The following is a 56824-nucleotide window of genomic DNA, read 5'->3' on the forward strand; positions in this document are numbered from 1 at the left end:
CGCGTCGTACCGTTTGGGCCCGATCAGGCTGAACACCTCGCCCTCGCGGCCGTCCTCCCGCACCAGTGTTGCCGTCAGACCGAGGCGCCGCCGCGCCTGCAGGTCCGCCGTCATCCGGAAGATCGGCGCCGGCAGGAGATGCACCTCGTCGTAGATGATCAAACCCCAGTCGTGCCCGTCCACCAGCTCCAGGTGGGGGTAGAGGCCCCCGCGCTTCATGGTGAGGACCTGGTACGTGGCGATGGTCACCGGGCGGACTTCCTTGACCGCCCCGGAGTACTCGCCGATCTCGTCCTCGGTAAGGGACGTGCGCTTCAGCAGTTCGTCCTTCCACTGGCGCGCGGCCACGGTGTTGGTCACCAGGATCAGGGTGGTGGTGGACCCGGTTGCCATGGCGGCGGCCCCCACGAGCGTCTTCCCGGCGCCGCAGGGCAGCACCACCACGCCGCTGCCGCCGGACCAGAAGTTGTCGCTTGCCATCTGCTGGTAGGGCCTCAGCTTCCAGCCGTCCTCGTTGAGCGCGATCAGGTGCGGAGTGCCGTCCACGTAGCCCGCCAGGTCTTCCGCCGGCCACCCGATCTTCAGCAGCAGCTGTTTGAGCTGTCCCCGCTGGGAGGCGTGCACCACCACTGTTTCGCCGTCAATCCTTGGCCCGAGCAGGGGCTGGATTTTTTTGGCCCGGATTACTTCCTCCAGTACCGGGTAGTCGTCGGTCCGCATGACCAGCCCGTGCTGGGGATCCTTCTCCAGGCGCAGCCGGCCGTAGCGGGACATGGTTTCTTCGACGTCGATCAGCAGCGAATGCGGCACGGGGAAGCGCGAGTACTTCAGCAACGTATCCAGGACCTTCTCCGCATCCAGTCCCGCCGCGCGGGCGTTCCAGAGCCCCAGGGGCGTCAGCCGGTAACTGTGCATGTGCTCCGGTGCCCGTTCGAGCTCCGCGAAAGGTGCGATGGCATGGCGGGCTTCGGTTGCCAGCTCATGGTCCACTTCAAGCAAAATGGTCTTGTCGCTTTGGACGATCAACGGTCCGTCGTTCACGCCGGGAAGTCCTTCACTGGCGCAGTTTCCTCTGCAGCCTCAATGTCGATGATGCGGTGGATGGACAGCACGCGTTCGGTTTCCCTGGCGGGATCAAACACCCGGACGCGTCCGCCGCTTACAGAGAGCGGAACAACCGTTTCCAGGTTGGCATTCCCCAGGCCGTCCACCACGTTCATGCTGATCCGCTGCTTGAGCCTGATGGCGCGCTGCAGGGCTTCAAGCCCCAGCTGGGTCCCCGTTTCGCCGGCGTGGTCTCCGGAAACACCGCGGTGTCCGACGGCGGAGCCCCCCTGCCGCAGGACCGCCAGCTGGGCTTCCACCTCCTCCGTCCCGGGCGCCGTCCGCGGTGCGGTGTACACCGGGCGGTGGGTGTCCTGGGCGGCCTGGCTTCCGCGCAGCCGGACCACGGGCTCATCCGCGCCGTCCACGGAGGGGGAGAGGCCCAGGTTGCGGAGGACCTGTGCGGTTTCCCGCGGCGGCGCGGCGGACACCAGGACAGTTGGGGCGATCTTCTCCAGCTTCAGGTGGGCTGCCTTCGGCCCGGACAGAAGCTCCAGCAGGGCGTCCTCGTCGTCGCTGTGGACGAAGCTCGCCGCCGGTCCCACCCGCAGCCTTCCGTGCCGCAGGGCTGTGTCCTCCACGAGGTATTGGAGGGGCTGGGGCACAGCGGTGGCGGAGTGCTCGCGGAGGAACTCCAGGATGCCGGCAGCATCGTATCCCGTGTCCAGGGCCCGCTTGATGGAGCCTTCCGAGAAGCGGTAGATGGTGGCCGGCCCCTGGCCTTCGGCGTCTGCCATCACCAGTAGTTTTCCGGTCAGCCCGGGGTCGAGGTACCCCGGGGCGACGGCTGTGAGGTCTGCCTGGAGCAGGACATGGCTCAAAGCTGCCGGCAGGTGTTCGCCAAGGATGGCAATCGCGGCTTCGGGCTGGTCCTCCGCCAGGGCGCTGCCGAGTTGGCTGAGGGCTCCGGACCCCACGAGGCCCAGGAGTTCAGCTTCGGCGAGTACACCGCGGATCATCGAGCTGAAGCGGCGGGCCATCCGCGGCTGGGCCCATTCCGCACGCTGGAGGACGGCTTCGGCATCAAGCACCGGAGCGGTGCCGTCTGCGGAGCCGGCCTCCACGGTCAGTTCGTGCAGAATCTCGAGGATGCGTTTGCGGACCAGGGGAGCGTCTGGCCGTTGGGCTTCCGCTGACAAGGCGATGATGGTGCTGCCGGACGCTGAGCGGTGCGCCGCCGGCACGCCGCGCGTCCCGTTGATGGGCTGGCCCACCAGGGACGGCACGCGCTCGCTGGCCAGCCAGGCATTTACCAGCCAGAGCCATTGTTCCTGGCGCGGCAGGACCAGCCATTCAAGCTGGGGAGGCTGGATCCAGGACGAGGAATCAACGTCCAGGCGGATCAGGCCGGCCAGGGCAGCCAGTTCCAGCAGAATTCCCGCTTGCTGCTGGTCGATCCGCAGCAACTCGGCCAGACGCCTCATCTCGCGCACCCCGACGCCACCGCTGCGGAGCGTGGCCAGGGGTTGCTCCCGTACCGCATGCAGGAGCTCGCCCATCAGCCGCAGCGTCTCCGATATTGCGCTGAGCGCAGCATTCCTGCGCAGGACAGCTGAGGTCCGGCCGAGCTCGGGGACAGGGGGCTGGAGGGTGAAATCGTTGATGATCGCGCCGCCGCGAAGTGAGAGCCCTACGCTGTGGGGCAGTTCCACGTGCGCGGCGTCCAGGGGCACCAGCAGTCCGCGAGCCAGCAGCCAGTCCACAGGCCCGACGTCGGACCCCTCCGTGGTGATGGAGGCCTTGCGTTGCGCCTGGGGGACCGCCCCCATGGCCCAGTTGCGGAACCTGGCGAGCAACGCCGTCGTCCGCTCCGGCGCCGTGGACAGGATGCTGTTGAGGGACTCAGGGGAGGAGGTCCAGTGCTGCAGCGCCAGCGCCGCCTCCATGGGAGTGGTGGCGTCATGGATGGCCACGCCGCTGCGGTGCAGCTCGGAGACAAGCTGCACCACGCGCTGCGCGAAGGCGGGCTGGAGCCGGACCAGTTCCGTGTAGCTCCTGCCCAGCCCGGCGGGATAGATCCCCACCACGTCCTTCAAGGAGCCCACCGGGAGGTAGTGGCGCTGTTTTGCCGCGGACTCGGGGGTGCCGTGGGGAGGTTCAGCACGGTGCACCAGCGCCAGGTCCTGCAGCGAATGCAGGATCCGTTCAACCGCGGCCCCCGACGATCCCGGAATCATTTTGCGGAGTCCGGCCGCGGAGGCGCTGTGCCCGGTATCCGTGTTGGTGCACAGGTGGAGTGTTTCGAGGACCTGCATCTGCGGCCTGTTGAGCCGTTCCAGAGCACGCTGCACGCTGAGCCTGGCACTGGCCCGCGCCGCGAGGGCGCCGAAGTCGGGGACGGGGGGTGAGATGAGGTCCGGCCGGGCGTCGAACAGCGCACGCAGTGAATCGTCGCTGCGTGCCTCCAGCTCCTTGCTCAACGCGCGAATGAGGGACATCAGTCCAACGTTACCGCCGGTCAGCCTTTCCTGCCCGGCGCCGCCCTGCAACGCTGTCCAGAACCAGGAAAAGCATCAGGAGGAACGCGACCGGCAGGCCGTACAGCGCCGAGTACGTGACCCAGGCGGGGGCCACTGACCCGGCGAAGGCCAAAGCCATCACGGTGCCTACTGCCACCAAAGAGAGCACGGCGACAGCTGCGGCGGTGATCATCAGGGCACGCCGGTAACGCGAGGGAGTCATAAACGTAACGCTACAGCTCCCGCAGCCCCGGGCGTGAACGCTGCCGCACGGAGCCCTGGAATGCCTCCGCAAGGCAGGTAAAAGCGGGAATAGGGCAGTGGGCAGGATAACCTTGGGGGATAGACCAACACGGCCTGCAGCCGCCATACCCTAAACCCGCACAGCAATGCGGATGCGGTGGCGGGCGGCCGTGTCAGAAGACGCAGAACGAAGAAGGTTGATTACGTGCCTACCGGCAAGGTCAAGTGGTATGACAAGGACAAGGGCTTTGGTTTCCTCGCGGGCGAGGACGGCCAGGAGGTATTCCTGCCCAAATCGTCGCTGCCCGAGGGCGTAACAGAGCTTAAGGCCGGCACCCGGGTTGAGTTCGGTGTGGCTGACGGCCGGAAGGGCGCGCAGGCCCTGGGCCTGCGTGTGCTGGACAAGACACCTTCCATCGCCAAGGCAAAGCGGCCCAGCGCCAAGGACCTCGCCCCCCTTGTCCAGGACCTGGTGACTGTCCTGGACAACCTGTCCGGGACGCTCTCGGCAGGCAAGTACCCGGAAGGCAACAAGGGCAAGGCCATCGCCGCTGCCCTGCGTAAGGTTGCCGACGAGCTGGACGTTTAGGCACTTATGAACCCGGAAGCTGAACAGCCGGTCCCAGCTGTGCCGGAACAGGACGGCACGACGGCGGGTGGCACGGCCGCTGCCGGCCCCGCCGCTGCGGTGGCCAAGGCGGCGTCCAAGCGCCGCGCGGGTGTCCCGGTATGGCGGACAGGGAAGCCTGATGCCTTCCTCGCTGCCGCGGTGGACACCGCGCGTGCCGCTGTGGAGGACATCACGCCTGCACCTACCATTGGCCGCCACCTGGCGGCTAAAAGCGAAGGCGACCGCCTGGTGACGCACCTGTTCGAATCCAGGCTGCCCGGCTACCTGGGCTGGCAGTGGTACGCGGTGCTGACCCGCAACTCCCGCTCGAAGGTTGTGACCGTCAGCGAGCTCGGCCTGCTGCCGTCGGAAGATTCGATCCTTGCCCCGGAATGGGTGCCGTGGGCTGAACGAGTCCGGCCCGAGGATGAGCAGGACCAGGAGCCGGAGCCGGAGCAGGACCAGGTCCTGGCAGCGGAACCGGAAGCTGGCGGGCAGGTGGCTGTGCCCGCAGAAGGCGAAGCGGATGACGCCGCCCGGGATGCCGTATCAGGGCCTGCCGTTTCAGAGCCCGCCGTCGAGGCCCCTGAGGTTGCCCCTGGTCCGTCCTCGGAGCCCGCAGAAGACGACGCCGCCACGCCTTAGGGTACGCCGCACCCCACGGCACACTTCCCCACGACATACACAAAGGCGCCGCCCGGAACTAACCCCGGGCGGCGCCGTCGTAATTAACGCTCTTTGCTTCTGGGTGCGCTGCTTTGGGCCACTGAGCCGCAGCGCGGACTGGTGCTGGAGCCCGCTACTTGCGCAGCTTGCCCACCACGAAGTCGATGCTGGCCAGCAGTGCGGAAACGTCGTCCGGTTCGATGGCCACGAAAGTGGCGATGCGCAGCTGGTTGCGGCCGAGCTTGCGGTAGGGCTCGGTGTCCACGACGCCGTTGGCCCGCAGCACCTTTGCCACCATGGCTGCGTCCACAGACTCGTCAAAATCGATGGTGGCAATGACGTTGGAGCGCTCATCCGGGTTGGTGACGAACGGGGTGGCGAACTCGGAAGATTCGGCCCAGCTGTAGATGCGGCCGGCGGAATCGGCGGTGCGTGCCGAGGCAAAGTCCAGGCCGCCGTTGGCGTTCAGCCACTGGACCTGCGCATCCAGGGTCACCAGGGTGGACAGCGACGGCGTGTTGTAGGTCTGGTTCAGCCGCGAGTTGTCGATTGCGGTCTGCAGGTCGAGGAAATCGGGGATCCAGCGGCCGGTGGCCTTGATGCGGGCCGCGCGGTCAAGCGCGGCGGGGGAGAACAGGCCAAGCCAGAGTCCACCGTCGGAGGCAAAGTTTTTCTGCGGGGCGAAGTAGTAGACGTCGCTCTCCGCCACGTCCACGTCCAGGCCGCCGGCTGCTGACGTCGCGTCAACCAGCACCAGTGCGCCCTCGTCCGCACCTGCCACGCGCTTCACGGGGGCGGAGACGCCCGTGGAGGTCTCGTTCTGGGGCCAGGCGTAGGTATCAACGCCCGCTTCGGCCTGGGCGGCCGGGCGGGTACCTGGTTCGGACTTGATGATGGAGGAGGCGTCCAGGAAGGGCGCCTTGTTGGTGGCGGCCGCGAATTTGGACCCGAACTCACCGAAGGAGAGGTGCTGGGCCTTCTTCTCCACCAGGCCGAAGCTGGCGATGTCCCAGAACGCAGTGGAACCGCCGACGCCAAGAACCACCTCATAGCCCTCGGGTGCCCGGAAGAACTGGCTGAGGCCCTCGCGCACCGACCCCACCAGGTTCTTCACCGGAGCCTGCCGGTGCGAGGTTCCCAGGATGGTTTTCGACGCAGCGGACAGCGCATCGATCTGCTCCTGCCGGACCTTTGACGGGCCGGCGCCGAACCGTCCGTCCTTGGGCAGGAGGTCGGCGGGAATAGTGATGCTGTTTTCGCTCACAGGTGCTCCAATTTCGGCGTGGACGCGGCTAGGGTCCGGACGGGTGGTTGCTTGGCGGACAGTCGGCTGTGACTGCAACTCCGGCCCTCCTCATTCTGCCTGAACCGGCGTTGGTGCGGGAACCGGCACCGTCATAGTCCAGACATTGAGACGGCCTGTTGTGACGGCCGCCAACTATTCGGACAAAGTCAAAATAGGCTAAGCTTTCCAACGGACTACGTCGCGCGGAAGGCGATACGGTGGGACAACGCAAGGTACTGCGCTCGAGGAGCTGAGCTGGATGACGGATCTGATCGACACTACGGAGATGTACCTTCGGACCATCTTGGAGCTTGAGGAAGAGAACATCGTGGCCCTCCGCGCCCGGATCGCCGAGCGCCTGCGGCACTCAGGCCCCACGGTTTCCCAGACCATAGGCAGGATGGAGCGGGATGGCCTGGTGGTTGTCTCGGGCGACCGGCACCTCGAACTCACCGAAGTGGGCCGGAAGCGCGCTACCGAGGTGATGCGGAAGCACCGGCTGGCGGAGCGGCTTCTGGCAGACGTGATCGGCCTGGACTGGGCCTACGTCCATGACGAGGCCTGCCGCTGGGAGCATGTCATGAGCGAACGCGTGGAGCGGCGCATCTACGAGCTGCTTGACCACCCCACGGAGTCCCCGTACGGCAATCCCATCCCCGGCCTGGCGGCCCTCGGCGGCCAGGCATCGCAAGGATTCGCGGACGGGGCCGTCAGCCTGCTGGAGGCAATGAAGTCCTATGGCCCGGCGTCGGAGGTAACCGTAAGCCGCCTGGCTGAGCCGATCCAGGTGGAGCCGGAACTGCTGGTCCAGCTCGACGAGGGCGGCATCCGTCCCGGGGCTGCGGTCTCGCTGGAGCGGGTGGGAGACTACATTTCGGTCCGCGTGCCCGGCATAGAGGGCGCCCTGGAGTTGCCGCCCGAAGTCGCAGCCCACGTCTTCGTTGCCGTCCGGTAAACCCGCGTACTACCCCGGCCGGGACGGATTAGCCAAAGATAACGGAATTGTTACTTTGGGACTTCTGGCCCTATAGTTAAACCCAAGCGTAGATACTAAAGCGTTACCTGATCCGGAGCCGAGCTCTGCCAGCGGATCAGGTGCACGAGTCATTACTGGCAGAGGCGGGGGAACCACAACCGGCAGACGGGGGACTGCCTTGGGGTGAAGTCCGTCAGCAGCAAGCCTCTTCCAGCGTTGGATCCTTCCGGGGATACCTCTGTGCCGAGCTTGCCCAGGCGGACCGGGTCTGTGAACTCTCTGACCCGAATCCGACAGCTAACTTCGCAGGCTTTCCAGAGAGGAACCCTTCTTGTCCATGCAGACCCCCAAGGGGCGCCGCCGCGCGGCCGCCCCCGTTCCAACGCCGCGCGTTGTCGAGGTCATCACCACGGAACGCCCCCGCGATCCGCATCGTGATGCACGCCGCCGTCGAGGTCCCTTCCGGCAGATCACAGAATTTGCCTCCGCCAGCGGCATTGGCCAGAAAGCCGGAATCGCGCTGGCTGCCACCGGGCTGGTGCTGACCGTGACCGTTCCGGCAACCAGCCCCGTCATGGCCACCGACAATGCAGGCAGCGTCACCCCCGTGGCAGCCTCGGCTGTTACCCCGCAGCCACAGGTATCCGCCGAGGCCGGCGCGCAGATCGACTTCAGCCGCTCTGCCGTGGTGACCCAGGCGGATCCCGACGGCAAGCTGAAGCAGCTGCTCAGCGCGCAGTCCGCCGGTTCCGTGTCCCGCGCAGCCTCGGCCGGAAGCCTCGGAGCCCCGTTGGCCGCGCTGTCCACTGCCTCCCCGTTCGGCTACCGGGTCAGCCCGATCACCGGCGGCTCCGGTGACTTCCACCGCGGCCAGGACTACGTGGCCCAGTGCGGCACCTCGGTCCTGGCAGCCGCAGCCGGCACCGTGACGTTCGTCGGGTGGCACCAGTACGGCGGTGGAAACCGCGTTGTCGTGGACCACGGCAACGGCCTGGAGACCACCTACAACCACCTCTCGTCCTTCAGTGTCACCGAGGGCCAGACGGTCTCCCGCGGCGATGTCCTGGCGCTCAGCGGTACCACGGGTGCTTCAACAGGCTGCCACCTCCACTTCGAGGTCCAGGTCAACGGCGAAGTCGTCGATCCCACGGGTTGGCTGTAGTCAAATGAGGGACGGCTATCGAATCATCATGACCCGCCGTGACCTGAATGTGACATTCAACGAAAACTGCTGTACCGTCTAACTCGCGTCAACTTTTCCGAAGTTGACGCTCTTGTGCGGATTGCCTAGCTCTGCCACCGCTCAAGGTCCGTTCGCATTTCATCGTCTGGCAGGGGCGGGGGAACCAATTTTGGTCTTTGCTTCAGCGAAGGCCTTGGGGTTAAGTCGCAAAGCTTCCTTGGAAGCGGAGTGGCCGGGTGACTCCCATCCGAATCCGACAGCTCACCTCGCAGGCATTGGGAGAGGCTACCTTCGTGTCTTCACGCCATCATTCTGCGCGCCACCGTGCGCAAACGGTTCGTACCAACCCCTTGGACACCGTGTCCAAGGCTGTTAGTGCCAATGCCGGGACAGTAGGTCGCCAGGCTGCCGTTATCGCAGCCGCTTCCGGTCTCATCCTCAGCATGGGCCTGCCTGCCAGCGCCGCGGACACTACCGCTGGCGTTTCCGCTTCCACCGAGTCCGGGTCTGCCCAGTCCGCCCTCGCGGTGACTGCAGCACCCACCGCCACCGTCTCCTTCGAGCGTCCCGTGGTGAAGACCACCGCCGCTCCGAAGCCGGCACCTGTGCGGGTACAGTCGACCGATTCCGAGAGCCGGACTGCTGCCGGAACCCGGACGGCCTCCACCGCATCAGCTCCCGAAGCTGAAGCTGAGAAGCTTGCCGAAACGGTTTCCTCGGCCTCCACCTCCGGCATTGCCGCACTTGCGTACACTGGCATCGGCCGTCCCTACGTCTGGGGTGGCACCACCCCCAACGGCTGGGACTGCTCCGGCTTCACGCAGTGGGTGTACGCCCAGGCCGGCATCAGCATCCCGCGCGTCAACGCCTGGACGGCAATGACGCCCACCTCCACCCCGCAGCCGGGTGACCTGGTCATGCAGAACGGTGGCGCGCACGTAGGCATCTACGTCGGCAACGGCATGATGATCAGCGCTCTCAACCCGTCCCAGGGCACGCTGCTTCACTCGGTGGCCGCCACCGGAAGCTCCGCCTTCTTCACCATTAACAAATAGTTCTTGGGCCTTCGGGCCCAAGAACTATTTCTTTGCTCCATCACGCTTTCCGCAAACACCACATCCCCGTTCGGGGCGTGCCGGCGTACCCCCAAGATGCCGGCACGCCCAAACCCCTTGGTGCCCACAACGGCCTGAGGAAAACGAAAGAGAGAACTGATGACTACTCTTGCCACCGCACGGCATCGCGCCGAAGTCACCAAGACCAACTCAATCGCAGTGATCGCCAAGGCTGTCGGCGACAACGCCGGTGGCATGGGCCGCCAGGCAGCGGTTATTGCTGCCGCTTCCGGCCTGGTGCTGAGCAGCGGCATCGCCGCAAACGCGGCAGACTCCAGCGTCCAGCGCGACTCCGCTCCGGCGTCCACCCTTGAAGTTGAGTCCTCCGTCGAGGCGCCGATCTCCGCCGCTTCCACCATCGCCATCACCTTCGAAAAGCCGGCCGTCACCACCACGCCTGCGCCTGTTGTCGAAGAAGAGCCCGCTCCTGTTGAGGTCGAGGAAGCCGAGCCGGCGGCTCCCGCCGTCGTCCAGCCTGCCGCAGCCCCCAAGGTGACCGCCAAGGTGACCACCGCCTCTGCACCGGCTGCAGCTCCTGCCGCTTCCGCCAGCGGCAAGGGCGCAGCCATCCTCTCCGCTGCATACGCCCAGCTGGGCGTCACCCAGGACTGCACCATGCTGGTGACCAACTCCCTGGCCGCAGTGGGAATCAACTTCCACGACTGGCCTGCAGGGTACCTCTCCCTGGGCCGCACCGTAAGCGCCGCGGAAGCCCAGCCGGGCGACCTCATCTACTACGCCGACGGTGGCGCGGGCATGGCCCACATCGCTGTCTACGCCGGCAACGGCCAGGCGGTCCACGGTGGATACAACGGAAACCAGACGGTGGTATTCAGCGCCAACGTTGGCTCCGGCCCCGTTTTCATCCGCGTGAACTAACGAGCCTCACATTCGCCGTCCCATATGGACGGCACGAAGAACCCCTGCCCCGCGGCAGGGGTTCTTCCCTTTAAGGATGACGCCGGCGGAGTGCAGCCCGCAGACGCACGGGTAAAGCCCGCCAAGGGACCCGACACGGCAGTTTTGGAAAACAGCGATTAGCTGATAGTGCGCTTTTATGTTTACTCTTGTGGTGTCGATCCATAGCCCGGACATGCCGAGGGCAGCCGGCCCTCGTGCCCCTGACGGGTGCGGCCGTGAAGAGGTACGTGCATGCGCACTCTCGTTCTGAATGCTGGATATGAACCGCTGGCGGTCATCACGTTCCGCCGGGCGCTGGTGCTTGTGCTCACAGGCAAAGCCAGTGTGGTTGCCGAGGGTGACGATCCCGTGGTGGGACCCCAGGAGATATTGGGGCGGCCGTCCGTTATCCTCCTCAACCGCTATATCCGTCCCAGATACAACCAGGCCACGGCTGTCAGCCGCCGCGGAGTGCTGAGGCGTGATGGCCACAGGTGCGCGTACTGCGGAAAAGCGGCCCACACCATCGACCATGTCCAGCCCAAGTCCCGCGGCGGTGCCGACTCCTGGGAGAACCTGGTGGCGGCCTGCCTGCGCTGCAACAACGTCAAGGGCGACCACACTCCGGCCGAGATGGGATGGAAGCTGCGCTTCGTCCCGGAGCCTCCGCACGGAGCCATCTGGCAAATCAAGGAACTCGAAAAACCCACCCCTGCCTGGGACCCGTTCCTGCTGCCCGAGCGCGCCGCCTGACCCCACCCCGCGCCATGCCCTTGGTGACTAGGCTGGGGGAGTGGAAGAGAACCCGTTGCCCTTCGATGCCCTCATCCTGGCCGGCGGCCGGTCGTCTCGGCTGGGCGGAGAGCCTAAACAGGACCTTGTCTTCCACCACGCCACTCTCCTGCAGCATGCGCTTGCTGCTGCCGCAGGTGCCTCCAGCACCGTGATAGTGGGTCCCCGGCCGGAATCTTCCGCTCCCGGGGTGATCTGGTGCCGTGAAGAGCCGGAATTCGCGGGTCCGGCTGCAGCCATCGCGGCCGGACTGGACGCCCTTGCCCGGCACGGCACCAGCACGTCGGAGTACACCCTGGTGCTGGCGTGCGATATGCCGCTGGTCCAGGACGCCGTGGCGGCACTGAAGGACGCGCTGACCCCGGGGGAAAATGACGGCGTCATGGCCCGTTCGGGTGACGGTGTCCTCCAGCCGCTGGCCGGCATTTACCGCACGGCCGGGTTAATAAAGTCAGCGGCGGAACTGTCGTCGCGCGGTGCCTTAATCAACGGCTCCGTGCGCTCCCTCCTTGCTACGCTGGAGGTGCAGCCTGTCACCGTCCCCGCAGGTTCCACGGCAGACGTGGACACGTGGGATGATGCCGCCGCACTAGGGATTGCCGCCGGAAACCAGGACAAGGGCCAGGGCCGGCGCAGCCGCAGTTAACTTGGGAGGCACGTTCGTGAAAAGTCAGGATGAAACGCTGGAGGAGTGGTGCAGGTCCCTGCTCCAGGCCTATGAGCTTGAGGATGTCCAGGTGGACGTCAACGCCATCCTTGCCTTGGCCGGTGTGGCCGCCCACTCGGTGGTCCGTCCGGCTGCCCCGCTGACCACCTTTATTGCGGGTTATGCCGCAGGGCTGGCATCGGGAACCGGGGAGGCAACGAACGCCGCTTCCATGGAATCCGCGCTGGCCGTGGCCCGTACCCTGGCCACCGACTACGATGCTGAAGCCGCCGGGACTCCCGGCGAATGACCAGCGACGCCAAGGAGGAACCGAGCAAACCCGAAGCCGACCATCCACGGCACCTCGACCACACGTGGGACGAAGCCCGGCGGGCCGCCTTTGACGCTGCCCAGCCTATTCCCGCCGGGCCGGTTGCGCTGGAGCTTGCCCTCGGACGAAAACTGGACCAGGACATCGTTGCGCTGCAGGACATGCCCCACTATGCGTCGTCGGCGATGGACGGCTGGGCGGTCAACGGCACCGGACCGTGGATCCTGGTTGAGCCCGGAACGCCCCTCGCCCCGCACCAGGCCAGTCCCATCGCCACGGGAGGACTTATCCCCGCGGGTGGCAAGTCTGTTCTGCGCAGCGAAAGCGCCCGGCTGGACAGGGACGAGGACGGACTGCCCATCCTGGTGACGGGCGGGACGGCCCGCCCCGGCGAGCCCCGCAACGGCCAGCACGTACGGAAGGCGGGGGAGGAGGCTTCCGAGGGCGACGTCCTGGTCAAGGCCGGGGTGGTGCTCAACCCCGCCCACCTGGCATTGGCCGCCCTGGCGGGATATGACGAACTTGTGGTCCAGGGAAAGCCCCTGGTCCGGCTTCTGCTGACCGGCTCCGAGGTGGTTGGCCGCGGCGTGCCCGTCCCCGGCAAGGTGCGGGACACCTTCGGCCCGCAGCTGCCGGCAGTGGTGGGCATGCTGGGCGGGATCCCCGGCGGGCAGCAGAGAATCGGCGATTCCTATGCGGAGTGGCTGGGCGCGCTGGAGGACGTGGTCCCGGAGGTGCCGGGGGCACCGGACCTGCCTGCCGACGTCGTCATCACAACAGGCGGGACCGGAAAATCCGGCACCGACCACCTTCGCCGGGCCGTAGCTGAGCTGGGCGGGCGGCTGATCATCGACGGCGTAGCCATGCGTCCGGGGCATCCGGCCGTCCTGGCTGAACTTCCGGACGGGCGCTTCGTGCTGGGCCTGCCGGGCAACCCCCTCGCCGCCATGATTGCGCTGTCCACGGTAGGGGCCCCGCTGCTGGCGGCGCTGGGGCACGGCAGCATGCCGACGGTACAGGAGGTGCCGTGCGGAACCACCCTCGAGCCCGAGCCGGGACGCACCCGCCTCATGCCGTTCCGGCTGCTGTACGGGATGGCTTCGCCGGCCCAGCACACCGGGCCGGGCATGATGCGGGGGCTGGCCTCCGCCGACGGCGTCATGGTTGTTCCTCCCCACGGGGTGAAGCTCGGTGAGCTGGTGCCAGCCTTCGCCCTGCCCTGGGGGCCGCCCATCCCGGCGCCCCCTGACCCCAATGCCAAGCCAAAGACGCGCAGCGCCGGAAGGACAGGCAGGACAGCTGCCAAGCCGGCGGCCACCGGCCCGGTGGACTGGAGTGAACTCCTTGGCTGACCAAGCCCGGGAACGGCCGGCTGCGCTGGCATCACCACGGGGCGGTTGCGATGATGGAATCATGAACAGGAACGGTGGGACATGGGACGCGTAACCCAGCGCCGCAAGGTGCACAAGTATGTGCTGGATGGCTCGCCGAATGCCCTTGAGTTTCCGGTCCGGTACCGGGAGGACGTCCTTGCGGTGGAGGAGCCGCTGGAGATACGGCTGGGCAGCATGTCCTTCTCCGTCACCATGCGGACCCCCGGCCACGACTTCGACCTGGTGGCCGGGTTCCTGGTGTCCGAGGGCGTCATCTGGGATTCCGGGCAACTTGTCTCGCTGCGCTTCTGCGCAGGGGAAGACGAAAACGGCGTGCAGACCTTCAACGTGGTCGAGGCCCAGTTACGGCCGGATGTAGAGGCTCCGTCCATGGGCCGGCACGTGTACACCTCCAGTTCGTGCGGCATTTGCGGCACCGATTCCATCGAATCCGTCAGCAAGTCCTCGCACTACAGTCCCGCCGCAGATCCGCTGAGCGTTTCCGCCGAAGTGCTCGCCTCGCTCCCGGACATCCTTCGGAAGTCCCAGCGCCTCTTCGACGACACCGGCGGCGTCCATGCTGCCGGGCTGTTCCGGATTGAGGACGACGGCGGCGCGAACCTTCTGTGCCTTCGGGAGGACGTGGGGCGGCACAACGCCGTGGACAAAGTGGTGGGATGGGCCCTGCGTGAGGGCCTGCTGCCTCTCAGCGGCACGGTCCTCCAGGTCTCGGGACGGGCCTCGTTCGAGCTTGTCCAGAAGGCTGCGCTGGCCGGAATACCCGTCCTTGCTGCCGTCAGTGCGCCATCCAGCCTTGCAGTGGAACTGGCCGAGGCCAGCGGCCTGACACTTGCCGGCTTCAGCAGGGGAACCAGCCTAAACATCTACGCAGGCGACGGGAGGATACGGCGGCCGGTGGCGGCTGCGCCGTCGTAGTCTCGTAGTCCGGCCCAGCCGGCCTGCCAACCCAGCCGCCCTGCCGTTTCACCGCCCACCCATCCAGCCTGTCTGTTGCCCCGGCAACAGTTCCGGGAAACGGTTTCGAAAGGGTTGGTAAAAGACTTGCCACCGGGTAGATTTATCCATCGAATGGACACCAGGATCCAGTCCCAAACGCTAAAGAGGGCACACATTGCATGACGACCGCCGGATCACGGAAGTGCGCCTGCACAGGTTCGTGCGGGAGCGCATCACCCCTGCGGTCTACAGCCGGACCCTTCCCCTCACGCTGAGCAGCTGGGACGTCCCGGATGAACCGGTCCCTGCGCTGGAAGCTATGCGGCAGGAGTTCCAGCCGCAGGAACAGGGCGCGCTGTGGGGGAAACCCTGGGGCACCAAGTGGCTCCGTCTCCAGGGTGAGGTCCCCGAATCGTGGGGCACGGAACCGGACACCACCGTTGAAGTGCTCGTGGACCTTGGGTTCACCGTTGAAATTCCCGGCTTCCAGTGCGAGGGCATCGCCTGGCGCCCGGACGGTACCATCATCAAGGCCGTCTCACCCCGGAACCAGTACATCCCGTTGAAGCTCCTGGGTGGCGGCATGGCAGTGGACTTCTACGTTGAAGCTGCGGCGAATCCGGACGTGGCCCAGGGCTGGACGTTCGCCCCCACGCCCTATGGGGACAAGTCAACGGCCGGTACGGCACCGCAGTACAGGCTCGGAAGCATTGCCATCGCCGAACTGAACCAGAACGTCTGGGAACTGCAGCAGGATATTTCGACTCTTTCAGGCCTCATGGCGGTACTGCCCCTGGAACTGCCCAGGCGGCACGAGATCCTCAGGGCCCTCGAGCGCATGATGGACATCATGGATCCGGACGATGTAGCCGGGACCGCTGCCGCAGGACGCGAAGTGCTCGCGGACGTACTTGCCCGGCCGGCATATGCCTCTGCGCACCAACTGGTAGCCACCGGCCATGCCCACATAGATTCCGCCTGGCTCTGGCCGGTCCGGGAGACTGTCCGGAAATGCGCCCGGACGTTTTCCAACGTTGTTGCGCTGATGGACGAGAACCCGGACTTTGTGTTTTCCTGCTCCTCGGCCCAGCAGTTCGCGTGGATCAAGGAGTTCTATCCCGAACTCTTCGGCCGCATCCGCGAGAAGATCAGCGCCGGCCAGTTCGTTCCGGTCGGCGGGATGTGGGTCGAATCGGACACCAACATGCCCGGTGGTGAGGCAATGGCCCGGCAGTTCGTGGAGGGCAAGGGCTTCTTCCTCGCGGAATTCGGTGTGGACTGCCATGAGGCCTGGCTGCCGGATTCCTTTGGATACTCCGCTGCGCTGCCGCAGATCGTCAAGTCCGCGGGCAGCCGCTGGTTCCTGACCCAGAAGATCTCCTGGAACCAGGTCAACAGGATGCCGCACCATACCTTCAACTGGGAGGGCATCGACGGCACCCGGCTCTTCACCCACTTCCCGCCTGTGGACACCTACAACTCGGAGCTGAGCGGACGCGAACTTGCCCACGCGGAGCGGAACTACCGCGACCACGGCCACGGCACCGTGTCGCTGGTGCCGTTTGGTTATGGCGACGGCGGAGGCGGACCCACGCGGGAAATGCTGGCGGCTGCCGCACGAGCCGCGGACCTGGAAGGTTCCCCAAAGGTCCGGATCGGCTCTGCGGAAAGCTTCTTCGAGCAGGCCGAGGCTGACTACCCGGTCCTGCCCGTCTGGGTGGGCGAGATGTACCTCGAGCTGCACCGCGGAACCTACACCAGCCAGGCCAGGACCAAGAAGGGTAACCGCCGCAGTGAGCACCTGCTGAGGGAGGCAGAACTGTGGTGCGCAACGGCTGCCGTGCGGACCGGCGGAAGTTTCGCCTACCCGGCTGCGGAACTCAAGCGCTTGTGGCGGCTGGTCCTCCTGCAGCAGTTCCACGACATTCTTCCCGGCAGCTCCATCGCCTGGGTCCACCACGACGCCGAGCGCAACTACCAGGCTGTCCGCGATGCCCTCGAGGCCATCATCGGCGGGGCTGCCGCCGCCGTGCTGGGCAGCGGCGAGCGGACATTCCTGCTGAACGCTGCTCCACATGCCCGGGACGGCGTGCCTGCACTGGCCGCAGGCGAGCCGGCTGCAGCCGGGGGTGTGGTCCAGGCCAACCCCGAGAACGGGGGCTTTGTCCTGGACAACGGCGTCATCCGCGCCGTCCTGGACGCGGAAGGGCTTCTCGCCTCGCTGGTGGATTACGCCAGCGGCCGGGAAGCGATCGCTCCCGGCCAGAGGGGCAACCTCCTTGAACTGCACCGCGACACTCCCAACGAATGGGACGCCTGGGACATCGACGAGTTCTACCGGCGCAATGTTACGCCACTGACCCGGGCCTCTTCCGTCCGGCTGGTTCACGAAGGGGCAGCCGCCGTCGTGCTGGTGGAGCGGCTGGCTGGCGCGTCCACCATCACCCAGCGGATCGCACTTGCACCGGGCAGCCCGTCCCTTTCCATCACCACCTCGGTGGACTGGCAGGAACGCGAGAAGCTGCTGAAGCTGGGCTTCGCGCTGGACGTCCGGGCAGACAGGTCTGCTGCAGAGACACAGTTTGGCCACGTGTTCCGGCCCACCCACACGAATACGTCGTGGGAAACGGCAAAGTTCGAGATTTGTGCGCACCGGTGGATCCATGTGGCGGAGCCGGGGTATGGTGTGGCGATTTCCAACGCCTCCACCTACGGCCACGACGTGGCGCGGACCATCAGGGATGACGACGGCGGCACCACCACGACGGTGCGCCTGTCCCTGTTGCGCGCTCCCAAGTTCCCCGACCCGGAGGCGGACCGCGGGCTGCATGAGCTGACCGTCACCATCCGTCCGGGCGCGGATATTGCCGACGCCGTTGAGGAAGGCTACCGAACGAACCTTGAGCCCCGGGTGGTCCGCGGCGGTTCCCCGGTGGAACCGCTGTTCTCCGTGACCAACCCTGCCCTGGTGATTGAAGCCGTCAAGCTGGCCGAGGATGGGTCCGGGGACGTGGTTGTCCGCCTCTACGAGTCCTTGGGCCAGCGGTCGGCAGGAAAGCTGACCGCGAACTTCGCCGTAGAGGGCGTCACGTCGGTCGATTTATTGGAGCGTCCCTTTGAGGCCGCAGGTGTGAGAACCTGCGCTGACGGAGCGGAACTGGGCCTGCGGCCGTTCCAGCTGGTGACCCTGCGGTTCGCCTGCGGGGCAGCCACCAGGTAGCTCAACCGCTGTGCGGGTCTGGGCGCTCCGTGCTGCCCGCACCTGCAGGACGGGCCAAAACGGGCTTTAACTAGGCTGAGTGGGGGCGGTCCCCAACGGCCGCCACCACTCATCCCCCCAATAGGTGTGAAGGCCCCCGGAGCGGCCAACGTTTTGGAATTTATCCCCGTTCGAAAACGACCTGCGCTCCACCTTCACACATTCATGATTGTTTCACATTCTAATGAATTTGTGAAAGCCAGCATGGTTACTTTTCGGTATATGTCCTTTTGGCAGGGGAGACCCTGTTGTTGTGCACCCGTGCCGCCCAGATCAGCGCCAGGCCAAGGACGTAGCACAGCACGGCCGTGTAGTTGACGATGAACTTGATGGCACCCCACCCTGGAGGCACAAAGGGAAATAAGAGACTGATGCCGATGGCAATCCCGCCCAAGGCAAGCAGTCCTGCGGCCACCCTCACCAGCAGCGGCAAACGGCTCCGGACGGCGCGGACCATGGCGGGCAGCAGAACAAGTGCTACGTAACCCGGGTAGGCACGTCCGGCGGCACCGTAGTACTGGGCCAAGACAGCGTTGTGCTGGTTCCGCACTGACGGGCCTGCAAGCCCTGCCGAAGAGCCGACCGTGTCCATCATGAAGAACAGGACCACCAGGGCGAGCGAAATGACCAGCAGCACCACCATGCCGGCTTTTCCCGTGATGAGCCGGTACGCGCTGTCTGCACCGAATCCGCGGGTGACCCGGATTCCGACAAAGTAGATGGCTGCGAAGATGATGAAGCGCAGCAGGAGGTTGGCCAGGTTGATGCCGCCCAGGGCCTGGTCGATGGCCACGTAGGGCTTCTCGATGCTCAGGAGGATGGCGACGGTCATCAGTCCGAAGATGTAGAACAGCGACCTGTTCTCTCCCCGGACGGCGCTGGGCACCCGGGCTGCAGCGATGAGTCCGCAGGTGGCAAGCGTGGACCACTGAAGGATTTCGATCATCCCAGGTTCTCCCAGATCTTTTCCGTTTGTGCCTGGTCCTGCTCCTGGCGGCGCAGCACCTTCCCCAATGCCTGCAGCCTGTCGCCCGCCAGGGCGGTGAGGTCGCCGTCGGACAGGCTGTCCAGGGCGGCCTGCCGCGCACCCGGCGGCCAGCCCGCTTCCTCTTCGGTGATCAGGCCGGTGGCCACCAGGCCGCCGGCCGGTCCAACGCCGGCAGCCAACGCGGTGGCAAGCGCCAGCTCCGGCGACAGCCGGTTGGCGGTCAGCTGCGCTGAATAGTTCTGCGGCGCCACCCCGGTGGCCGCGGAAACACGGTGCCGCACTTCGCCGTCGTCTATTGCGTCAACCCAGTTTTTTACCGAGGTGGCGTGCGGGGCAGCGGAAAGAGGCGGGGACGCAGTCCCGGAGGCGCCGGCCTGCTCCATCGCCGGGCGGGCAAGGACAGCGCGCAGGAGGTCGGGGGTGGAAACCTGGCTGACAAGTTCGCAACGGGTGGGCGGAACCTGGGGACCGGCCAGGTCCTGGTAGGCCTCAAAGGTGGCCAGGGCCGAAAGCGGATTTACGTTGTACGCGCGGCTGATGCTGACCACAGTGCTGACCGAGACTTTCCCACGGACCAGCTGCTGGGCCAGGGTGGTCCGCTTGATCCCTGAGATCCTGCAGACGTCAGCCGTGCTGGCGTCGGGCGCAATGCCTTGCAGCCAGCGCTGGAACGCCTTGGCGGGGAGGGTCATGGACGGCTCTCTGCAGAACGGATGGTGTGTCGATTTTAGCGCGCCGCATCCCGGCGGTTTTACCCGTGCTGCCGTTTCGACTATGCTTGATGGTCGAGCCCGTTGGTCCGTACACCCCCCAAGTCCGGACCAGCGGGTTCTTTCATGTCCTGCGGCCCGCGCTCCTTCCTCCCGGGTAAATGTCAGGGCCCTGCCAGCCAGTGTTCGGGCAGGAAACCCGCTGCGGACGCAGTGGCGAAAGGATAGAACCATGACTGCAACCCTCGTAGCGAAGGACGTTTCCGGCGGCCACGACCACCGGCAGCTTTTCTCCGGGCTCTCCCTGACAGTGGCCCCCGGGGACGTGGTGGGCGTGGTGGGTGCCAACGGAGCCGGGAAATCCACGCTGCTGCGGCTCCTCGCCGGTGAGGACCAGCCGCAGGAAGGTTCTGTCAGCCTGGCCCCCTCCGACGCCTTCGTTGGTTGGCTTCCCCAGGAACACGAACGCGTGCCGGGTGAAACAGTGGCAGGCTACATTGCCCGCCGCACCGGCTGTGCCCAGGCCACCGCCGAGATGGAATCCACCGCTGAGGCCCTTGGCAGCGGCGCTCCCGGCGCGGACGACGCCTATGCGCTGGCCTTCGACAGGTGGATGGCCTCCGGTGCTGCCGACCTTGACGACCGGCTTCCCGCTGTCCTGGCAGACCTTGGGCTGGAGACCGGTCCGGAAGCGGCCATGACCGGCCTTTCCGGCGGGCAGGCAGCGCGGGTGGCGCTGGCGGCGCTGCTGCTGAGCCGGTTCGACGTGGTGCTGCTCGACGAGCCCACCAACGATCTTGACCTCGAAGGCCTCGCCAAGCTGGAGGACTTTGTCGCCGGCCTGCGCGGCGGCGTTGTGCTGGTCAGCCATGACCGCGAGTTCCTTGCCCGCTGCGTCACCACTGTGGTGGAACTTGACCTGGCGCAGAACGCCGTGGCCGTGTACGACGGCGGCTACGACGCCTTCCTGGAGGAACGGGCCGTTGCCAGGCGGCACGCCCGGGAGAAATACGAGGAATTTGCGGCCACCAAGGCCGACCTGGTGTCCCGGGCGCGGACCCAGCGGGAATGGAGTTCCCAGGGCGTCCGGAACGCGATGAAGAAGAGTCCGGACAATGACAAGATCCGCCGTGCAGCCAGCACGGAATCCTCAGAGAAACAGGCCCAAAAGGTGCGGCAGATGGAATCCCGGATTTCACGGCTGGACGTGGTGGAGGAGCCGCGGAAGGAGTGGCAGCTGCAGTTCTCGATCGGAAAAGCGCCGCGCTCCAGCTCGGTGGTGGCAACGCTCCGCGACGCCGTGGTCCGGCAGGGCGGCTTCACCCTTGGGCCCGTCAACCTGCAGCTCAACGCCGGCGAACGCATCGGAATCACAGGCCCCAATGGTGCCGGTAAGTCCACCCTGCTGCGCCTGCTGCTGGGCGGCGTCGAGCCTGACTCAGGCAGTGCTGCGATGGGTGCTTCCGTGGCCATTGGCGAGATCGACCAGGCCCGCGGGCTGCTCGGGGGCAACCTGACCCTGGCCGACGCCGTGGAGGCAGTCCTGGTGGACCTGAACCCGGCCGAGGTCCGCACGCTTCTGGCGAAGTTCGGACTCAAAGCCGACCATACGACCCGGACTGTGGAATCCCTGTCACCTGGCGAGCGGACGAGGGCGGCCCTGGCCCTCCTGCAGGCCAGGGGCGTGAACCTCCTTGTCCTGGACGAACCAACCAACCACTTGGACCTGCCGGCCATTGAACAGCTCGAAGAAGCCCTGGAAAGCTACGAGGGCGCGCTGCTGCTGGTCACCCACGACCGCAGGCTGCTGGAAAACGTACGGCTGGATGTACGTTGGAATGTGGTCAACGGAATGGTAGAGGAGCAGCAGCAATGAGCATGGAAGGGGTGGCCTGGAGCTCCCTGTACAAGATCACCCGGTCGAAGAGCGGGTCCCAGCCATTCTCGAAGGCCACCCTGAAGCGTGTCCTGGGCTTTGCCCGGCCGCACCGCGGAAAGCTGATCGCCTTCGTGGCCCTGTCCGTGGTGATGGCGTTCCTCGCCGTGGCCACTCCTGTCCTCGCCGGACAGGTGGTGGACGCCATCGTGGCGAAGGCCGCCGCCGGGGAAGTGGTCAGGCTGGCCGTACTGATCGCCGTCGTGGCCGTAGCTGAGGCAGGCCTGGGCCTGGTGAGCCGCTGGCTTTCGTCCACGATCGGCGAAGGCGTGATCGTGGACCTGCGCACGAGGGTCTTTGACCACGTGCAGAAGATGCCCATCGCCTTCTTCACCCGCACCAGGACCGGGGCGCTGGTCAGCAGGCTGAACAACGACGTGATCGGTGCCCAGTCCGCGTTCGCCGGCACCCTGTCCGGTGTGGTGAGCAACGTGGTGGCCCTGGTCCTGACCCTTATCGTGATGCTGGGAACCTCCTGGCAGGTGACGGTCCTGGCGATGATCCTGCTGCCGGTCTTCCTCATCCCTGCCCGGCGCATGGGCTCCAAACTCGCGGACCTGCGGCGCGAAGCGGCGGAGCACAATGCCGCCATGGGCACGCAGATGACCGAACGCTTCTCCGCCCCCGGAGCCACCCTGGTCAAGCTTTTTGGGCGCCCCGACGAGGAATCCCGGGAATTCGCCGTCCGCGCCGGACGTGTCCGTGACATCGGAGTACGGACCGCGATGCTGCAGTTCACTTTCGTCACGGCCCTGACCCTCGTTTCTGCGCTCGCGCTCGCCCTGGTCTATGGAATGGGCGGCTGGCTGGCGATCACCGGCCAGCTGGCGGCGGGCGACGTGGTGGTCCTGGCGCTGCTGCTCACCAGGCTGTACGCCCCGCTTACGGCGCTCTCCAACGCGCGGGTGGAGATCATGAGTGCCCTGGTCAGCTTCGAACGCGTTTTTGAAATCCTTGATCTCAAACCGCTTATCCAGCAGAAGCCGGACGCCGTAACCGTTCCTGCCGGCCCGGTGGCCGTGGAGTTCGACGACGTCCGGTTCGCCTACCCCTCGGCAGACAAAGTCTCGCTTGCTTCCCTGGAGGAGGTGTCCACGCTGGACACCCGCGGCGGGGAAGAAGTGCTGCACGGCATCAGCTTCCGCGTGGAACCGGGACAAACAGTGGCGCTGGTGGGCTCATCGGGCGCCGGCAAGTCGACCATTGCCCAGCTGCTGTCCCGGCTCTACGACGTGGACTCCGGCGCAGTGCGGCTGGGCGGCACTACTCCCGGAACCGGGGTGGACCTTCGGGACGTCACCTTCGACTCGCTCCGGGACACACTGGGCATGGTGACCCAGGACGGCCACCTCTTCCACGAAACCATCGCCTCGAACCTGCGGCTTGCCCGCCCGGACGCCACTGAGGCCGACATGTGGGAGGTCATCCGGCAGGCCCGGCTGGAGTCCATGATCCGGTCACTCCCGGACGGGCTGGACACCGTGGTGGGGGAGCGCGGCTACCGGCTTTCCGGCGGTGAACGCCAGCGGCTCACCATTGCCCGGTTGCTGATCGCCCAGCCCCGGGTGGTCATCCTCGATGAGGCAACGGCGGCGCTCGACTCCACCAACGAAGCTGCCGTGCAGGCTGCCCTGGGGGCTGCACTCGAGGGGCGCACCGCCGTCGTGATTGCGCACCGCCTCTCCACCGTCCGCGCCGCGGACGCCATCCTGGTGGTGGAGGACGGCCGGATTGTGGAACGCGGGACCCACACCGAACTCCTCGCTGCCGAGGGGCGGTACGCCGAGCTGTACCGCACGCAGTTCAACGAGGCCACCGCTGTTGCCCAGGAAGCAGTTCCCGAGCTCTAGGCCTGCCTGTCCGCGCTGCCGGACCTTGCCAGCTCCGGCAGGATATGGTCCGTCAGCAGCGGGGCAAGGTCGCGGGTGGGCTGCGAGCCCAGGGTCAGCCACCTGATCTCGGCGATTTCCGCGGAAGGGTGGGCCTCCCACACTCCGGGGGCCATAAAAACTGTTGCCTCAATGTCCGTGGCGGCCTCGTTCGCGGCATCGGCGATCCACACCCCCATCAGCTGGAGTTCCCGGGGATCGAGGACGATGCCCACTTCTTCCGCGAGTTCACGTACGGCCGCCTGGACTGCTGTCTCCCCGGCCTCGGGCTTGCCGCCGGGATGCATGAACATGGCCGTGCCGCGTTTCCGCACGGTCAGGAGCCTGCCTGCCTTGTCGAACACGCAGACGGCCGAGACCACAATGCGGTCCTTCATGCTGCGGGCCCCTGCCGGCGCACCAGGTGTGACGTCAGCAGCAGGTTTTTGCGGGGGCCCTGGACGTCCCACGTGTAGCTGAACCTGTCCCAGCCCCCATAGACGTAGGCAACGCGGTAGGTATCGGGATCGCACCAGTGACGGTCAAGGTTGGACTCCGGAGTAAAGCTCATCCGGTGGAACGGGCGGCCGTCAGGGAAGAACACGTCCAGGGCATCCGGGCCCCCGGCAGGCCGCAGCAGGTACTCGCGGGAGGCGGGGCCCGTGAAGGAGGGCCAGCGCATGGTGCCTTCCTCACGGAAGGCCAGGCCGCCGTCGTCCGTGGGAATAAAATGCACGACGCCGGAGAAGGTTCCGCGGGTGCCATCCGCGCGGTCCAGCAGGTCCCGCTGGACGGTCCACTGCCCGGCGCTGGCAGCGTCCACGGCGGGGCCTGGTGAGGTGGGGCCGAGGAGGTAGGCGCGGAGCGCGAACTCCGGGGGAGGAAAGTTCAAGTGCCCTCGATTGGAATCGAACCAACGACACCGGCTTTAGGAGAGCCGTGCTCTATCCACTGAGCTACGAGGGCTTGCGTCCGGCGGATCGGCAGGCCAGTCCGGCCGGACACGGATACAAGCATACAAGGTGCTGGGCCGTACTACGCTCAAGGCATGAGTTCAGCGCCGTCCGCCGCCATGCCTGCCACGTTAATTCCGGACACCGCATCCACCCGCCAGTACATCGGGGCCTGGTCGGTGCTGAGCGTCCTGCAGTATTTTGCCGCGGAAGCGGCAGTGATCGGTGCCTGGGCGGGCCCCAGGCCCTATGACCTGCGGACGGGGTACATCAGCGACCTTGGCGCCCTGGACTGCGGCATCTTTGACGGCCGCGAGGTGTGTTCCCCATTGAACTGGCTGATGAACGCCTCATTCGTGGTCCAGGGTCTCGGCATGCTGCTGGGTGCCCTTTTGCTGAGCTCCGGGCTGCTTTGCGTCGCTGCCCGGGCGGATCTGCGGGTGCAGCCGCGGCGCAGGCCCTGGCTGGCGGCTGTCTGGGTCCGGATCCTGACCGGGACCGCGGGGGCCGGAACTGTGATCGTGGGACTGGTGCCCGAGGACGCAGGCTCCGGCTGGCACATCGTGGGCGCTGTGATGTACTTCCTCGCCGGGGCTGCCGCCCTACTGGTCCTGGGCATCCTCTGGCTGCGGAAAACAAACTTCGCCTGGTTCATCCTGGTGTGCGGTGCCGTGTCCCTTGCCGCCCTGGGGACGGGCGGCCTGACGGGAATGGACGTTCCGGAGCCAGGCACGCTGGAACGGCTCATGGGTTATCCGGTCACCCTGGGCATGGCCACTGCAGGACTGGTCATTGCGCGCCAGGTCCACCGCCACCGCAAGGAGATGCGGGCCCGGGCAGCCTTCAGATAGCCGCTTTGGGCTTGCGGGCGCCGAGGACAACGGCGGCAGCACCCGCCAGCAGGCTGAGGACCAAAAGGACCCAACCGGCCACGGTGAGCCCGGAGGCAAGGGCCACCTGGCCGGCGTCGGCAGTGCCGGCTGCGAGCACTCCGTCGATGGCGGCGTTGCCCCAAAGCCGGACCACAACGAACAGAAGCGGCAAGGACCAGAGCGCCCAGCGCAGGGCTTTCCGGGCCACGTTGGTGCCGATCAGCAGCAGCCACGTGAATCCGAAGATCAGCGGGAACAGGGTCCCCGCTGTTTTATGAACGTAATTAAGCTGGCCGCGCGCGTCATCGTCCATGACGGCCTGGAGCTGGCTGATGTAGGCCGCATCGAAGCCGCCGATGAGCGAGTCCGGCATGGCCAGGTCCGTGGAGAGGTCACGGAGCTGCTCCAGGGTCAGCAGATGCAGGTACCAGAAGAGGAACAGGCTGGCCACCACACCGGCGATCAGGATGAGGTTGCTGTTGTTCTGGGCTTTCTCCGGCGTTCGCGCCGTGGTTGGATTCACCACCGGCGGCAGATGGTGCTGCGGTACCGCCGCCTTGGAGCCGTGCTTCTTGATCCGCTGGGCAGGTGTTTTGGCCATGGCTTCATTATCGCGCCCCTTAAACTGAAGCCATGACCACTGGCCGGCACAGCGCTGTTGAACTTGACCCCTCGTTGGACGACTACCAGCTGGCAGCAGCCTTGGTCCGGGAAGCCGGGCAGCTGGCGCTGCTCATGCGGATGGCGGGCCTGCAGTCGCAGCAGAAGACCTCTATTTCAGACGTCGTGACCGCCGCTGACCACGCTGCAGAGGCCTATGTTCTGGAGCAGCTGCAGCGCTGCCGGCCACAGGACGGCATCCTGGGAGAGGAAGGCGCATCTGTACAGGGCAGCAGCGGCCGGACCTGGGTCATTGATCCGGTGGACGGCACGTACAACTTCCTGCACGGTTCCACCTACTGGTGCTCGGCCATCGCTTTGAAGGACCAGTCCGACGTGCTTGGTGCCATCTTCCAGCCGGAAGAGGACAAGCTCTGGCTCGGTGGCCGCGCGCATCCGGCCAGCCTGAACGGTGAACGGCTGACGGTTTTCCACGACAACAGGGGAGAGCGCAACGCAACCCCAGCGGCCCAGCTGGGGGCGGCAACCTACATCCACCCCAGCTGGCTGATGGATCCGCTGTGCGCCATGCCCTGGCACGCGGCGGCCACGTCGGCTGCCGCCCTGCGGATGCTCGGCTCCGGTTCGTGCGACCTTGGCCGGGTGGCGGACGGCCAACTGGGGTGCTGGTTCCAGCACAGCTGCCCGGAATGGGACTGGCTGCCCGGCAAAGCAATCGTCCGGGCTGCCGGCGGCGCCGTGGACACAGTGCGGGTCAACGGACTCGAATGGTTCATGGCGGGAGGGACGACGGCGGTGCGCGAGCTGCGTGCGGCCCTCGAATCCGGGTCCGTGGCATAGCCCACGCCCCGGGCCGCGGGGGCCCAGTGCATGGCTGACTGCCGCCGTCGTCGCTTCCATCCACCAAGCCTTTCAACCGGAGGGCCTCATTGCTTGCGCCCATCAGCGCTATGTGGATAAAGCAGCAGGACAGCCCAAAAGGGCAAGGAGCGGCGGCCCGTCATCCACAGCCTGGAAGTCCGTGTCGGTCCCACCGCCTAGACTTGTAGGCACCATGGATATGTTGTTTGACCCGTACTCTGACGGACCGTTCAAGGCTGCCTCCCCGGCAGCCGCCCGCACCAGGTCGCGCGCTGAAGGCGCCACGGCGGCCGGTCCCGGCGGTGCTGCGCCGTGGGAGAACCGGCAGGGCGCCGGGCTGTCCGGCGGCACACAGGGACCGCATGCGGATGGTCAGCACGCGGCGGCCCACGGCCACCGCCGGCCGGACGCAGGCCAGCTCCTGGAAGGGCTCAACCCGCAGCAGGAGGAGGCCGTTAAGCACGCCGGTTCCGCGCTGCTGATCGTAGCCGGCGCGGGTTCGGGCAAAACCCGTGTGCTCAGCAACAGGATCGCCTACCTGATCGCCACCGGGCGGGCCCATCATGGCGAGATCCTCGCCATCACCTTCACCAACAAGGCCGCTGCGGAAATGCGGGAACGCATTGAAGCGCTGGTGGGTGGGCGGGCCAAAATCATGTGGATCTCCACCTTCCACTCATCCTGCGTGCGGATCCTGCGCCAGGAAGCCGCGAATGTGGGGCTGAAATCGAACTTCTCCATCTACGACTCAGCCGACTCCCTCCGGTTGGTCACCCAGGTGTCCAAGGCCCTGGACCTGGACCCGAAGAAGTTTGCGCCCAAGGCCATCCAGCACAAGATCTCAGCCTTGAAGAACGAACTCATCGATGCTGACTCGTACTCCTCTGCCGCGAACTACAACGATCCTTTCGAACAGGCCGTGGCGGAGGTCTACAAGGGCTATACGCAGCGGCTGCGGCAGGCCAACGCCATGGATTTCGATGACCTGATAGCCGAAACCGTGTTCATGTTCCGGGCCTTCCCTGCCCTTGCGGACTCCTACCGCCGGCGGTTCAGGCATGTCCTGGTGGATGAGTACCAGGACACCAACCATGCCCAGTACGCCCTGGTCCGGGAGATCGTGGGCGAAGGGCCCGGCGCCTCCGAGCTGACGGTCGTGGGCGATTCGGACCAGTCCATCTACGCTTTCCGGGGCGCCGACATCCGCAACATCGTGGAGTTCGAAAAGGATTACCCCGAGGCACGGACCATCAAGCTGGAGCAGAACTACCGCTCCACGCAGAACATCCTCAGCGCAGCCAACTCGGTCATCTCACGGAACCCCAACCGTCCCGAGAAGCGGCTGTGGACCGCCGAGGGCAACGGCCACAAAATTATCGGCTACGTGGGCGAGAACGAGCACGACGAAGCCCAGTTCATTGCCAAGGAGATCGACCGGCTCCAGGATGAGGACAACCTCCGTCCGGGGGACGTAGCCATCTTCTACCGCACCAATGCACAGTCACGCTCCATCGAGGACGTGCTGGTCCGGGTGGGCCTGCCGTACAAGGTGGTGGGCGGCACGCGGTTTTACGAGCGCAAGGAAATCAAGGACGCCCTGGCCTACCTCCGCGTCCTGGTGAATCCGGACGACGACGTCAACCTGCGGCGGGTGCTCAACGAACCAAAACGGGGGATCGGCGACCGCGCCGAAGGTGCGGTGGCGGCACTGGCCCAGCGTGAGCGCATCTCGTTCATGGCAGCCGCCCGTCGGGCCGAGCAGGCCCCGGCGATGGCAACCCGATCCGTCAATGCCGTCCTTGGGTTTGTGAAGCTGCTGGATGACCTCGCGGAAGTGGCCGCGGGCTCCGGTGCCGCAGCAGCCCTTGAAGCCGTCCTGGAACAGACCGGCTACCTGGCCGCGCTTCGCTCCAGTACCGACCCCCAGGACGAGTCCCGGGTGGAGAACCTGGCGGAGCTCGTGGCCGTGGTGCGGGAGTACGAGCAGGAGAACCCCGAAGGGTCGCTGGGCGCGTTCCTGGAGCAGGTCTCGCTGGTGGCCGACGCCGACCAGATTCCTGACGCCCCCGGCGGGGACGCGGAAGACACAGCCGCAGCCGTGGCGGAGGCCAAACGGCTTGGCGTGGTCACGCTGATGACACTGCACACCGCCAAGGGACTCGAGTTCCCGGTGGTCTTCCTGACCGGGATGGAGCACGGACTGTTTCCGCACCAGCGGTCAGCCACTGACCCCAAGGAACTGGCGGAAGAACGCCGGCTTGCCTACGTTGGCCTGACGCGCGCCCGGAAACGCCTGTACGTCACCCGTTCCGAGGTCCGGAGCATGTGGGGCCAGAGCCAGTACAACCCCGCCAGCCAGTTCCTGGAGGAAATTCCCGCCGAGCTCCTGGAATGGAAGCGCGAAGGAACCAACAGGCAGTCGGGCGGGTGGGGCGGCGGGTCAATCGGTTCGAACCGCTACAGCGGATCCTTCTGGGGAGCCGGAACGGCCCGGGGCGCGGCTGCTGACTCGTCAGCCGGATTCAACGCGGACGTGCCCGCGGCCATTGCGAAGAACCGTGTGCAGCCGCAGAAAGAAATCGTGGCGGTCACCGTGGGGGACAAGGTCAACCACACGAGCTTCGGCAACGGTACCGTCCTCGCGCTTGAGGGGGCAGGGGACAAGACCGTGGCCAAGGTGAAGTTCGACGTCGGTGAGAAGCGTTTGCTGCTGCGCTACGCGCCGCTGACCAAGCTCGACGCCTAGCAGTTCACGGACAGCGACGGCGGGGGTCGGCAGGTACGACTCCTTGCCGGCACCGGCGCCCGGGACTAAGGTTCAGGAACCGTCCTGCTGCAGCGCAGGACCAGTCGGAGCACGGCCATGAAAATCCTGTTCGCCAGCCAGGCCATCGATGGGCACTTCAACCCCATGACGGGGGTGGCGGTCCGCCTCAAAGAACGCGGGCACAACGTCGCCTGGTACACCGGTCCCGTCTTCCGTGACAAGCTCCGGGACCTGGACATCCCGCTCCTTCCTTTCCAGCGGGCCATTGAGCACCGCGTGGATAACCTCTTCGAGCTGTACCCTGAACGCGCCGAGCTCAAAGGACCGCGGGCTATCGGGTTCGATGGGGAAAAGATCTTTGCCAGCAACGTCAGCAACTTCTTCGAGGACATCCGGGAACTGGAACAGGACTTTTCCTTCGACGTGGCCGTGGTGGACAGTTCCATGTTTATCCACCGCCTCGTGGCGAGCCTGATGGGCAAGCCGCTGGTGAACTTCGTGGCTATTCCCAACATGGAGAGCGACCCGCTGGTACCGCCGCTGTTCTTCGGCTTCAAGCCTGCCCGCAACCCGGTAGAGCGATCCATCCAGGCGGCGGCGGGCTTCCTGTCCGACAACGTCATCCTGCGGCCCGCCGGCCTGAGCTACCGCCGCCAGCTTGCGGCCTACGGGCAGGCCGCCCCCAGGCACGGACGTCTGACGGACGAGCCCTACCGGTCCTCAGCGGCCGTCATCCAGACCGGCCCGGAAGCCCTGGACTTCCCGCGGCGGCACCGGAACCCCGCGGTGCACTATGTGGGGGCACTCCTGCCGTACAGGCCCCCGGGACCGGCCGGGGCCGTGGCTGAACGTGACACCAAAGAAGCGGAACGCTGGCCGCAATACCCACGCACGATGCTGGTGACCCAGGGAACCGTGGACAACGTGGACCAGGACAAGCTGATAGTCCCGGCGCTCGAGGCGGTCAAGGACATGGATGCGCTGGTGATTGTGGCCACCGGTGGCCGCGGGACGGAGGCCCTCAGCGCCCGCTACCCGCAGCCCAACATCGTGATCCGCGACTTCGTGGATTTCGCCAGGGTGCTGGATTTTACGGACGTGTTCATCACCAACGGCGGCTTCGGCGGGGTGCAGCTCAGCCTGTCCAAAGGAGTGCCAATGGTGGTGTCAGGGATCAACGAGGGCAAGAGTGACGTCAACGCCAGGGTGGAATTCGCCGGCGTGGGCATCAGCCTTAAAACGGAACGGCCCAAGCCATGGCGAATTGCCCAAGCTGTGCAGGAGATCCTCTCGAATGCTGCCTGGCGGACGCGGGCACAACAGATGCGTGACCACTTCGCCGCAGGGGATCCCGCCGCTGTTGCCGCCGCCGTCGTCGAAAAGGCAGCCGGCCTGGCACCAGACTGAGCGCCGCCATGAAGCATAATGGACCGCATGCGACGGACTGTACGGGGGATGCTCGCCGCCCTTTTCCTCCTGGCTGCAACAGGCTGCACCGTGACGGTGGAGGACCCTGGATACGTGGCACCGCCTCCACTGCCGCCGATTGAACAGCTGGAACAGGCGCCGCTCGTTGACCGGCAGGAATTTTCCCGCGGTGACGATGTCCTCTCCTTCATTACCGAGGACCGGACAGTGGCGTGTTCCCTGACGGCAGCCCGCGGGCCGCACATCAACCTTCCCTATGAGCAGAACAGCTTCAGCGACAGCGACAACAACAAACTGGCCATTGTGCCGGTAGCCCACTGCGAACTGGCCGGATACCCGAAACCCGCCCCGGACGACGTGGCGGATGACTGCGCGGGAACGAATCTCGGATACCTGGGCGGGGTGGCCCTGCTGACGCCGGACAAAGCAACGTACGGAGAGTGCCGGTCCGGCGTCACACAAATGGAAGCAACATACGGCCCCCGCGGCAGCAAGGCCGGCCCGATCGCGGAATTGGCTGTTCTGGCTGACGGACAGAACCTCGAACGCAACGGACTTCGCTGTTCCGCCTACAACGGCGGCGTAGCCTGCGGAAACGTCTCGGCCGGTGTGGGGTTCTTTGTTTCGGAGAACCGTTACGAGCTGATTTCCAGCCCTCCGGAAAGTACCCCGCCGGCACCGTGAAGCCCTCAAAAACCGCGGAAATCCGCGGTTTTTCTACGCTCCATAGAATAGTGTCCTTACTCACATAAGGGGTACTCTGGGACGGCCCGGTCCTCCCAAAGGACTAGAGTTCCCAGTGGAGCATCACGCCGCGTGGCTCGTTTCCAACAGGCCGCCGGTGCGTGCAATTCCGCAGCCCGGTCATCGTCTTCGATGGTGTCCGACTGTACAGAAACTACTTCGACGTAGAAGGACACTAAACCGTGGACCTGTTTGAATACCAGGCGCGCGATATGTTCGAGGCGCACGGTGTACCCGTGCTTGCCGGCATCGTGGCGTACACCCCAGAAGAAGCAAAGGCAGCTGCCGAGAAGATCGGCGGCGTAACTGTCGTTAAGGCCCAGGTTAAGGCCGGTGGCCGCGGTAAGGCCGGCGGCGTCAAGGTTGCCAAGACCGCCGATGAGGCACTTGAGCACTCCACCAACATCCTGGGCATGGACATCAAGGGCCACACCGTTAATAAGGTGATGATTGCCCAGGGTGCGGACATCGCCGAGGAATACTACTTCTCCGTCCTGCTGGACCGGGCCAACCGCAACTACCTGGCCATGTGCTCGGTTGAAGGCGGCATGGAAATCGAACAGCTCGCCGTCGAACGCCCTGAGGCGCTGGCGAAGATCGCCATCGATCCCGCCGTGGGCATCGACCAGGCCAAGGCTGACGAGATTGTCGCAGCAGCCGGCTTCGCCGAGGAACTGCGCGGCAAAGTCGCCGCCGTGATCCTGAAGCTCTGGGATGTCTTCAAGAAGGAAGACGCCACCCTGGTGGAGGTCAACCCGCTGGTCAAGACCGGTGCCGGTGAGATCGTGGCCCTGGACGGCAAGGTCTCCCTGGACGAGAACGCCGACTTCCGCCACGCCAAGCACGCCCTCCTTGAGGACAAGGACGCTGCTGACCCGCTGGAGGCCAAGGCCAAGGCGCAGGACCTGAACTACGTCAAGCTGGACGGTGAAGTAGGGATCATCGGCAACGGTGCCGGCCTGGTCATGTCCACCCTCGACGTCGTTGCCTACGCAGGCGAAAACCATGGCAACGTCAAGCCCGCAAACTTCCTGGACATCGGCGGTGGAGCTTCCGCCGAGGTCATGGCCGCAGGCCTGGACGTCATCCTGGGCGACGAGCAGGTCAAGTCGGTATTCGTCAACGTCTTCGGTGGCATCACCGCGTGTGACGCCGTCGCCAAGGGCATCGTTGGTGCGCTGGCCGAGCTGGGCCACTCCGCGAACAAGCCGCTGGTCGTCCGCCTCGACGGCAACAACGTTGAGGAAGGCCGCCGCATCCTGGCCGAGGCCAACCACCCGCTGGTTACCCTGGCCGCAACCATGGACGAGGGCGCCGACAAGGCCGCCGAGCTCGCCAACGCAGCTAAGTAAAGGGACGCACCATGTCTATCTATCTGAACAAGGACTCCAAGGTCATCGTCCAGGGCATCACCGGCGGCGAAGGCACCAAGCACACCGCCCTGATGCTCAAGGCCGGCACCAACATCGTTGGCGGCGTCAACGCCCGCAAGGCCGGCACCACGGTCCTGCACGGCGACAAGGAAATCACTGTCTTCGGCACCGTCAAGGAAGCCATGGCGGAAACCGGCGCGGACGTCTCCATCGTCTTCGTGCCGCCGGCATTCACCAAGAGCGCCGTTGTTGAAGCCATCGAGGCCGGCATCGGCCTGGTCGTTGTCATCACCGAAGGTGTGCCGGTCCAGGACTCGGCCGAGTTCTGGGCACTGGCCCAGTCCAAGGTGGACGCCGACGGCAACCAGGTCACCCGCATCATCGGACCGAACTGCCCCGGCATCATCACCCCCGGTGAGGCGCTGGTTGGCATTACCCCGGCCAACATCACCGGCAAGGGCCCCATCGGCCTGGTCTCCAAGTCGGGCACCCTGACCTACCAGATGATGTACGAACTGCGCGACCTGGGCTTCTCCACCGCCATCGGCATCGGCGGCGACCCCATCATCGGCACCACCCACATCGACGCCCTCGCCGCGTTCGAGGCCGACCCCGAGACCAAGGCGATCGTCATGATCGGCGAAATCGGCGGCGACGCTGAAGAGCGCGCTGCCGACTTCATCAAGGCCAACGTCACCAAGCCGGTTGTCGGCTACGTGGCAGGCTTCACCGCTCCCGAAGGCAAGACCATGGGCCACGCCGGCGCCATCGTCTCCGGTTCCGCCGGAACCGCCCAGGCCAAGAAGGAAGCACTGGAGGCCGCAGGCGTGAAGGTCGGCAAGACGCCGTCCGAGACCGCCAAGCTGCTGCGCGAAGTCTACGCAGCGCTCTAGTTCCAGTAAGAACCAACGCGGGGTCACTCCCGGCCCGATCCATCCCCTGGATTGGGCGCAGAGTGACCCCGCGTTGCTGCTTAACGTACGACGACGGGAGGTCACCTTTCCAAGCGAAAGGTGACCTCCCGTCGTCGTACTTTTTGCCTGTCAGACCTTGGCGCCGCTGAGGAGTTCGTCCAGCCGCTCATAGCCTTCCGACATACCGCCTTCCATGCCGGACTGCGCCATGCCGTCGCGGGCCTCCTGCGTGGGATAGACCGAATGTCCGCGGAGGCGGCACCGGCCATTGCCCAGGTCCTCGAACGTCATGAACTCCAGGCTGACGACGTCCGGATACCCGCCGAACTCGAAAGTCTGGATGGCGAACTCGTTCTCGCGGACCGTGTGGAAGATGCCTTTGAACTCATAGGGCACTCCTTCCGGCCCGGTGTGCAGGTAGCTGTAACTGCCGCCGGTCCGGAAGTCGTAGTGGTCGATGTCCATCTTGTAACCACGCGGACCCAACCACTGGACGAGAAGGTCCGGCTCCTTGTGGGCCCGGAACACATCAGCGACAGGAAAATCGAACTCACGCTCGTAGTCGATGAAGGGGACTCCCTCAGGAACGCTGAGCTTCAAAGAATTGCTCACGATGACTCCTTTGTATCTGGGCCGCTGCCGGGTGCAGCGTTCGAGATCAGCACGGCATCGAGGCTGCGGAACTGCCCCTCGCGGACCAACCTGTACTGGTCGATCCATGCGGTGAGTGCCTCAAGCCGCGCGGGATTCAGGTGCACGGGCCGCCGCTGTGCTTCCCTGGTGCGGGTGACCAGTTCCGCCTGCTCGAGTACCTGGATGTGCTTCGAGACAGCCTGTTTGGAGATCTCGAAGGGTTCCGCCAATTCATTCACGGTGGCCGGTCCCCGGCTGAGCCGGGCGATGATGCTCCGCCGCACGGGATCGGCCAGGGCCATAAACGCCGAGTCCAAGGCTGCGCTTTCGGAGCCCATCAAAACCTCTCATATTCAACCATATGCTTGATCAACTAACTGGTTGTCTAAGAATATTCCGTCTGCTTCTGTTGCACAAGATGCTCGAAAGTCTTGCCGCCGTTCCAATAACTTTGTTAGTATGTCAGTACAAACTTAAAGGAGAGGCAATGCCACTCGTTCGTATCGATGTAAACCAGGGCCGCAACCGGGGGGACCTTCAGAAACTGAGCCGCGGGATCCATGACGCGATCCTTGCCGAGTATGGCATCCCGGAGCGCGACTACTTCCACATCCTCACCGAGCACCCGGAGGGGCAGATTTTTGCGCAGGATGCCGGTCTTGGCTTTGAGCGGACCAACGGGGTTGTGATGATCCAGATCTTCACCCAGGGCGGCCGGTCCCAGGATGCAAAGCAGCGCCTCTTCGCCGCCGTGGCCGGGAAGCTCGCTGAGGCGGGCATTTCCGGGGAGGATGTTTTCATCGGCTACGTGGAGAACACGGCCGGCGACTGGTCATTCGGCTTTGGCCGCGCCCAGTACGTCACCGGCGAGCTGGCCGTGCCCCGAAAGTAGGGCGTCGTTCAGGCGATGAAAGGCCGCAATGCGCGGCAAAACAGGCCCTATGGCAAGTTGTAAACATGTCAGTACAAACCTTTGACAGGACATTAATTCTAGGGCAAAGTAGTGGATGTGACCCCGCTCATGGAGGGGCCAGCCAGTCACTGGAGCTCTAGCTGTTGAGGACAGAGTCCACATTAGAAAGGTCCGCGATACCGTGACCCACGAACTGCTCACGATCGGGCGCATCAGCGTTGATATCTACCCGAACGACATCGGGGTGGACCTGGAGGACGTGACGTCCTTCGGCAAGTACCTCGGCGGGTCACCGTCGAACGTTGCCGTAGCAGCCGCCCGGCATGGCCGCCGGACAGGCGTGATTACCCGCACCGGTGACGACGCTTTCGGCACGTACCTCCACCGGGAACTGAAGAAGTTCAGCGTTGACGACACGTATGTCACCCCGGTCAAGGAATGGCCAACGGCGGTGACGTTTTGTGCGATCAAGCCGGCCACGGACGAGTTCCCGCTCTACTTCTATGGGCGCTTTCCTACCGCCCCGGACCTGCAGATCAGGGCCGACGAACTTGACCTGGAGGCCATCCGCGAGGCGGGCATCTTCTGGTCCACTGTTACCGGGCTGTGCCAGGAACCCAGCCGAACAGCCCACATCAAGGCACACGAGGCACGTCCCCGGACCGGGCTGAAGGAAGGCCAGTTCACCATCCTGGATCTCGACTACCGGCCCATGTTCTGGGCATCTGAAGGGGAAGCGCGGGCCGAGGTGGCCAAGATCCTGCCGCACGTCACCGTCGCCATCGGCAACGACAAGGAATGCGCCGTGGCGGTAGGCGAGGGAACCCCCGATGAGCAGGCGGACCGCCTGCTGGCCGCCGGAGTCGAGATCGCCGTCGTCAAGCTTGGGCCCGAAGGCGTCATGGCGAAAACCCGCACGGAAAGCGTAGTCTCCGCCCCCGTGCCGGTGCAAACCGTCAACGGCCTGGGAGCCGGCGATTCCTTCGGCGGTGCCTTCTGCCACGGACTGCTGTCCGGCTGGCCGCTGGCCCAGGTCCTGGACTACGCCAATGCCGCCGGCGCGATCGTCGCCTCCCGCCTTTCCTGCGCGGATGCCATGCCGACGCCGGATGAGGTCACCTCGCTGCTCGCGGAACGCGGCCGCCTGTTGCCTGGCCAGTTTGCCACCGAAGGAGCAGCACTGTGACCCTTACACCACTGGCCTCGAACAATGCGCTGGACGACGACCCGCGCCGCTATGCCCACCTGAGCACCATCCGGCTCGAGGACCCGGACGCCGTTGCCCGGGCAGCGAAGGCACGGCGCCGCCACCCTGGGCTGAAGTACGGCAGGCAGAACTTCATCGTGGCCGCCGACCACCCTGCCCGCGGCGCCCTGGCCGTGGGCAGTGACCCTGTGGCGATGGCAGACCGCCGCCAATTGCTGGACCGGCTCCAGATTGCCTTGGCAAATCCGGACGTGGATGGCGTGCTTGCGTCGCCGGACATCATGGATGACCTGCTCCTGCTTGGTGCGCTGGAAGGAAAGCTGGTTTTCGGCTCAATGAACCGCGGCGGACTCGCCGGCCTGGTCAACGAAATCGATGACCGCTTCACCGGCCACACGGCAGCCGCCCTGGAAGCGCTGGGTGCCGACGGCGGAAAGATGCTGACCCGCATCTGCCTGGGGGACCCGGACACGGTGGCAACCTTGGAGGCTACTGCCAAGGCCATCGACTCCCTTGCCGAGCGCAAGCTCATTGCCATGGTGGAGCCCTTCCTTTCGGTCCGGGACAACGGCCGCGTACGGAATGACCTGTCCACGGACGCCGTCATCAAGTCCATTGCCATCGCCGAGGGCCTGGGATCCACCAGCGCCTACACCTGGATGAAGCTTCCCGTCGTGGCGGACATGGAGCGGGTCATGGCGGCCACCACCATGCCCACCGTCCTGCTGGGCGGGGATCCGGACAGCAGCCAGGACGAGGTTTTCGCCAGCTGGCAGGCAGCCCTTGCGTTGCCGGGAGTGCAGGGCCTCACTGTTGGCCGGACGCTCCTGTACCCGGCCGACGGCGATGTTGCCGGTGCCGTGGCCACGGCCGCCTCACTGCTGAACCACACCACCCGAAACCGAACCGAAGAAGTATCGGAGTAGCCTCCCCATGGGAACAACATCAGGAACTGCCACCCGCAGAATGACGGTCGCCCAGGCCGTGGTGGAATACCTTTCAAAGCAGTACACGGTGGACTCCATTGGCGGGGTTGAATACCGTGAGCGGCTGATTCCGGGAACATTCGGCATCTTCGGGCACGGGAACGTGGCCGGCGTGGGCCAGGCCCTGAAGCAGTACCAGCAACTGGACCCGGCCATCATGCCGTACTACCAGGGCCGGAACGAGCAGGCCCAGGCGCACCAGGCCGTGGGGTATGCCAGGCATACCCGCCGCCGCCAGACCTTCGCCATCAGCACCTCGATCGGCCCGGGGTCCTCCAACCTGCTGACCGGCGCCGCTCTGGCCACGACGAACCGGCTGCCGGTGCTGCTGCTGCCCAGCGACACCTTTGCCACCCGCGCCGCGGACCCGGTGCTGCAGCAGCTCGAACAGCCCTACGCCTACGACATCACCGTTAATGACGCCTTCCGGCCACTGTCCAGGTTCTTCGACCGTGTTTCCCGCCCGGAGCAGCTGTTCTCCGCGTTCCACCACGGCCTCCGTGTCCTGACGGATCCGGCGGAGACCGGCGCCGTGACCATCTCCCTGCCCCAGGACGTCCAGGCCGAGGCGTTTGATGTGCCCGAGGAGTTCCTGGCCGAGCGGGAGTGGCGGATCCGCCGCCCGGACGCGGACGACGACGACATCGCCCGCGCTGCCGCGGCCATCCGCTCTGCGAAGCGGCCGCTGATCATCGCCGGCGGCGGCGTCCTCTACGCCTACGCCAACGAGGAACTCGCGAAGTTCGTGGAGCTGACCGGAATCCCGGCGGGCAACACCCAGGCGGGCGTCGGCGTCCTGCCGTGGGACCACAAGTACTCCCTTGGCGCCATTGGCTCCACGGGCACGACGGCGGCCAACGCCATCGCCGCCGAAGCGGACCTGATCATTGGCATCGGCACGCGCTACGAGGACTTCACCACCGCCTCCCGGACCGCGTTCCAGAACCCGGACGTGAAGTTCATCAACATCAACGTCGCTGCGATCGATGCCTACAAGCACGGCACCGCGCTGCCGATCGTGGCGGACGCCCGCAAGGCCCTGGTCAAACTGAACCAGGCACTGGGCGGCTACCGCGTCGGAGCGGACCTCGAGCAGAAGATCGCGGCGGAGAAGAAGCGCTGGGACGCCACCGTGGACGAAGCCTTCGACACCCGCTCCACGCCGTTGCCTGCCCAGAACGAGATCATCGGTGCCACGTCCCGTGCCATGGACCCGGCCGACGTCGTTATTTGCGCGGCGGGTTCGCTCCCCGGAGACCTGCACAAGATGTGGCGGGTCCGTGACCCGTTCGGCTACCACGTGGAATACGCATATTCCTGCATGGGCTACGAGATTCCGGGCGGCCTCGGAGTCAAGCGCGCGGCGCTGGCTGAAGCCGCCAACGGCGGAACCCAGCGCGACGTCGTCGTCATGGTGGGGGACGGCTCCTACCTGATGATGCACACCGAACTGGTCACCGCCGTCGCCGAACGGATCAAGCTGATCGTGGTCCTGATCCAGAACCACGGCTACGCCTCCATCGGATCCCTCTCCGAATCCCTGGGCTCGCAGCGGTTCGGCACCCAGTACCGCGCGCTGAACGAGGAACAGCACAGCTTCGACGAAGGCGACACCCTGCCCGTGGACCTGGCCCTGAACGCGGAATCCCTGGGCGTGAAGGTCATCCGGGTGGAACCGGGCGAGAAGGTCATTGCCGAACTCGAGCAGGCCATCCGCGACGCCAAGGCAGCGCCCGAACGCGGCGGCCCCATCCTGATCCACGTCGAATCAGACCCGCTGCTGGACGCGCCGTCCTCCGAATCCTGGTGGGACGTCCCCGTCTCCCAGGTTTCGGAGCTCGGCTCCACCCAGCAGGCCTACCAGGCCTACACCAGCCACAAAGCCCGCCAGCGCAAGCTGCTCGGCTGATTCCCTCGTCGACACCGAACGCTTTCAACTCAAGGAAGAGCCCCATGACTGTTACAACCGAGACCTCCACCATCAACCACTTCATCAACGGCGCCGAAAGCGCCGGCGAGGGTGACCGCACCACGAACGTCTACAACCCGGCCACCGGCGCCGTGTCCGCACAGCTGCGGCTGGCCAACCGGGCAGACCTGGACGCCACCGTCGCCGCTGCCCGCAAGGCCGCCGACACCTGGGGCGACATCTCCCTGGCCAAGCGCACCGCCGTGCTGTTCAAATTCCGCGAACTCGTCGCCTCCCACGTCGAGGAACTCGCCCAGCTGGTCACCGCCGAACACGGCAAGGTCCTCTCAGATGCCAAGGGTGAAATCGGCCGCGGCCTGGAAGTCATAGAGTACGCCTGCGGCATCCCCACCCTGCTCAAGGGCGACTACTCGGACCAGGTGTCCACGGGGATCGACGTCTTCAACTTCCGCGAACCCCTCGGTGTGGTCGCCGGTATCACCCCGTTCAACTTCCCGGTGATGGTCCCGCTCTGGATGGCACCGATGGCCATCGCCACCGGCAACGCCTTCATCCTCAAGCCCTCCGAACGCGACCCCTCCGCCTCCATGCTCCTGGCCAAACTCTGGAAGCAGGCCGGCCTGCCCGACGGCGTGTTCCAGGTCCTGCACGGCGACAAGGAAACCGTGGACGGTCTCCTGACCCACCCGGACGTGGACGGCATCTCCTTCGTCGGCTCCACCCCGATCGCCCAGTACGTGCACGAGACCGCCACCAAGCACGGCAAGCGCGTCCAGGCCCTGGGTGGGGCGAAGAACCACGCCATCGTGATGCCCGACGCTGACCTGGACAACGCCGCCGACCACCTCGCGGCCGCCGCCTTCGGCTCCGCCGGGGAACGCTGCATGGCCATCTCCGTCGCCGTCGCCGTCGGGGACGCCGCGGACCTGATCGTCAAGAAAGTCGAAGAACGCGCCCTGGCCGTCAAGGTCAACAACGGCACCGCCCCCGACGCCGAAATGGGCCCGGTCATCACCCCGGCCTCCAAGGAACGCATCGTACGGATCGTCACCGAAGCCGAAGCAGCCGGCGCCGCCATGGTGGTCGACGGCCGCGACCTCGTGGTCCCCGGCCACGAAGACGGCTTCTGGGTGGGCCCCACCGTGATCGACCACGTCAAGACCGAAATGACCGCCTACACCGAGGAAATCTTCGGCCCCGTGCTTGTGGTGGTCCGCGTCGACACCCTCGAGGACGGCATCAGGCTGATCAACGCCAACCCGTACGGCAACGGAACTGCGATCTTCACCTCCTCCGGCGCCCACGCCCGGAAATTCCAGCGCTCCGTCACGGTCGGCATGATCGGGATCAACGTGCCCCTGCCCGTCCCGGTGGCCTACCACTCCTTCGGCGGCTGGAAGGCATCGCTCTTCGGCGACAAGCACATCTACGGCCCCGAAGGCGTCTCCTTCTACACCCGCGGCAAAGTCATCACCTCCCGCTGGCCCGAACCCACCCACGCCTCCGGCGCCTCCTACAACTTCCCCTCCAACTAGCCAGAGAAAGACAACGCTGTCATGACTGAGAACAAGCTGATCATCGGCACGGCGCCGGACTCCTGGGGAGTCTGGTTCGCGGATGACCCCAAGCAGACGCCCTGGGAACGGTTCCTCGATGAGGTTGCCGAGTCCGGTTACAAGTGGATTGAACTGGGCCCCTACGGCTACCTGCCCACCGATCCCACGCGGCTGGCGGAAGAACTGAAGCAGCGCGACCTCCAGGTCACGGCAGGCACGGTGTTCACCGCCTTCCACCGCGGACTGGACCAGTGGGAATCCGCCTGGGAACCGGCGCGCAAAGTCGCCGAACTGACGGCCGCTATGGGCGGCGAGCACATCGTGGTCATCCCGGCCATGTGGCGCGATGACGTTACCGGCGAGGCGGTGGAGAGCGGCACCCTGACCGACAAGGCGTGGAGCGACCTTTTCGCCGGCCACAACCGACTGGGGAAGACCCTGCTGGAGGATTTCGGGCTCAAGCAGCAGTTCCATTCCCACGCTGACTCCCACGTCGGGGAGCAGGAAGACATCGAAACCCTCCTGGCCGCCACGGACCCGAAGTACCTGAACCTGTGCCTGGACACGGGCCACGCCGAATACTGCGGTGCCTCCAGCCTCGAGCTGATCAAGAACTACCCGGACAGGATCGGCTACCTGCATTTGAAGCAGATCAACCCGGAGATCCTCAAAAGGGTCAACGAGGAAAACATGACCTGGGCCGCCGCCAACCTGGCCGGCGTCATGACCGAGCCGCCGAACGGGCTTCCCGACCTGCGCGCCGTCATCGAAGCGGTGGAGGCCCTCAACCGGCCCATCTTCGGCATCGTGGAGCAGGACATGTACCCGGTAGCCTTCGATGTGCCCATGCCCATTGCCAAGCGCACCCGCAACTACCTGCTGTCCTGTGGTTCCCGAACCACTGTCAACTGACAACCACACTGCAGCATCCGCTAAGACCCCTGGAGGAACGAAAACAATGACTGAAGCACTCCGCGTCGCCGTCATCGGCGCCGGGCGCATGGGCGCCGACCACATCCAGCGCCTTAACACCCGAATCCACGGAGCCGAGGTTGCCGCCGTCGTGGACGTTGACCTGGCCCGCGCACAGGCGGCAGTTGAAGGCATTCCGGGCGCCGTGGCCCTTGCCGACGCCGAGGAAGCCCTCAACAACGGCGACGTCAACGCAGTACTCATCGCCACGCCGGGCTTCCTGCACGAGGACATCCTGCTGAAGGCCATCGCCAAGGACATCCCGATCCTGTGCGAGAAGCCGCTGACCCCCGATGCCGAGTCCTCCTGGAAGATCGTGGAGGCTGAGGTTGCGCTGGGGCACAAGCGCATCCAGGTGGGCTTCATGCGCCGCTTCGACGCCGAATACGCTGCCCTGGGCCAGATCATCGGCAACCACGAGCTGGGCGAACTGCTGATGCTGCACCACCAGCACCGCAACCCCACCACGCCGCCGGGCTTCACCAACGAGATGCTGATCAACGATTCCGTGGTCCACGAGTTCGATGCCATCCGGTTCTTCACCGGAGAGGAAATCACCAGCGTCCAGGTCCGCATGGGGAAGGCCACCAAGAACGCCCCGGCCGGCCAGCACGATCCCCAGCACGTCCTGTTGGAGACGGAATCAGGCGTCCTGGCCGACGTCGAAATCTATGTCAACGCCAAGTTCGGCTACGAAGTGGCCACCCAGGCCTCCTTCGAAGAGGGCATCGTCAACATCGGCGGCGACAAGGGCCTTTACACCCGCAGCGCCGGCCGCTGGGGCGGCAACGTCACCCCCGGGTTCGAAGAGCGCTTCGGCGCGGCGTACGACGTCGAAATCCAGTCCTGGGTGGACGCTGCACTGAAGGGCGAAATCGGCGGTCCCACCGCGTGGGACGGCTACGCCACCGCGGCCTGCTGCGAGGCCGGCGTCGAAGCCCAGAAGAGCGGCGAGAAGGTGGCCGTGAAGCTCGCCGCCAAGCCGGACCTTTACCGCTGACCCGCGGAGTTTTTGTCCAGATATGCCGACTTCCGGGCCTTCCAACCCTGCGTATCCGGACAAAAACTCCTCCTGACTGATCCACAATGGAGTGTTCCTCGTGAAAATCGCGCTTGACCCCACCCCGTTCCACCACAGCCACAGTCTGCTGGAGTTTCCCCGCGTGGCTGCAGATCTGGGTTACAAGTACCTGCAGCTGACGCCGCATGCAGACATGATCCCCTTCTACAACCATCCAAAGGCGGATGACGAACTCGTCACCAAAATGAACAAGGCGTGCAAGGATGCCGGCGTGGAAATCGCTTCCGTCCTTCCCGTGTTGCGCTGGTCCGGCCCGGACGAGGATGCTCGCGAAGCAGCTGTCCGCTACTGGAAGCGCGCCATCCAGATCACCGTGGATCTTGGCGTCGGCACAATGAACACCGAGTTCAGCGGCCGCCCCGAGAAGGCTGAGGAGTCCGAGCGGGCGTTCTACCGCTCCATGGAGGAACTGCTGCCGATCATTGAACGCGAAGGACTCGATGTCCTGATTGATCCGCACCCGGACGACTTCGTTGAAGACGGCCTGGCCGCCATTCGGGTCATCCGTGGCGTCAACTCTCCCAACATCGGCATGGTCTACGTCGCCTCGCACAGCTTCCACATGGGCAACAAGGCGCTGGAAATCATGCGGACCGCAGGGGACAAGCTACGCCTGGTCCATGTGTCCGACTCGATGGACCACCATGCCTCCCACGGCCTGCGCTACATTACGAATCCGCCGGGCAATGCCGTGCGCGTGCACCAGCACCTGAAGATCGGCGACGGCGACGTGAACTGGGACGAGTTCTTCGGCGGCCTCAAGGAAATCGGCTTCCTGGACAAGGACAACACAGTGATGGTCTCCAGCGTGTTTGCCGAGGATGAGAAGGCCGAGGACGTCTCCCGGTACCAACTGGAGACCATGAAGCAGTACGTCCAGAAAGCTACCGCATGAGTGTCTCCGGTAAGGTCGCGGCGGTCAAAGAGCAACAGCCTCCGAACCATAAGAGGGCGCTGCGGACCGCCACCATCATTTCCACGTTCGGCGGACTCCTCTTCGGCTACGACACGGGGGTCATCAACGGCGCGCTGCCGTACATGCAGGAGGATTTGGGCCTGACGCCGCTGACCGAGGGCCTGGTCACGTCGTCGCTCCTCTTCGGCGCCGCGTTCGGTGCACTGTTCGGCGGCCGGCTGGCCGACCGGAACGGCCGTCGCAAGATGATTATGGTCCTCGCGGTCATTTTCCTTGTGGGCACGCTGGCGTGCACCTTCTCGCCAAACACCGAGGTTTTGATCGCCGCCCGGTTCATTCTCGGCCTGGCTGTGGGTGGTGCCTCCGTCACCGTTCCCGTGTACCTGGCCGAAGTTTCGCCCAGCGCACGGCGCGGACGGATCGTCACACAGAACGAACTGATGATCGTCACCGGGCAGCTGCTGGCTTTCATTTTCAACGCCTACCTGGGCAACACCTTTGGGGAGGCCGGCGGCATCTGGCGCTGGATGCTGGTGATCGCCACCCTGCCTGCCATTGCACTGTGGATCGGGATGAACTTCATGCCCGAGAGCCCCCGATGGCTGGCCTCGATGGGAAGTTTCGGCGAAACGCTCAGCGTTCTCCAACGCATCCGCTCCCAGGCCGAGGCGCGAACAGAGTTCGAGGAAGTCAAGGCCATGGCCGTCGAGGACTACAAGTCCAAGATGGGCTCCTGGAAGGACCTTGGGATCCCCTGGCTGCGGCGGATCTTTATCGTGGGCCTCGGCCTGGCCGTGATCCAGCAGATCACCGGCGTGAACTCCATCATGTATTACGGCACCCAAATCCTCGCCCAATCCGGATTCGGGCGCGAGGCTGCGCTGACCGCCAACATTGCCAACGGCGTCATCTCTGTCCTCGCGACGTTCTTGGGAATCTGGCTGCTTGGCAGGGTGGGCCGCCGTCGGATGCTTATCACGGGGCAGATAGGCACGACGTCGGCGCTCCTGCTGATCGGCCTGTTCTCACTGATCCTGCCTGAAGGCTCAGCCCGTGGTTTCGTGATTCTGTCCCTGACGGTGACATTCCTGGCCTTCCAGCAGGGTGCCATCTCACCGGTCACGTGGCTGATGCTCTCCGAGATTTTCCCGCTCAAGATCCGCGGGCTCGGCATGGGCGCCTCCGCCTTTGTCCTTTGGATCGTCAATTTCATGGTGGGGTTCGGATTTCCGCAGCTCCTGGCGGCGATCGGTCTGTCCAGCACCTTCTTTGTGTTCGCCGTGCTCGGAGTGGGCGCCATAGCGTTTGCCGCCAAGTACGTTCCCGAAACCAAGGACAAGAGCCTTGAAGACGTGGAGCACTACTTCAAGAACGTGGCCGGAACGAAGCCGGAGGCCGTCGCGAGCCAATAAGAACGCCGAGCCGCAGGAGGGCACCCTCGTCTCCCAAGACGAGGGTGCCCTTTTTGGGTCTTCGCACGTGGTGCCAGCGGCTCGGTAACCGCGGAAATCTCCCGGATTTCGCGGGTCCTAGCACCCATGTTACGTGCGTACATACTAATGTCAGGACAAACTATTGACATGTGTGGTTCAAGTCACCATGATCGTAGTAAGCACATTCCGGCGACTGCATCGTGGCAGTCCGGAGCTGATATCAAAGGAGATACTCGTGGCTAGATTTTCCTGGCGTAAAGCAACACTTGTAGCGGCTGTCGTGCCGATGCTGGCACTGAGCGCCTGTTCGAGCACCGGAGGCAGGACCGAGGAGGCCGGCGGCGCAGCAGGCGGCGGCCAGGTCGCTACAACAGAACGCATGAAGGTTGCACTCATCACCCACGCCGCTCCCGGTGACACCTTCTGGGACATCCTCCGCAAGGGTGCCGAAGAAGCGGCTGCAAAGGACAACGTGGAATTGCTCTACACCTCGGATCCTGAGGGCGGACGCCAGGCCCAGCTGATCCAGCAGGCAATCGACCAGAAAGTCGGCGGCATCGCCGTGACCTTGGCCAAGCCGGACGCCCTAAAGGACGTCCTCAAGAAGGCCGCGGACGCCGGTATCCCCGTAGTCAGCCTTAATTCAGGTGCTGATGTTTGGCAGCAGGTGGGCGCTTTCACCCACTTCGGTTCGGACGAGAACCTCGCGGGCGCGGCCGTGGGGGAGAAGCTCTCCTCGCTGGGAGCAAAGCGCCCCATCTGCGTGATCATGGAACAGGGCAACGTGGCACTGGATGCCCGGTGTGCCGGCGTGAAGTCCAAGATCCCGGCTACTGAGAACCTGTTTGTCCAGGGAACCGACATGACCCAGGTTTCCTCCACAGTCACTGCGAAACTCCAGGCCACCCCGGATGCAGACGCCATCATCGGACTGGGAGCGCCGTTCACGTTGACCATCAACAAGGCAGTGGAGTCCCTCAATCTGCAGGACAAGGTCAAGGTAGCCTCCTTCGACATGAACGGTGAACTGGCCCAGGCCATCATCGACGGCAAGGTTGCCTTTACCGTCGACCAGCAGCCGTGGCTCCAGGGCTATGGAGCCGTCGACGCCCTCTGGCAGGTCAAGCGGGGCGGCATCCACGTAGGTGGCGGGCTTCCGGTGCTGACCGGCCCGTCGATCATCGATCAGGCAGCAGCTCCTGACGTCCTCAAGTTCGCCAAGGAAGGCATCCGCTAAGGATGCTTTGAGCGGGTTCCGGGGCCCTTGCGGCTCCGGAACCCGCCATAGCAGGAGAATCCCCATGACCCAGACTCTGACCAAACCCTCCGTCCCCGCGACCGATGAACGCATCGGTAAGCGCAGCCCCCTCCAGAAACTGCTCGGCCGCCCTGAGGTCGGCGCCCTGGTGGGCGCCATTGTCCTCTTCGTTTTCTTCGCCGTGGTTTCCCCGACCTTCCTGCAGCCTTCGTCCTTCGCGACCGTGCTGTACGGCAGCTCAACCATCGGAATCATGGCCGTCGGCGTCGCGCTGCTTATGATCGGCGGCGAGTTCGACCTTTCCACAGGTGTCGCCGTCATCAGTTCGGCCCTTACCGCCTCCATGTTCAGCTGGTACTTCAGCACCAACGTCTGGGTTGGTGTCGCCCTGGCACTGCTGGTTTCCCTGGCCATCGGATACGTCAATGGCTGGATCCTGATGAAGACCAAACTGCCCAGCTTCATCGTCACCCTTGCCACGTTCCTGATGCTGACCGGCCTGAACCTGGGCCTGACCCGCATGATCGGCGGCGGCGTATCTTCCCCCTCGATCTCGGACATGGACGGCTTCGCCTCCGCCCGCGCGGTGTTCGCGTCATCAGTGAGGATCGGCGGGATTGATGTCCAGATCACCGTATTCATCTGGATTGCCCTTGTGGCGGTGGCCACCTGGGTGCTGATGCGGACCCGCGTGGGGAACTGGATCTTCGCCGTCGGCGGTGATGCGAATGCGGCCCGCGCCGTGGGCGTTCCGGTCAAGGCCACCAAGATCGGACTGTTCATGGCAGTTGGTTTCTGCGGCTGGATCCTGGGCATGCACAACCTGTTCGCCTTCGACGCGGTGCAGTCCGGTGAGGGCGTGGGCAACGAGTTCCTCTACATCATTGCCGCTGTGATCGGCGGGTGCCTTCTCACCGGCGGCTACGGTTCGGCTGTTGGCGGCGCCATCGGCGCGTTCATCTTCGGCATGGCCAACAAGGGCATCGTCTACGCACAGTGGAACCCTGACTGGTTCAAGTTCTTCCTGGGCCTGATGCTGCTTCTCGCCACCATCGTCAACCTCATCGTCAAGCGCCGCGCGGAACTGAAGTAAAGGGGTCCGGAAAATGAATGCCCAAAAAATTGACCAGCGCACCTTGCTGCAAAACGAAAAAGATCCGCTCACGCATACTCCTGTGCACCTGCTGTCCCTTGATGCCGTAGGCAAGCACTACGGCAACATCGTGGCGCTGAGGGATGTCACGATGGCAGTCGACAACGGCCGTGTCACCTGCGTGCTCGGTGACAACGGGGCCGGCAAGTCCACGCTCATCAAGATCATCGCCGGCCTGCACCGGCACGACGCTGGAACGCTGAACATCATGGGCGAGGAGCGGAAGTTCGATTCGCCACGTGATGCACTGGATGCAGGCATCGCCACGGTCTACCAGGACCTGGCGGTGGTGCCGCTGATGCCCATCTGGCGCAACTTCTTCCTTGGCTCTGAACTGACCAGCGGATTCGGTCCCTTCAAAAGCATGGATGTCCAAAAGATGAAGGACATCACCAAGAAGGAACTGGCTGAGATGGGCATCGACCTCCGCGACGTGGAACAGCCCATCGGCCAGCTCTCGGGCGGTGAGCGGCAGTGCGTGGCCATTGCCCGCGCCGTCTACTTCGGCGCCAAGGTCCTGATCCTGGACGAACCGACGGCGGCGCTCGGCGTGAAGCAGTCGGGCGTAGTTTTGCGCTACATCCTCCAGGCAAGGGACAGGGGACTCGGGGTCATCTTCATCACCCACAACCCGCACCATGCCTTTCCGGTAGGGGACCGGTTCCTTCTGCTCAAGCGTGGCAAGTCCATCGGCTACTACGACAAAAAAGACATCACCCTGGACGAGCTCACCGCCCAGATGGCCGGCGGCGCTGAACTTGCCGAACTTGCGCACGAACTCGAACAGCTCGGCGGCCACAGCGATGTGGTCAAGGAAGTGCAGGCAGAAGTCGCCGACGTCACCCACGGCGCAGAGACGCCGAAGGAAAGCGGCCCCCGGCACGCCTAGTACTGACCGGAACGGGGCCCCCGGAATGCCCGACGGGCCCCGCTCCACATCGCCCACAGACAACGAACAGCAGACAGGAAGAGAACATGCCGATCCGTGTGGGCGTCATCGGCGCCGGCGTCATGGGCGCAGACCACATCAGGAACCTGACCACCGCCGTCAACGGTGCAGAAGTCACCTTCGTGGCAGACCTCGACGCCGGACGGGCAACGGCAGCTGCACCGCCGTCGGCCCGGACCACCACCGACCCTTCCGAGCTGATCAACTCCAGCGAGGTGGACGCCGTCGTCATCGCTTCCCATGACTCGACCCATGCGGGACTGGTGCTGGAATGCTTCGAAGCTATGACGCCCGTGCTCTGCGAGAAGCCCCTGGCCCCCACCATCCTGGAAAGCCTCGACGTGGTGGAGGCTGAGGCGGACATCCTTGCGGCAACAGGGGCCAGGCTGCTGTCGATGGGCTTCATGAGGCGGTTTGATCCCGGCTACACAGCACTCCGCGAAGCCACGCGGGTCCGCAGCAACGGCGAACCGCTGCTGGTGCACTGCACCAGCCGCACCGCAACTGCGGGACCCGGTGCCGGCTCGGAATCAGCCATCACCAATTCGGCCATCCACGAGTTCGACATCATTCCCTGGCTGCTGGGGACACCCATCACCGAAGTTTCATGGCAGGCGGGGCGCAGCTCCCGGCACAGCACCGGAGACCTTCAGGACCCGGCCTTGATGCTCCTCCGGACAGCCGACGGCACCCTTGCCACCCTCGAACTGTTCCTGAACGCGCAGTATGGCTACACCACCCGCTGCGAGGTGGTGTCCGAGAGCGGTACAGCTGCCCTCCCGGAACCCGCCGCGCTGCTGGTCCACCACGAGGGCCAGCAGCGGTCCGTCATCCCCGCTGACTGGCGCCCGCGCTTCGCCGACGCGTACCGCCTGCAGCTCCAGGCCTGGATCTCTGCCCTGGAACGCGGAGACACCCCGCCGCTCGCCACGGGGGAGGACGGCCTGCGGGCATCGCAGGTGGGCCAGGCAATGATCCGTTCACTGCACAGTGACGGATCCTTTACGAAAGTGATCTATTGATGGCTGCCGCCGTCCTGCCGGCATCACGCGTCCCCGATTCGAAGGACGCACCGTCGCTGCGGTGGGGCATCATGGGGCCGGGGTGGATTGCCGAGCGGTTCACGGAGTCGGTGCAGGCGCATTCGCGCCAGGTGATTGCCGCCGTCGGTTCCCGCTCGTTGTCCCGCTCCAAGGAATTTGCCGAAAAGTTTGGCGTGCCCGCCGCGTACGGAAGCTACGAGGAACTGGCATCTGCTCCTGATGTCGACATCGTTTATGTCACCACGCCGCACAATTTCCACCACAGCGCTGCCCTGCTCGCCCTCGAAGCAGGCAAACATGTCCTGGTCGAAAAACCCATCGGACTCAACGCGGAGCAGGCGCGGGACATCGCCGCGCGTGCCAGGTCCGCTGGCGTTTTCGCCACCGAAGCGATGTGGACTTTCTTCCTGCCGAAATTCGACATCATCCGGCAGATTCTCGAGGCCGGAACGCTGGGGACCATAACCACCGTGGTGGCGGAGTACGGCGAACACTTCAACCGCACCCACCGGATCTTCGATCCGGCACTGGCCGGAGGTCCGCTGCTGGACCTCGGAACCTACCCCTTGGCGCTCATCACCGAAGTCCTGGGCGCCCCGGAGCGGATGCATGTCCTGGGACAGCCGCACGAATCCGGGGTCCACGCCCAACTCTCGGCCATCATGGGATTCGCGGGCGGGAGCCAGGCTGTCATGAACACGCAGCTGCACAATTTCACACCGACGGCTGCCACGATTGTCGGCTCCCAGGCAACCCTGACCATTGATGGGCCCTTCAATATGCCCGGCGGTTTTGATGTGCGTTTCCACGACGGAACACAGCTGCGCCACAACGAACCCGCGGGCGGGCACTTCGAGGGTTTGCACTACGAAGCGGCCGCAGTTGCCCGTTGCATCGCTGCCGGTCGGACGGAAAGCCTCGAGCGCCCGCTGGACGCCTCCGTCCGCACCATGGAAGCAGCAGACGAAATCCGCCGCCACCTCGGCATCACTTTCCCTGGCGACGACAGAACAAAGGAAGAACTGTGAAGGACATAACTCTTGGATTGGTGGGCGTGGGCCGTATCGGCGCCATGCACGCGGACAACATCTCCATGCTCAACGGCGCATTCAAGGCTGCGGACATCAACGTCCGGCTCCGGCTGACGGACGTCGCCGAAGAACACGCCAGGGCCGTGGCTGCCAGGGTGGGCGCCGAGTTCCTGCCGTCCGTGGAAGCACTGCTCGCGTCGGGCCTGGACGGGCTGGTGATCGCCACCGGCACGGGCACCCATCCCGGCCTGATCAAGGCCGGCGTGGACGCCGGAATCCCAGTCTTCTGTGAAAAGCCGGTAGCCATGAACGTTGCGGAGGCCCTCCCGGTGCTTGACTACATCCGGGAGAGGAACGGCATGGTCCAGATCGGACACCAGCGCCGTTTCGACGCCGGCTACCTTGAAGCCAGGCGGGCTTACCGGGCCGGCGAGCTGGGCTGGATCCACTCCCTGCGCGCAGTCACCTGCGACATGGCACCGCCGCCTGTCGAGTTCCTCGCGACCTCCGGCGGGCTTTTCCGCGACTGCTCGGTCCACGACTTCGACATTTTGCGCTGGCTGACCGGCCGCGAAATCGTCGAGGTCTATGCCAAGGGCTCGAACAACGGCGACCCGGCGATCGCCGACGTCGGTGACGTGGATACCGCGCTGGCGCTAGTCACTTTCGACGACGGGACGGTAGGCACAGTCTCGGCGACGCGGTACAACGGGGCTGGCCATGATGTGCGGCTGGAAATCCAGGGGTCCAGCCGGTCGCTTATGGTGGGGCTGGACGAGAAGACCGCCATGGCATCGGCCGAACCCGGCGTCGACTTCCCTGTGGGCGGGCCGCACAGGACGTTTGCGGAGCGCTTCGACCAGGCCTATCGATCCGAGATGGCCGCCTTCGTTGAGTTTGTCCTCGGCCGGAGGGACAACCCTTGTACACCTGAGGACGCTGTGGCCGCTTCCCGCGTGGCCGATGCTGCCCAGGAGTCCCTGGCCACCGGCCTTCCGGTGAAGGTGGCGCTGGCCCCGGCCTAAACGGCGGAGGGGTCGGGGGAGCGCCGGACCATCAGGGCAGGTGGGCAAGAATGGCCGTAGGCAGGGTGGCTCCGGAAGCCAGGAATGCCTCCATGACAGCCCGCCCGCCGCGCTCCGTCATGTCGCTGTGCATCAGCATCAGCATCAGCATCGGCTCAAGGCCGAACTGCCTCATCGTGTGCAGGTAGCCTTCCCGGCGGGCCGTGTAGGGCAGCGGTCGAGGAAGAGGCTCCACTATGCCACCGCCCGTCCATGCCGGGGTCAGGCGCCGAACGGGAGCCGCGGATCGACGTCCTGGCCGTCCCAGGTCCGGCGCACCCAGCCATGGTGGGGGTCGTCGCTGATGAGCCATTCGCGCACGGGCCCGGGCCCGGCCATGACGTTCAGGTAGTAGAGGTCGTACCCTGGTGCGGCCATGGCAGGACCGTGCCAGCCATAGGGAACCAGGACAACGTCCCCGGTGCGGACCTCCGCAGAGACGTCGATGGGGCGCTCGTCCGAGGCGTAGACGCGCTGGTAGCCGATGGCGTCCGCGTCGTCGGGAGCGGCCGAGCCCTCCGCCACCCGCGTCTCGAAGTAGTAGATCTCCTCGAGGTGGGTCTCGCCGTCCTTCTCCTCGTCGTGCTTGTGCGGGGGATAGGAGGACCAGTTGCCGGCGGGGGTGAGGACCTCGCAGACGATGAACCGGTCAGCCTCCAGTGCGGCCGGTGTGCCAAAGTTGTGGACCTGGCGGGAGCAGTTGCCCGCGCCACGCAGCTCAACCGGGGTTTCGGCGGCGGTCACCAGGCGGGTGGGGTACGCGTCCTTCGCCGGCGCCGTGGCTACCGCTACCCTCCCGCCATCGGCCGAGCGGATGCTGACGGCGCGTCCTGTGCCGGTGTACAGAACGTCGCTGGGGCCGTGGAAGACGGAGGCGCGGCCGTCCAGTTGGTAGGCGGTGCCGTCGACCGTGACGGTGAAGGATCCATTAAGGGGCACCACGATGCGTTCCTCGTCTGCGGCGGGAAGGACGACGTCGGCCCCTGCGGCGAGCGTGGCAACTTTCAGCCCGGTGTGTGCCCAGCCGTCCACGGACAGTGCCGAGTCGGAGGTACCGATCGAGACGTCCCACGTGCCGTCGGTGGCGGTGCCCAGTGGGTAGACCCAGTTGGTCATGGAGGGTGGCTCCTTGCGTTAGCGCTGTACGAGTGTCATTTCAAAGCTGTAGGAATCCCCGCGGTAGACGTGGTGCCCGGTTTCCACGCGGCGGCCGGTGTCATCGGTGGCAGTACGCTCCATGGTCACCAGCGCGGATCCGGGCGCGGTCTCGAGGAGGGAGGCCTGGTAGTCGTTGGCCACCACGGCGCCGATGCGCTGGTTGGCGAGCCGGAAGTTGACGCCGCCGCGGCGCAGGATGGCATAGAGGCCTTCCGCGGACAGTGTGGCTTCATCCATTTCGGCGATGTCGTCACGGACCCAGTTCTCCATAAGCGCCAGGGGTTTGCCTGCCACTTTCCGCAGCCGGGTGAAGTGGTAGACCTTGGAGCCGGCCGGAAGCTGGAGGGTGGCCAGGGTGGCGTCGTCCGCCTCCACGTGGGCGAAGCTCAGGACGTCGGTGGTGGGCTTCTTGCCGTTGTTGGTGAGGTCGTCGTAGAGGCTGGAGAGCTCAAGCGGGCGGCGCACCTGGCTTGATACCACCTGGGTTCCGACGCCGCGTTTGCGCACCAGCAGCCCGGACCGGACCAGTTCATCCATGGCTTTGCGCATCGTGGGGCGGGAAAGGTTCAGCTGGGCGGCCAGGTCAATTTCGTTATCAAGCCGGCTGCCGGGCTCCAGCACTCCGCTGAAGATTGCGGCCTCTATTCCCTGCACCACCTGGTGGTAGAGCGGGACGGGGGAGGAGCGGTCGATGCTGAGACCCAGGTTGTGCGCCACGGTACTTCCCTCATGTTCCTTGTCGCGGACGTTGTCGCCCGGGTGGGGCGCGAACGGCCGCTTTGCCGCTATATGTTCGCTTGATAGGACATACTTTTCTTCTTCTCCGATCCTAGCAGTCCGGCCATCCGGGTCAAGGGGAGCGGGGCCGCGTTGCTTTAGGTTTAGAGAGTGAACCTCTCCGGAAACGTGGGCCCCCACCCGCACAACCTTGAAGTGCAGGACCTGGACAGCTTCGACCGCCTGGTCAGCGCCGGTGCGGTGGACATGCGCGGCTGGCACGCGCAGTCCCTGGACCTGAGGGGGAGGACCGGCGCACTGCAGCGCCTGCACGTGGAGGGTGCCATCTTCCTGGGCTGCACCTTCGACGACGGGGTGGAGGACGTGCTGCGGCGGCGGGGAGCACTGATCTTCCCGCGGCTGGAGACGGTGCCCTTCAACCCCTACCGGGCCGATTTGTACTCACCCCAGGAGCTGTACGCCGGGCTGCCCGACGCCCCCTACGAAGCCCTTCCGGACGCCCGGATCTACCAGTGGAGCATCCAGCCAGGCATGCGGCACCGGCTGGACGCCACCCTGGCCTCAGCGCTGCACGACCACGCCATCGGCGACGCCCTGGACGATGTGACCCGGACAGGCCCGTTCCACGGCCGGGCCATGGTGGGTGTCATGGGCGGGCATGCCGCACAGCGCGGCAGCACCGAATTTGCCCAGGCCGCCCTGCTGGGCAGGCTCCTGGCGCAGGATGGGCACGTGGTGGCCACCGGCGGGGGACCGGGGGCCATGGAGGCGGCGAACCTCGGCGCGTACCTCAATGAAGTGGACGACGACGGCGTGCAGGCGGCGCTGGACATCCTCGCCTCCGTCCCCGGCTTCCGTCCCTCGGTGTCCGCGTGGGCGCGGGCGGCGGCAGCCGTCGTCGAACGCTTTCCGAGCGGTACGCCGTCGCTTGGGATCCCCACCTGGTTCTACGGGCACGAGCCGCCCAACTACTTCGCCACGCACATCGCAAAATACTTTGCCAATGCCATCCGGGAGGCGATCCTGCTGGAACTGTGCACGGGAGGGATCGTGTTCCTGCCCGGAGCTGCCGGCACCGTCCAGGAGATGTTCCAGGATGCGTGCGAAAACTACTACGGGGCGCGGGAGAAGGTGACGCCCATGGTGCTGGTGGGCCGGCACCACTGGGAACGCCAGTACCCGGCCTGGCCCATGCTGCAAAGCCTTGCGGCCGGCCGGCCGATGGAGGACCGGATTTTCCTGGTGGACACTGTCCAGGAGGCGGTGGAGGTGCTGCGGCTGTCCGCCTGAGCGGTGGGGCAGCCGGCCGGTCAGAGATCCTTCCGGCACTGCGCCTTGCTGAGCTCATAGAGCCCGTTGAGGTCCCCGGCGGACAGTCCCTCGGGGGTACCGATCTCGGGATACATCAGTTGGGTGGGGTCGTCCACATGGTCGAGGCCCATCACGTGGCTGAGCTCATGCAGGATCACGGCCCGTGCATACAGGTGGCCGTCCGGGTTCAGCAGTTCATCGGCGATTTGTGGCGCGTCCAGGTCCAGCCCGCCCGTGACGAAGGCCTTGGGGCCGTCGTCGTAACTGAAGTGGGTGCTGCCCCCGGTCCCGATCACCTTGCCCTTGAGCTGCGGAGCCACCTCCGGTGTTGTCCAGGCGATGAGCAGCGGCGCCCAGCGCTCGCCGTAGGCCCCGGGCTGGTACGGCGGGCGTTGGGGGGAGGGCTGCTCTGCGGTGGTGCCGTCGTAGATGAACCGGATGCCGGTGGCGGCGGAGATGGTGGCGATGGATTCCGTGACCAGCTGCTGCGAGCCGGCCGGTGCGAGCTCGTCATTGATGACGTAGTGCAGCGGCCGGCAGGGGGAATACCCCACCGGGCTGCCGTCCCCGTTGACGGCGAGGAAGCGGTAGGAATCGCTGCCCAGCGGCGGAGGGTCTGCGGCGGCCAGGGGAGCGTCCGACTCCTCCAGTCCCGGGGGAGGCGCGCCCAACCGGCCCTCGGCCTGGGGTACCTGGCCTGCTTCCCCCGCGCTGCCGGGGTCCTGCTGCCCGGCGGACTGCCCGTTTCCCGGGCCGATGCGGACGTTCAGCAACTCCTTGAAGCGCGGGTCATTGAGTGCCAGTGCTGCTCCGAACACAGCACCCGCGGTCAGCGCCGCGGTGAGCAGCAGCTCCACGACCCGGCGCACGCCCAGGCGGGCCTTGCTCCCCGCATGGCGCGACGGCGCGCGGCGCGGCGGCCGGTTCTCCACTAGCCCACAACTGTGCCGAAGGCCAGCCCCAGCAGGTAGGTGACGGCTGCCGCGCCTAGGCCAATGGCCAGCTGGCGGAGTCCACGCGTCAATGGCGACGTGCCGGAGAGCAGGCCCACCGTGGCGCCGGTGACCAGGAGGGCGAGGCCCACCAGAATGCTTGCCGCCACCAGGGCGGCGACGCCGGTCAGGCCAAACAGGAACGGCAGGATTGGAACGATCGCGCCGGAGGCAAAGAAGCAGAAGCTGGACAGGGCAGCGCCCCACGCGGTCCCCACGGCTTCATGCTGGTCCTCGACGTCGGGCAGTTCCGGCTGCAGCGACAGGCTGGGATCGCAGTCGCAGGGCAGCAGGCCCATACGTTCGGCCACCCGGTGCTCGGCTGCTTCCTGGGTCATGCCCCGGGCCAGGTACACCAGCAGCAGTTCGTTGTGTTCCAGGTCCAGTTTGGGGGCCGCCAGCAGGGTGACCTGGGTGGGGCGCGTTGCGGCCAGCAGTTCGCGCTGCGACCGGACTGAGATGAACTCCCCGGCGCCCATGGACATGGCTCCGGCCAGCAGCCCCGCGATTCCGCTGAGCAGCACCACACTGCTGGCGACACCGGACGCGGCCATGCCCATCACCAG

The 56824-nt window shown here is 65.5% G+C and carries 53 protein-coding genes, 1 tRNA gene and 2 riboswitches (2 of these 56 only partly in view); of the genes, 37 read left to right on the forward strand and 17 right to left on the reverse strand.

All coding sequences use genetic code 11. The annotated features are described in order from the left end of the window. The 3 genes in view from AC4BCK_RS04445 to AC4BCK_RS04455 are tightly spaced (at most 10 nt apart) and all read right to left on the reverse strand, a layout consistent with a single transcriptional unit that may run on beyond the window. A protein-coding gene (locus AC4BCK_RS04445; protein WP_174179623.1) for a DNA repair helicase XPB crosses the window boundary here: on the reverse strand, positions 1-1041 show its 5' portion. 606 nt of this gene lie to the left of the window's left edge; only the first 1041 of its 1647 coding nucleotides appear in the window; its start codon is at positions 1039-1041; the stop codon falls past the left edge of the window. Beyond that, positions 1038-3542 (reverse strand): helicase-associated domain-containing protein, encoded by a 2505-nt coding sequence (locus tag AC4BCK_RS04450; RefSeq protein WP_364272225.1) that lies wholly within the window; start codon positions 3540-3542, stop codon positions 1038-1040. Before AC4BCK_RS04450 ends, AC4BCK_RS04445 begins: the two co-directional genes overlap by 4 nt. A gap of 10 nt (positions 3543-3552) precedes the next feature. Next, the gene (locus tag AC4BCK_RS04455; protein WP_174179620.1) at positions 3553-3786 is read right to left on the reverse strand and encodes a hypothetical protein; all 234 of its coding nucleotides are present in this window, start codon (positions 3784-3786) and stop codon (positions 3553-3555) included. Between the two features lie 225 nt (positions 3787-4011). Between AC4BCK_RS04455 and AC4BCK_RS04460 the strand changes: the two genes are divergently transcribed. Further along, complete coding sequence (locus AC4BCK_RS04460) at positions 4012-4395, forward strand: cold-shock protein (RefSeq protein WP_066273868.1); 384 nt, start codon at positions 4012-4014, stop codon at positions 4393-4395. A 6-nt stretch (positions 4396-4401) separates the two neighbouring features. Continuing rightward, positions 4402-5061 carry a DUF3027 domain-containing protein gene (locus AC4BCK_RS04465; protein ID WP_246256346.1) on the forward strand — a complete coding sequence of 220 codons (660 nt, stop codon included), beginning with the start codon at positions 4402-4404 and terminating at the stop codon, positions 5059-5061. Positions 5062-5215: 154 nt separating this feature from the next. Here the strand turns inward: AC4BCK_RS04465 and serC are convergent, their stop codons facing one another. Beyond that, complete coding sequence (gene serC / locus AC4BCK_RS04470; protein ID WP_174179618.1) at positions 5216-6346, reverse strand: phosphoserine transaminase; 1131 nt, start codon at positions 6344-6346, stop codon at positions 5216-5218. 280 nt (positions 6347-6626) lie between these two features. Here serC and AC4BCK_RS04475 point away from each other — a divergent pair, with 280 nt between their 5' ends. The 10 genes from AC4BCK_RS04475 (at position 6627) to AC4BCK_RS04520 (ending at position 17860) form a co-directional block, all read left to right on the forward strand. Continuing rightward, the gene (locus AC4BCK_RS04475) at positions 6627-7322 is read left to right on the forward strand and encodes an iron-dependent transcriptional repressor DtxR (protein WP_174179616.1); all 696 of its coding nucleotides are present in this window, start codon (positions 6627-6629) and stop codon (positions 7320-7322) included. A 131-nt stretch (positions 7323-7453) separates the two neighbouring features. Further along, positions 7454-7670: riboswitch (cyclic di-AMP (ydaO/yuaA leader) on the forward strand. 10 nt (positions 7671-7680) lie between these two features. Beyond that, positions 7681-8505 (forward strand): M23 family metallopeptidase, encoded by an 825-nt coding sequence (locus AC4BCK_RS04480; protein ID WP_174179685.1) that lies wholly within the window; start codon positions 7681-7683, stop codon positions 8503-8505. A gap of 136 nt (positions 8506-8641) precedes the next feature. Further along, a riboswitch (cyclic di-AMP (ydaO/yuaA leader) is annotated at positions 8642-8815 on the forward strand. A gap of 70 nt (positions 8816-8885) precedes the next feature. Then, on the forward strand, positions 8886-9581 hold the full coding sequence (locus tag AC4BCK_RS04485) for a C40 family peptidase (protein WP_174179614.1): 696 nt from the start codon (positions 8886-8888) through the stop codon (positions 9579-9581). A gap of 159 nt (positions 9582-9740) precedes the next feature. After that, a complete protein-coding gene (locus tag AC4BCK_RS04490) occupies positions 9741-10520 on the forward strand; it encodes an NlpC/P60 family protein (RefSeq protein WP_490566634.1) in 780 nt (259 codons plus the stop codon). A 273-nt stretch (positions 10521-10793) separates the two neighbouring features. Next, the gene (locus AC4BCK_RS04495) at positions 10794-11294 is read left to right on the forward strand and encodes an HNH endonuclease (RefSeq protein ID WP_490566635.1); all 501 of its coding nucleotides are present in this window, start codon (positions 10794-10796) and stop codon (positions 11292-11294) included. 40 nt (positions 11295-11334) lie between these two features. Beyond that, positions 11335-11979 (forward strand): molybdenum cofactor guanylyltransferase, encoded by a 645-nt coding sequence (mobA, locus tag AC4BCK_RS04500; protein WP_490566636.1) that lies wholly within the window; start codon positions 11335-11337, stop codon positions 11977-11979. A gap of 16 nt (positions 11980-11995) precedes the next feature. Further along, positions 11996-12289: a DUF6457 domain-containing protein gene (locus AC4BCK_RS04505; RefSeq protein WP_251423884.1), complete on the forward strand. Its 294-nt coding sequence runs from the start codon at positions 11996-11998 to the stop codon at positions 12287-12289. After that, entirely contained in the window at positions 12286-13662 is a 1377-nt protein-coding gene (locus AC4BCK_RS04510; protein WP_174179609.1) for a molybdopterin molybdotransferase MoeA, read from the forward strand. The genes AC4BCK_RS04505 and AC4BCK_RS04510 overlap by 4 nt, the downstream gene beginning before the upstream one ends. Before the next feature lie 81 nt (positions 13663-13743). Then, entirely contained in the window at positions 13744-14619 is an 876-nt protein-coding gene (fdhD, locus tag AC4BCK_RS04515) for a formate dehydrogenase accessory sulfurtransferase FdhD (protein ID WP_174179607.1), read from the forward strand. Between the two features lie 196 nt (positions 14620-14815). After that, positions 14816-17860, forward strand: coding sequence for an alpha-mannosidase (locus AC4BCK_RS04520; protein ID WP_490566637.1), 3045 nt, complete (start codon positions 14816-14818; stop codon positions 17858-17860). A gap of 247 nt (positions 17861-18107) precedes the next feature. Here the strand turns inward: AC4BCK_RS04520 and AC4BCK_RS04525 are convergent, their stop codons facing one another. Together AC4BCK_RS04525 and AC4BCK_RS04530 are read right to left on the reverse strand one after the other, a co-directional pair. After that, positions 18108-18845 (reverse strand): hypothetical protein, encoded by a 738-nt coding sequence (locus tag AC4BCK_RS04525; protein ID WP_490566638.1) that lies wholly within the window; start codon positions 18843-18845, stop codon positions 18108-18110. Further along, on the reverse strand, positions 18842-19579 hold the full coding sequence (locus AC4BCK_RS04530; RefSeq protein WP_310112058.1) for a hypothetical protein: 738 nt from the start codon (positions 19577-19579) through the stop codon (positions 18842-18844). The genes AC4BCK_RS04525 and AC4BCK_RS04530 overlap by 4 nt, the downstream gene beginning before the upstream one ends. Positions 19580-19829: 250 nt before the next feature. On the opposite strand from AC4BCK_RS04530, the gene AC4BCK_RS04535 reads away from it, so the two are divergent. Beyond that, a complete protein-coding gene (locus AC4BCK_RS04535) occupies positions 19830-21473 on the forward strand; it encodes an ABC-F family ATP-binding cassette domain-containing protein (RefSeq protein ID WP_490566639.1) in 1644 nt (547 codons plus the stop codon). Next, positions 21470-23383, forward strand: coding sequence for an ABC transporter ATP-binding protein (locus AC4BCK_RS04540; RefSeq protein ID WP_490566640.1), 1914 nt, complete (start codon positions 21470-21472; stop codon positions 23381-23383). Before AC4BCK_RS04535 ends, AC4BCK_RS04540 begins: the two co-directional genes overlap by 4 nt. On the opposite strand, the gene AC4BCK_RS04545 is transcribed toward AC4BCK_RS04540, so the two are convergent. The 3 genes from AC4BCK_RS04545 to AC4BCK_RS04555 form a co-directional block, all read right to left on the reverse strand. Further along, positions 23380-23799, reverse strand: coding sequence for an NUDIX hydrolase (locus AC4BCK_RS04545; RefSeq protein ID WP_174176026.1), 420 nt, complete (start codon positions 23797-23799; stop codon positions 23380-23382). The genes AC4BCK_RS04540 and AC4BCK_RS04545 overlap by 4 nt on opposite strands. Then, positions 23796-24293: a DUF6314 family protein gene (locus AC4BCK_RS04550; protein ID WP_400635812.1), complete on the reverse strand. Its 498-nt coding sequence runs from the start codon at positions 24291-24293 to the stop codon at positions 23796-23798. Before AC4BCK_RS04550 ends, AC4BCK_RS04545 begins: the two co-directional genes overlap by 4 nt. A 1-nt stretch (position 24294) precedes the next feature. Further along, positions 24295-24367 (reverse strand) — tRNA-Arg (locus AC4BCK_RS04555). Positions 24368-24449: 82 nt separating this feature from the next. Between AC4BCK_RS04555 and AC4BCK_RS04560 the strand changes: the two genes are divergently transcribed. After that, positions 24450-25205, forward strand: a complete 756-nt coding sequence (locus tag AC4BCK_RS04560; RefSeq protein ID WP_174176022.1) for a DUF998 domain-containing protein — start codon at positions 24450-24452, stop codon at positions 25203-25205. On the opposite strand, the gene AC4BCK_RS04565 is transcribed toward AC4BCK_RS04560, so the two are convergent. After that, positions 25198-25827: a hypothetical protein gene (locus AC4BCK_RS04565; RefSeq protein WP_174176020.1), complete on the reverse strand. Its 630-nt coding sequence runs from the start codon at positions 25825-25827 to the stop codon at positions 25198-25200. The two genes, AC4BCK_RS04560 and AC4BCK_RS04565, sit on opposite strands and share 8 nt — an antisense overlap. Positions 25828-25859: 32 nt before the next feature. Here AC4BCK_RS04565 and AC4BCK_RS04570 point away from each other — a divergent pair, with 32 nt between their 5' ends. The 6 genes from AC4BCK_RS04570 to sucD all read left to right on the forward strand — a co-directional run bounded on the left by AC4BCK_RS04570 (position 25860) and on the right by sucD (position 33913). Continuing rightward, positions 25860-26687, forward strand: coding sequence for an inositol monophosphatase family protein (locus AC4BCK_RS04570; RefSeq protein ID WP_490566641.1), 828 nt, complete (start codon positions 25860-25862; stop codon positions 26685-26687). Between the two features lie 220 nt (positions 26688-26907). Then, a complete protein-coding gene (gene pcrA, locus AC4BCK_RS04575; protein WP_400601307.1) occupies positions 26908-29454 on the forward strand; it encodes a DNA helicase PcrA in 2547 nt (848 codons plus the stop codon). Between the two features lie 117 nt (positions 29455-29571). Then, entirely contained in the window at positions 29572-30882 is a 1311-nt protein-coding gene (locus tag AC4BCK_RS04580; RefSeq protein WP_251423854.1) for a glycosyltransferase, read from the forward strand. A gap of 18 nt (positions 30883-30900) precedes the next feature. Beyond that, entirely contained in the window at positions 30901-31587 is a 687-nt protein-coding gene (locus tag AC4BCK_RS04585) for a hypothetical protein (RefSeq protein WP_397425778.1), read from the forward strand. Positions 31588-31829: 242 nt separating this feature from the next. Further along, positions 31830-32999, forward strand: a complete 1170-nt coding sequence (gene sucC, locus AC4BCK_RS04590; RefSeq protein WP_174176011.1) for an ADP-forming succinate--CoA ligase subunit beta — start codon at positions 31830-31832, stop codon at positions 32997-32999. Positions 33000-33010: 11 nt separating this feature from the next. Then, entirely contained in the window at positions 33011-33913 is a 903-nt protein-coding gene (gene sucD / locus AC4BCK_RS04595) for a succinate--CoA ligase subunit alpha (protein WP_157239019.1), read from the forward strand. Between the two features lie 150 nt (positions 33914-34063). Here sucD and AC4BCK_RS04600 read toward each other — a convergent pair whose 3' ends face one another. Both AC4BCK_RS04600 and AC4BCK_RS04605 read right to left on the reverse strand, forming a co-directional pair. Continuing rightward, positions 34064-34546 carry an SRPBCC family protein gene (locus tag AC4BCK_RS04600; RefSeq protein WP_364272187.1) on the reverse strand — a complete coding sequence of 161 codons (483 nt, stop codon included), beginning with the start codon at positions 34544-34546 and terminating at the stop codon, positions 34064-34066. Next, on the reverse strand, positions 34543-34905 hold the full coding sequence (locus tag AC4BCK_RS04605; RefSeq protein ID WP_174176007.1) for an ArsR/SmtB family transcription factor: 363 nt from the start codon (positions 34903-34905) through the stop codon (positions 34543-34545). Before AC4BCK_RS04605 ends, AC4BCK_RS04600 begins: the two co-directional genes overlap by 4 nt. Positions 34906-35054: 149 nt before the next feature. On the opposite strand from AC4BCK_RS04605, the gene AC4BCK_RS04610 reads away from it, so the two are divergent. The 15 genes from AC4BCK_RS04610 (at position 35055) to AC4BCK_RS04680 (ending at position 52020) form a co-directional block, all read left to right on the forward strand. Beyond that, complete coding sequence (locus tag AC4BCK_RS04610; protein ID WP_490566642.1) at positions 35055-35459, forward strand: tautomerase family protein; 405 nt, start codon at positions 35055-35057, stop codon at positions 35457-35459. A 202-nt stretch (positions 35460-35661) separates the two neighbouring features. Next, positions 35662-36666: a 5-dehydro-2-deoxygluconokinase gene (gene iolC, locus AC4BCK_RS04615; protein ID WP_490566643.1), complete on the forward strand. Its 1005-nt coding sequence runs from the start codon at positions 35662-35664 to the stop codon at positions 36664-36666. After that, positions 36663-37613 carry a Cgl0159 family (beta/alpha)8-fold protein gene (locus AC4BCK_RS04620; RefSeq protein ID WP_490566644.1) on the forward strand — a complete coding sequence of 317 codons (951 nt, stop codon included), beginning with the start codon at positions 36663-36665 and terminating at the stop codon, positions 37611-37613. The genes iolC and AC4BCK_RS04620 overlap by 4 nt, the downstream gene beginning before the upstream one ends. A gap of 40 nt (positions 37614-37653) precedes the next feature. Then, positions 37654-39582 (forward strand): 3D-(3,5/4)-trihydroxycyclohexane-1,2-dione acylhydrolase (decyclizing), encoded by a 1929-nt coding sequence (iolD, locus tag AC4BCK_RS04625; RefSeq protein WP_363938916.1) that lies wholly within the window; start codon positions 37654-37656, stop codon positions 39580-39582. A 44-nt stretch (positions 39583-39626) separates the two neighbouring features. Next, positions 39627-41138, forward strand: a complete 1512-nt coding sequence (locus AC4BCK_RS04630) for a CoA-acylating methylmalonate-semialdehyde dehydrogenase (protein ID WP_174175998.1) — start codon at positions 39627-39629, stop codon at positions 41136-41138. Positions 41139-41159: 21 nt separating this feature from the next. Further along, a complete protein-coding gene (locus tag AC4BCK_RS04635; RefSeq protein ID WP_174175995.1) occupies positions 41160-42071 on the forward strand; it encodes a sugar phosphate isomerase/epimerase family protein in 912 nt (303 codons plus the stop codon). Positions 42072-42117: 46 nt separating this feature from the next. Then, positions 42118-43131: a Gfo/Idh/MocA family protein gene (locus AC4BCK_RS04640; protein WP_174175993.1), complete on the forward strand. Its 1014-nt coding sequence runs from the start codon at positions 42118-42120 to the stop codon at positions 43129-43131. 100 nt (positions 43132-43231) lie between these two features. Beyond that, positions 43232-44107 (forward strand): sugar phosphate isomerase/epimerase family protein, encoded by an 876-nt coding sequence (locus AC4BCK_RS04645; RefSeq protein WP_363957589.1) that lies wholly within the window; start codon positions 43232-43234, stop codon positions 44105-44107. Next, complete coding sequence (locus AC4BCK_RS04650) at positions 44104-45540, forward strand: sugar porter family MFS transporter (protein ID WP_364272166.1); 1437 nt, start codon at positions 44104-44106, stop codon at positions 45538-45540. Before AC4BCK_RS04645 ends, AC4BCK_RS04650 begins: the two co-directional genes overlap by 4 nt. Before the next feature lie 256 nt (positions 45541-45796). After that, positions 45797-46798: a substrate-binding domain-containing protein gene (locus AC4BCK_RS04655; protein WP_188732346.1), complete on the forward strand. Its 1002-nt coding sequence runs from the start codon at positions 45797-45799 to the stop codon at positions 46796-46798. 64 nt (positions 46799-46862) lie between these two features. Next, positions 46863-47912 carry an ABC transporter permease gene (locus tag AC4BCK_RS04660; protein WP_364272163.1) on the forward strand — a complete coding sequence of 350 codons (1050 nt, stop codon included), beginning with the start codon at positions 46863-46865 and terminating at the stop codon, positions 47910-47912. Between the two features lie 13 nt (positions 47913-47925). After that, positions 47926-48861, forward strand: a complete 936-nt coding sequence (locus AC4BCK_RS04665) for an ATP-binding cassette domain-containing protein (RefSeq protein ID WP_490566645.1) — start codon at positions 47926-47928, stop codon at positions 48859-48861. Positions 48862-48947: 86 nt separating this feature from the next. Next, entirely contained in the window at positions 48948-49943 is a 996-nt protein-coding gene (locus AC4BCK_RS04670; RefSeq protein ID WP_366286842.1) for a Gfo/Idh/MocA family oxidoreductase, read from the forward strand. Further along, positions 49943-50992: a Gfo/Idh/MocA family protein gene (locus AC4BCK_RS04675; RefSeq protein ID WP_490566646.1), complete on the forward strand. Its 1050-nt coding sequence runs from the start codon at positions 49943-49945 to the stop codon at positions 50990-50992. The genes AC4BCK_RS04670 and AC4BCK_RS04675 overlap by 1 nt, the downstream gene beginning before the upstream one ends. Then, complete coding sequence (locus AC4BCK_RS04680) at positions 50989-52020, forward strand: Gfo/Idh/MocA family protein (protein ID WP_490566647.1); 1032 nt, start codon at positions 50989-50991, stop codon at positions 52018-52020. The genes AC4BCK_RS04675 and AC4BCK_RS04680 overlap by 4 nt, the downstream gene beginning before the upstream one ends. A 31-nt stretch (positions 52021-52051) precedes the next feature. Here AC4BCK_RS04680 and AC4BCK_RS04685 read toward each other — a convergent pair whose 3' ends face one another. The 3 genes from AC4BCK_RS04685 to AC4BCK_RS04695 all read right to left on the reverse strand — a co-directional run bounded on the left by AC4BCK_RS04685 (position 52052) and on the right by AC4BCK_RS04695 (position 53934). Then, complete coding sequence (locus AC4BCK_RS04685) at positions 52052-52195, reverse strand: hypothetical protein (RefSeq protein ID WP_490566648.1); 144 nt, start codon at positions 52193-52195, stop codon at positions 52052-52054. An 86-nt stretch (positions 52196-52281) separates the two neighbouring features. Then, a complete protein-coding gene (iolB, locus tag AC4BCK_RS04690) occupies positions 52282-53175 on the reverse strand; it encodes a 5-deoxy-glucuronate isomerase (RefSeq protein ID WP_364406553.1) in 894 nt (297 codons plus the stop codon). 18 nt (positions 53176-53193) lie between these two features. Continuing rightward, a complete protein-coding gene (locus AC4BCK_RS04695) occupies positions 53194-53934 on the reverse strand; it encodes a GntR family transcriptional regulator (RefSeq protein WP_174175969.1) in 741 nt (246 codons plus the stop codon). A 171-nt stretch (positions 53935-54105) separates the two neighbouring features. On the opposite strand from AC4BCK_RS04695, the gene AC4BCK_RS04700 reads away from it, so the two are divergent. After that, a complete protein-coding gene (locus tag AC4BCK_RS04700) occupies positions 54106-55245 on the forward strand; it encodes an LOG family protein (protein WP_490566649.1) in 1140 nt (379 codons plus the stop codon). 20 nt (positions 55246-55265) lie between these two features. Here AC4BCK_RS04700 and AC4BCK_RS04705 read toward each other — a convergent pair whose 3' ends face one another. Further along, a complete protein-coding gene (locus tag AC4BCK_RS04705; protein ID WP_174175965.1) occupies positions 55266-56198 on the reverse strand; it encodes a matrixin family metalloprotease in 933 nt (310 codons plus the stop codon). After that, positions 56198-56824: the 3' portion of a VIT1/CCC1 transporter family protein gene (locus tag AC4BCK_RS04710; RefSeq protein ID WP_363938914.1), read on the reverse strand. Its footprint extends 513 nt past the window's final position; 627 of the gene's 1140 nt are visible here — the last part of the coding sequence; its start codon lies beyond the right edge, outside the window; its stop codon occupies positions 56198-56200. Before AC4BCK_RS04710 ends, AC4BCK_RS04705 begins: the two co-directional genes overlap by 1 nt.

The sequence above is a fragment of the Pseudarthrobacter sp. As-47 genome (assembly GCF_058215595.1).

What these genes read in the sequence shown, in the direction of transcription:
- AC4BCK_RS04450 (WP_364272225.1), bottom strand. Translation starts at nt 3,542, where the DNA reads ATGTCCCTCATTCGCGCGTTGAGCAAGGAGCTGGAGGCACGCAGCGAC.
- AC4BCK_RS04455 (WP_174179620.1), bottom strand. Translation starts at nt 3,786, where the DNA reads ATGACTCCCTCGCGTTACCGGCGTGCCCTGATGATCACCGCCGCAGCT.
- AC4BCK_RS04465 (WP_246256346.1), top strand. Translation starts at nt 4,402, where the DNA reads ATGAACCCGGAAGCTGAACAGCCGGTCCCAGCTGTGCCGGAACAGGAC.
- AC4BCK_RS04475 (WP_174179616.1), top strand. Translation starts at nt 6,627, where the DNA reads ATGACGGATCTGATCGACACTACGGAGATGTACCTTCGGACCATCTTG.
- AC4BCK_RS04480 (WP_174179685.1), top strand. Translation starts at nt 7,681, where the DNA reads ATGCAGACCCCCAAGGGGCGCCGCCGCGCGGCCGCCCCCGTTCCAACG.
- AC4BCK_RS04490 (WP_490566634.1), top strand. Translation starts at nt 9,741, where the DNA reads ATGACTACTCTTGCCACCGCACGGCATCGCGCCGAAGTCACCAAGACC.
- AC4BCK_RS04495 (WP_490566635.1), top strand. Translation starts at nt 10,794, where the DNA reads ATGCGCACTCTCGTTCTGAATGCTGGATATGAACCGCTGGCGGTCATC.
- AC4BCK_RS04510 (WP_174179609.1), top strand. Translation starts at nt 12,286, where the DNA reads ATGACCAGCGACGCCAAGGAGGAACCGAGCAAACCCGAAGCCGACCAT.
- fdhD (WP_174179607.1), top strand. Translation starts at nt 13,744, where the DNA reads ATGGGACGCGTAACCCAGCGCCGCAAGGTGCACAAGTATGTGCTGGAT.
- AC4BCK_RS04525 (WP_490566638.1), bottom strand. Translation starts at nt 18,845, where the DNA reads ATGATCGAAATCCTTCAGTGGTCCACGCTTGCCACCTGCGGACTCATC.
- AC4BCK_RS04530 (WP_310112058.1), bottom strand. Translation starts at nt 19,579, where the DNA reads ATGACCCTCCCCGCCAAGGCGTTCCAGCGCTGGCTGCAAGGCATTGCG.
- AC4BCK_RS04535 (WP_490566639.1), top strand. Translation starts at nt 19,830, where the DNA reads ATGACTGCAACCCTCGTAGCGAAGGACGTTTCCGGCGGCCACGACCAC.
- AC4BCK_RS04540 (WP_490566640.1), top strand. Translation starts at nt 21,470, where the DNA reads ATGAGCATGGAAGGGGTGGCCTGGAGCTCCCTGTACAAGATCACCCGG.
- AC4BCK_RS04545 (WP_174176026.1), bottom strand. Translation starts at nt 23,799, where the DNA reads ATGAAGGACCGCATTGTGGTCTCGGCCGTCTGCGTGTTCGACAAGGCA.
- AC4BCK_RS04560 (WP_174176022.1), top strand. Translation starts at nt 24,450, where the DNA reads ATGAGTTCAGCGCCGTCCGCCGCCATGCCTGCCACGTTAATTCCGGAC.
- AC4BCK_RS04565 (WP_174176020.1), bottom strand. Translation starts at nt 25,827, where the DNA reads ATGGCCAAAACACCTGCCCAGCGGATCAAGAAGCACGGCTCCAAGGCG.
- AC4BCK_RS04570 (WP_490566641.1), top strand. Translation starts at nt 25,860, where the DNA reads ATGACCACTGGCCGGCACAGCGCTGTTGAACTTGACCCCTCGTTGGAC.
- pcrA (WP_400601307.1), top strand. Translation starts at nt 26,908, where the DNA reads ATGTTGTTTGACCCGTACTCTGACGGACCGTTCAAGGCTGCCTCCCCG.
- AC4BCK_RS04580 (WP_251423854.1), top strand. Translation starts at nt 29,572, where the DNA reads ATGAAAATCCTGTTCGCCAGCCAGGCCATCGATGGGCACTTCAACCCC.
- AC4BCK_RS04585 (WP_397425778.1), top strand. Translation starts at nt 30,901, where the DNA reads ATGGACCGCATGCGACGGACTGTACGGGGGATGCTCGCCGCCCTTTTC.
- sucD (WP_157239019.1), top strand. Translation starts at nt 33,011, where the DNA reads ATGTCTATCTATCTGAACAAGGACTCCAAGGTCATCGTCCAGGGCATC.
- AC4BCK_RS04605 (WP_174176007.1), bottom strand. Translation starts at nt 34,905, where the DNA reads ATGGGCTCCGAAAGCGCAGCCTTGGACTCGGCGTTTATGGCCCTGGCC.
- AC4BCK_RS04610 (WP_490566642.1), top strand. Translation starts at nt 35,055, where the DNA reads ATGCCACTCGTTCGTATCGATGTAAACCAGGGCCGCAACCGGGGGGAC.
- iolD (WP_363938916.1), top strand. Translation starts at nt 37,654, where the DNA reads ATGACGGTCGCCCAGGCCGTGGTGGAATACCTTTCAAAGCAGTACACG.
- AC4BCK_RS04630 (WP_174175998.1), top strand. Translation starts at nt 39,627, where the DNA reads ATGACTGTTACAACCGAGACCTCCACCATCAACCACTTCATCAACGGC.
- AC4BCK_RS04635 (WP_174175995.1), top strand. Translation starts at nt 41,160, where the DNA reads ATGACTGAGAACAAGCTGATCATCGGCACGGCGCCGGACTCCTGGGGA.
- AC4BCK_RS04640 (WP_174175993.1), top strand. Translation starts at nt 42,118, where the DNA reads ATGACTGAAGCACTCCGCGTCGCCGTCATCGGCGCCGGGCGCATGGGC.
- AC4BCK_RS04650 (WP_364272166.1), top strand. Translation starts at nt 44,104, where the DNA reads ATGAGTGTCTCCGGTAAGGTCGCGGCGGTCAAAGAGCAACAGCCTCCG.
- AC4BCK_RS04660 (WP_364272163.1), top strand. Translation starts at nt 46,863, where the DNA reads ATGACCCAGACTCTGACCAAACCCTCCGTCCCCGCGACCGATGAACGC.
- AC4BCK_RS04665 (WP_490566645.1), top strand. Translation starts at nt 47,926, where the DNA reads ATGAATGCCCAAAAAATTGACCAGCGCACCTTGCTGCAAAACGAAAAA.
- AC4BCK_RS04670 (WP_366286842.1), top strand. Translation starts at nt 48,948, where the DNA reads ATGCCGATCCGTGTGGGCGTCATCGGCGCCGGCGTCATGGGCGCAGAC.
- AC4BCK_RS04675 (WP_490566646.1), top strand. Translation starts at nt 49,943, where the DNA reads ATGGCTGCCGCCGTCCTGCCGGCATCACGCGTCCCCGATTCGAAGGAC.
- AC4BCK_RS04685 (WP_490566648.1), bottom strand. Translation starts at nt 52,195, where the DNA reads ATGAGGCAGTTCGGCCTTGAGCCGATGCTGATGCTGATGCTGATGCAC.
- iolB (WP_364406553.1), bottom strand. Translation starts at nt 53,175, where the DNA reads ATGACCAACTGGGTCTACCCACTGGGCACCGCCACCGACGGCACGTGG.